Source organism: Luteimonas padinae (genome assembly GCF_014652935.1).
Taxonomy (GTDB): Bacteria; Pseudomonadota; Gammaproteobacteria; order Xanthomonadales; family Xanthomonadaceae; genus Luteimonas; species Luteimonas padinae.
Genome location: NZ_BMZT01000004.1, coordinates 223495 through 280220 on the forward strand (window position 1 = coordinate 223495; position 56726 = coordinate 280220).

Annotated in this window: 49 protein-coding genes (2 of these 49 only partly in view); 23 read left to right on the plus strand and 26 right to left on the minus strand. The window is 72.2% G+C overall.

The window, feature by feature from the left end:
* The 4 genes from IE168_RS06245 to IE168_RS06260 all read left to right on the plus strand — a co-directional run.
* Positions 1–629, plus strand: partial view of a DNA topoisomerase I gene (locus IE168_RS06245; RefSeq protein ID WP_189496298.1) — the 3' end only. 1912 nt of this gene lie to the left of the window's left edge; only the last 629 of its 2541 coding nucleotides appear in the window; its start codon lies beyond the left edge, outside the window; it ends in the stop codon at positions 627–629.
* Positions 630–795: 166 nt separating this feature from the next.
* Positions 796–1359, plus strand: a complete 564-nt coding sequence (gene tsaC / locus IE168_RS06250) for an L-threonylcarbamoyladenylate synthase type 1 TsaC (RefSeq protein WP_189496300.1) — start codon at positions 796–798, stop codon at positions 1357–1359.
* Positions 1360–1441: 82 nt separating this feature from the next.
* A complete protein-coding gene (locus IE168_RS06255; protein WP_189496302.1) occupies positions 1442–2266 on the plus strand; it encodes a DUF4124 domain-containing protein in 825 nt (274 codons plus the stop codon).
* Between the two features lie 2 nt (positions 2267–2268).
* Positions 2269–2937, plus strand: coding sequence for a DUF4124 domain-containing protein (locus IE168_RS06260; RefSeq protein WP_189496304.1), 669 nt, complete (start codon positions 2269–2271; stop codon positions 2935–2937).
* Between the two features lie 7 nt (positions 2938–2944).
* On the opposite strand, the gene IE168_RS06265 is transcribed toward IE168_RS06260, so the two are convergent.
* Together IE168_RS06265 and IE168_RS06270 are read right to left on the minus strand one after the other, a co-directional pair.
* Positions 2945–3487 (minus strand): DUF488 domain-containing protein, encoded by a 543-nt coding sequence (locus IE168_RS06265; RefSeq protein ID WP_189496306.1) that lies wholly within the window; start codon positions 3485–3487, stop codon positions 2945–2947.
* Between the two features lie 104 nt (positions 3488–3591).
* A complete protein-coding gene (locus IE168_RS06270) occupies positions 3592–4572 on the minus strand; it encodes a cation diffusion facilitator family transporter (RefSeq protein ID WP_189496308.1) in 981 nt (326 codons plus the stop codon).
* A gap of 129 nt (positions 4573–4701) precedes the next feature.
* Here IE168_RS06270 and IE168_RS06275 point away from each other — a divergent pair, with 129 nt between their 5' ends.
* From IE168_RS06275 to IE168_RS06285, 3 genes are all read left to right on the plus strand, one after another.
* Entirely contained in the window at positions 4702–5163 is a 462-nt protein-coding gene (locus IE168_RS06275; protein ID WP_189496310.1) for a hypothetical protein, read from the plus strand.
* A gap of 19 nt (positions 5164–5182) precedes the next feature.
* Positions 5183–5542 (plus strand): DMT family protein, encoded by a 360-nt coding sequence (locus tag IE168_RS06280; RefSeq protein ID WP_189496311.1) that lies wholly within the window; start codon positions 5183–5185, stop codon positions 5540–5542.
* Positions 5543–5614: 72 nt separating this feature from the next.
* On the plus strand, positions 5615–6358 hold the full coding sequence (locus tag IE168_RS06285) for a DUF72 domain-containing protein (RefSeq protein WP_189496313.1): 744 nt from the start codon (positions 5615–5617) through the stop codon (positions 6356–6358).
* Between the two features lie 95 nt (positions 6359–6453).
* On the opposite strand, the gene xth is transcribed toward IE168_RS06285, so the two are convergent.
* Positions 6454–7251 carry an exodeoxyribonuclease III gene (gene xth / locus IE168_RS06290; protein WP_229823175.1) on the minus strand — a complete coding sequence of 266 codons (798 nt, stop codon included), beginning with the start codon at positions 7249–7251 and terminating at the stop codon, positions 6454–6456.
* A 151-nt stretch (positions 7252–7402) separates the two neighbouring features.
* Here xth and IE168_RS06295 point away from each other — a divergent pair, with 151 nt between their 5' ends.
* Entirely contained in the window at positions 7403–7627 is a 225-nt protein-coding gene (locus IE168_RS06295; protein WP_189496482.1) for a hypothetical protein, read from the plus strand.
* Here the strand turns inward: IE168_RS06295 and IE168_RS06300 are convergent.
* From IE168_RS06300 to IE168_RS06315, 4 genes are all read right to left on the minus strand, one after another.
* A complete protein-coding gene (locus tag IE168_RS06300; RefSeq protein WP_189496317.1) occupies positions 7615–8400 on the minus strand; it encodes an SDR family oxidoreductase in 786 nt (261 codons plus the stop codon). The two genes, IE168_RS06295 and IE168_RS06300, sit on opposite strands and share 13 nt — an antisense overlap.
* Positions 8397–10292 carry a signal peptide peptidase SppA gene (gene sppA, locus IE168_RS06305; RefSeq protein ID WP_189496319.1) on the minus strand — a complete coding sequence of 632 codons (1896 nt, stop codon included), beginning with the start codon at positions 10290–10292 and terminating at the stop codon, positions 8397–8399. Before sppA ends, IE168_RS06300 begins: the two co-directional genes overlap by 4 nt.
* Before the next feature lie 72 nt (positions 10293–10364).
* Positions 10365–11729, minus strand: a complete 1365-nt coding sequence (locus tag IE168_RS06310) for an MATE family efflux transporter (protein ID WP_189496321.1) — start codon at positions 11727–11729, stop codon at positions 10365–10367.
* A 14-nt stretch (positions 11730–11743) separates the two neighbouring features.
* Positions 11744–13231, minus strand: a complete 1488-nt coding sequence (locus IE168_RS06315; protein WP_189496323.1) for a DUF3106 domain-containing protein — start codon at positions 13229–13231, stop codon at positions 11744–11746.
* 441 nt (positions 13232–13672) lie between these two features.
* Between IE168_RS06315 and IE168_RS06320 the strand changes: the two genes are divergently transcribed.
* Positions 13673–15901, plus strand: a complete 2229-nt coding sequence (locus IE168_RS06320) for a primosomal protein N' (RefSeq protein WP_189496325.1) — start codon at positions 13673–13675, stop codon at positions 15899–15901.
* Positions 15902–15906: 5 nt separating this feature from the next.
* On the opposite strand, the gene IE168_RS06325 is transcribed toward IE168_RS06320, so the two are convergent.
* Positions 15907–16773, minus strand: a complete 867-nt coding sequence (locus IE168_RS06325) for an NYN domain-containing protein (protein WP_189496327.1) — start codon at positions 16771–16773, stop codon at positions 15907–15909.
* A gap of 145 nt (positions 16774–16918) precedes the next feature.
* On the opposite strand from IE168_RS06325, the gene zupT reads away from it, so the two are divergent.
* A complete protein-coding gene (gene zupT, locus IE168_RS06330; protein ID WP_189496329.1) occupies positions 16919–17728 on the plus strand; it encodes a zinc transporter ZupT in 810 nt (269 codons plus the stop codon).
* An 89-nt stretch (positions 17729–17817) separates the two neighbouring features.
* On the opposite strand, the gene rpoH is transcribed toward zupT, so the two are convergent.
* The 7 genes from rpoH to rhlB all read right to left on the minus strand — a co-directional run bounded on the left by rpoH (position 17818) and on the right by rhlB (position 24634).
* The gene (gene rpoH / locus IE168_RS06335; RefSeq protein WP_189496331.1) at positions 17818–18696 is read right to left on the minus strand and encodes an RNA polymerase sigma factor RpoH; all 879 of its coding nucleotides are present in this window, start codon (positions 18694–18696) and stop codon (positions 17818–17820) included.
* A gap of 101 nt (positions 18697–18797) precedes the next feature.
* Positions 18798–19496 carry a hypothetical protein gene (locus IE168_RS06340; protein WP_189496333.1) on the minus strand — a complete coding sequence of 233 codons (699 nt, stop codon included), beginning with the start codon at positions 19494–19496 and terminating at the stop codon, positions 18798–18800.
* Positions 19493–20179 carry a uracil-DNA glycosylase gene (ung, locus tag IE168_RS06345; RefSeq protein WP_189496467.1) on the minus strand — a complete coding sequence of 229 codons (687 nt, stop codon included), beginning with the start codon at positions 20177–20179 and terminating at the stop codon, positions 19493–19495. The genes IE168_RS06340 and ung overlap by 4 nt, the downstream gene beginning before the upstream one ends.
* A 23-nt stretch (positions 20180–20202) precedes the next feature.
* A complete protein-coding gene (locus IE168_RS06350) occupies positions 20203–21000 on the minus strand; it encodes a response regulator (protein WP_189496469.1) in 798 nt (265 codons plus the stop codon).
* Positions 21001–21053: 53 nt separating this feature from the next.
* Complete coding sequence (gene ftsX / locus IE168_RS06355) at positions 21054–22001, minus strand: permease-like cell division protein FtsX (protein ID WP_189496334.1); 948 nt, start codon at positions 21999–22001, stop codon at positions 21054–21056.
* Positions 21994–22686 (minus strand): cell division ATP-binding protein FtsE, encoded by a 693-nt coding sequence (locus IE168_RS06360; RefSeq protein ID WP_189496336.1) that lies wholly within the window; start codon positions 22684–22686, stop codon positions 21994–21996. Before IE168_RS06360 ends, ftsX begins: the two co-directional genes overlap by 8 nt.
* Before the next feature lie 172 nt (positions 22687–22858).
* Entirely contained in the window at positions 22859–24634 is a 1776-nt protein-coding gene (gene rhlB / locus IE168_RS06365) for an ATP-dependent RNA helicase RhlB (protein WP_189496338.1), read from the minus strand.
* A 222-nt stretch (positions 24635–24856) separates the two neighbouring features.
* Here rhlB and trxA point away from each other — a divergent pair, with 222 nt between their 5' ends.
* Together trxA and rho are read left to right on the plus strand one after the other, a co-directional pair.
* Positions 24857–25183 carry a thioredoxin gene (gene trxA, locus IE168_RS06370; protein WP_229823177.1) on the plus strand — a complete coding sequence of 109 codons (327 nt, stop codon included), beginning with the start codon at positions 24857–24859 and terminating at the stop codon, positions 25181–25183.
* Between the two features lie 364 nt (positions 25184–25547).
* On the plus strand, positions 25548–27311 hold the full coding sequence (rho, locus tag IE168_RS06375) for a transcription termination factor Rho (protein ID WP_189496341.1): 1764 nt from the start codon (positions 25548–25550) through the stop codon (positions 27309–27311).
* Positions 27312–27387: 76 nt separating this feature from the next.
* Here rho and IE168_RS06380 read toward each other — a convergent pair whose 3' ends face one another.
* Positions 27388–28599, minus strand: coding sequence for an NAD(P)/FAD-dependent oxidoreductase (locus tag IE168_RS06380; RefSeq protein WP_189496343.1), 1212 nt, complete (start codon positions 28597–28599; stop codon positions 27388–27390).
* A gap of 127 nt (positions 28600–28726) precedes the next feature.
* On the opposite strand from IE168_RS06380, the gene IE168_RS06385 reads away from it, so the two are divergent.
* Positions 28727–30757, plus strand: coding sequence for a PQQ-dependent sugar dehydrogenase (locus tag IE168_RS06385; RefSeq protein WP_189496345.1), 2031 nt, complete (start codon positions 28727–28729; stop codon positions 30755–30757).
* A 4-nt stretch (positions 30758–30761) separates the two neighbouring features.
* Here the strand turns inward: IE168_RS06385 and IE168_RS06390 are convergent, their stop codons facing one another.
* The 5 genes from IE168_RS06390 to IE168_RS06410 all read right to left on the minus strand — a co-directional run bounded on the left by IE168_RS06390 (position 30762) and on the right by IE168_RS06410 (position 37384).
* Positions 30762–31202, minus strand: a complete 441-nt coding sequence (locus IE168_RS06390; protein WP_189496348.1) for a CopD family copper resistance protein — start codon at positions 31200–31202, stop codon at positions 30762–30764.
* 72 nt (positions 31203–31274) lie between these two features.
* Positions 31275–34535, minus strand: a complete 3261-nt coding sequence (locus tag IE168_RS06395) for an ankyrin repeat domain-containing protein (protein ID WP_229823179.1) — start codon at positions 34533–34535, stop codon at positions 31275–31277.
* A gap of 10 nt (positions 34536–34545) precedes the next feature.
* A complete protein-coding gene (locus tag IE168_RS06400; RefSeq protein ID WP_189496351.1) occupies positions 34546–34818 on the minus strand; it encodes a YcgL domain-containing protein in 273 nt (90 codons plus the stop codon).
* A 98-nt stretch (positions 34819–34916) separates the two neighbouring features.
* Entirely contained in the window at positions 34917–35930 is a 1014-nt protein-coding gene (gene cydB / locus IE168_RS06405; RefSeq protein WP_189496353.1) for a cytochrome d ubiquinol oxidase subunit II, read from the minus strand.
* A complete protein-coding gene (locus tag IE168_RS06410) occupies positions 35930–37384 on the minus strand; it encodes a cytochrome ubiquinol oxidase subunit I (protein ID WP_189496355.1) in 1455 nt (484 codons plus the stop codon). The genes cydB and IE168_RS06410 overlap by 1 nt, the downstream gene beginning before the upstream one ends.
* Positions 37385–37559: 175 nt before the next feature.
* Between IE168_RS06410 and IE168_RS06415 the strand changes: the two genes are divergently transcribed.
* A complete protein-coding gene (locus tag IE168_RS06415) occupies positions 37560–39950 on the plus strand; it encodes a S9 family peptidase (RefSeq protein ID WP_189496358.1) in 2391 nt (796 codons plus the stop codon).
* Positions 39951–40165: 215 nt separating this feature from the next.
* Positions 40166–41095 (plus strand): oxygen-dependent coproporphyrinogen oxidase, encoded by a 930-nt coding sequence (gene hemF / locus IE168_RS06420; protein ID WP_189496360.1) that lies wholly within the window; start codon positions 40166–40168, stop codon positions 41093–41095.
* A 220-nt stretch (positions 41096–41315) separates the two neighbouring features.
* On the opposite strand, the gene IE168_RS06425 is transcribed toward hemF, so the two are convergent.
* From IE168_RS06425 to polA, 3 genes are all read right to left on the minus strand, one after another.
* Entirely contained in the window at positions 41316–41789 is a 474-nt protein-coding gene (locus IE168_RS06425; protein ID WP_189496471.1) for a DUF421 domain-containing protein, read from the minus strand.
* Positions 41790–41962: 173 nt separating this feature from the next.
* A complete protein-coding gene (gene glk, locus IE168_RS06430; protein WP_229823182.1) occupies positions 41963–42946 on the minus strand; it encodes a glucokinase in 984 nt (327 codons plus the stop codon).
* 390 nt (positions 42947–43336) lie between these two features.
* Positions 43337–46105, minus strand: a complete 2769-nt coding sequence (polA, locus tag IE168_RS06435; RefSeq protein WP_189496365.1) for a DNA polymerase I — start codon at positions 46103–46105, stop codon at positions 43337–43339.
* Positions 46106–46181: 76 nt separating this feature from the next.
* Between polA and IE168_RS06440 the strand changes: the two genes are divergently transcribed.
* The 3 genes from IE168_RS06440 to IE168_RS06450 all read left to right on the plus strand — a co-directional run bounded on the left by IE168_RS06440 (position 46182) and on the right by IE168_RS06450 (position 47619).
* On the plus strand, positions 46182–46475 hold the full coding sequence (locus IE168_RS06440; protein WP_189496367.1) for a DUF2782 domain-containing protein: 294 nt from the start codon (positions 46182–46184) through the stop codon (positions 46473–46475).
* Positions 46466–47200, plus strand: a complete 735-nt coding sequence (locus IE168_RS06445; RefSeq protein WP_229823184.1) for a DUF502 domain-containing protein — start codon at positions 46466–46468, stop codon at positions 47198–47200. Before IE168_RS06440 ends, IE168_RS06445 begins: the two co-directional genes overlap by 10 nt.
* A gap of 173 nt (positions 47201–47373) precedes the next feature.
* Entirely contained in the window at positions 47374–47619 is a 246-nt protein-coding gene (locus IE168_RS06450) for a hypothetical protein (RefSeq protein WP_189496369.1), read from the plus strand.
* 4 nt (positions 47620–47623) lie between these two features.
* Here IE168_RS06450 and uvrD read toward each other — a convergent pair whose 3' ends face one another.
* Positions 47624–49804 (minus strand): DNA helicase II, encoded by a 2181-nt coding sequence (gene uvrD, locus IE168_RS06455; protein WP_189496371.1) that lies wholly within the window; start codon positions 49802–49804, stop codon positions 47624–47626.
* Positions 49805–49874: 70 nt separating this feature from the next.
* Positions 49875–50513, minus strand: a complete 639-nt coding sequence (locus IE168_RS06460; RefSeq protein WP_229823187.1) for a TIGR00645 family protein — start codon at positions 50511–50513, stop codon at positions 49875–49877.
* A 173-nt stretch (positions 50514–50686) separates the two neighbouring features.
* Here IE168_RS06460 and IE168_RS06465 point away from each other — a divergent pair, with 173 nt between their 5' ends.
* The 5 genes from IE168_RS06465 to IE168_RS06485 form a co-directional block, all read left to right on the plus strand.
* Positions 50687–51388: a glutathione binding-like protein gene (locus IE168_RS06465; protein WP_189496373.1), complete on the plus strand. Its 702-nt coding sequence runs from the start codon at positions 50687–50689 to the stop codon at positions 51386–51388.
* 201 nt (positions 51389–51589) lie between these two features.
* The gene (locus tag IE168_RS06470) at positions 51590–53881 is read left to right on the plus strand and encodes a S9 family peptidase (RefSeq protein ID WP_189496375.1); all 2292 of its coding nucleotides are present in this window, start codon (positions 51590–51592) and stop codon (positions 53879–53881) included.
* 275 nt (positions 53882–54156) lie between these two features.
* Complete coding sequence (locus tag IE168_RS06475) at positions 54157–55353, plus strand: beta-ketoacyl-[acyl-carrier-protein] synthase family protein (RefSeq protein ID WP_189496377.1); 1197 nt, start codon at positions 54157–54159, stop codon at positions 55351–55353.
* The gene (locus IE168_RS06480; RefSeq protein WP_189496380.1) at positions 55350–56150 is read left to right on the plus strand and encodes a beta-ketoacyl synthase chain length factor; all 801 of its coding nucleotides are present in this window, start codon (positions 55350–55352) and stop codon (positions 56148–56150) included. The genes IE168_RS06475 and IE168_RS06480 overlap by 4 nt, the downstream gene beginning before the upstream one ends.
* Positions 56143–56726 carry the 5' portion of a glycosyltransferase family 2 protein gene (locus IE168_RS06485; RefSeq protein WP_189496382.1) on the plus strand. The gene runs 256 nt beyond the window's last position, so the window shows 584 of its 840 coding nt (coding positions 1–584); it begins with the start codon at positions 56143–56145; its stop codon lies off the right edge, out of view. Before IE168_RS06480 ends, IE168_RS06485 begins: the two co-directional genes overlap by 8 nt.

Consider the following 56726-nt stretch of genomic DNA (forward strand, 5'->3'; position numbering starts at 1 on the left):
CGATCACGCTGGAGGAGGCGATCGACCTGTTCCGCCTGCCGCGGATGCTCGGCGAGCACAACGGCGAGGACGTGAGCGTGGGCATCGGCCGCTTCGGCCCCTTCGCCAAGCGCGGCAGCACCTACGCCTCGCTGAAGAAGGAGGACGATCCGTACACGATCGAACTCGACCGCGCCGTGTTCCTGATCGAAGAGAAGGAAGAGATCGCGCGCAACCGCATCATCAAGGCGTTCGAGGGCAGCGACATCCAGGTCCTCAACGGCCGCTTCGGCCCGTACATCAGCGACGGCAGGCTCAACGGCAAGATCCCCAAGGACCGCGAGCCGGCGTCGCTGACGCTGGAAGAAGTGGTGCAGCTGCTGGAGGAGACCGGCAAGCCCGCGCGCGGGCGCTTCGGCAAGAAGACCGCGGCGAAGAAGGTGCCCGCCAAGAAGGCCGCGGCAAAGAAGGCGCCGGCGAAAAAGGCTGCCGCGAAGAAGACGGCCACGAAGAAGACCGCCACGAAAAAGGTCGCTGCGAAGAAGACGGGCGCGAAGAAGGTCGCGAAGAAGGCTGCTGCGAAAAAGGTCGCGAAAAAGACCCCGGCGAAGGCCGCCGCATCGGTCGATCCCGACGACGCTCCGTTCTGATCCCTCGCGCGCGGGCGCAGTCACCGCCCAGGCGCACGCGGCCGCGGATCGGCACGACGCGCCGCGGTCCATGCCGTGCAGGCCACACCTGACGTCCCTGGTCCCGGGGGCCACGGTTAAGCTGCGCTGTCACCGTCCATCGCGGACACCAGCACGGACTTCGCCGATGAGCCAGGCCACCCAGCTCGACTTCGCCATCGCCACCCTCCACCGCGGCGGCGTCATCGCCTGCCCGACCGAGGCCGTGTGGGGCCTCGGCTGCGACCCCTTCGACGAAGCCGCGGTCATGCGCCTGCTGGCGATCAAGCAGCGCGAGGTCGCCAAGGGCCTGCTGCTGGTCGCGGCCGACATCGGCCAGCTGGAAGGCCTGGTCGACTGGGCGGCCTTGCCACCGGAGCGCCGCGACGCCGTGCTCGCCTCCTGGCCAGGCGCCAACACCTGGGTGCTGCCCGCCACCGCGCGCGTGCCCGGCTGGATCACCGGCAATCACGATGGCGTGGCGGTGCGGGTCACGGCGCACCCGCTGCTGGCGGCGCTGTGCCGGGGCTTCGGCGGCGCGCTGGTGTCGACCAGCGCCAACGCCGCGGGCGAGCCTCCCGCGCGCACCCAAGCCGAGCTCACGCCCTCGTTGCGCGCCGCGATCGACGCCGTGCTGCCCGGCGACACCGGCGGCCTGGACCGGCCCACGCCGATCCGCGACGCCCGCAGCGGGACCGTGCTTCGCGGCTGAAGCCGAGCGCGGCCTGGACCGCCGTCACACGCTGGCGGCCCGCCGGCTTTCCCCCACGCCTCCGGGCGCGCAAGATGGCCGCATGAGCGCCCTCACCGCACGTGCCGCCCGGATCGCACCGCTTCCGGCCAGCCTGGCCGCCGCTGCGATGGCCGTGGCGGTGGCCCTGACCGCGACAGGCGCGCCCGCTTCGGCCCAGGACGGCGCCGACGTCACCATCTACCGCTGCACCGGCGCCGACGGCGAGGTCGTGATCGGCAACGTGCCCTGCCCGGGCGACGCGGACCAGCAGGTGCGCAGCATGGTGCGACCGGTGGACGGCACGCCGCCGCCGCGCCCGGCCGCCGCTCCGCCGCCCGCGTCGCCGCAGCCGGTGGTGCAGTACGTCCAGGCGCCAGCCGCGCAGCCGCTGTTCGAATGCGTGCGCGAAGACGGCAGCACCTACGAGAGCGATACCGGCATCGGCGAGGAGCGATGGGTCCCGGCGTGGAGCGGCGGCGGCTGGCCGGTGGGCGGATACGGACGCGGCCATTGGCGCGGCCGGCCCGACCCGGGTCGCGCCGGGATCGGCACGCGCGGGCCGACCACGCGGGCCGGCAACGGCCTGAGCGCCCCACCGGTCAGCCGCATCAGCATTCCCCACGATCCTCCGCGCCCCGACCCCGACGCCGCCATCGGCTCGCGTCCGCGCCCACCGCATGGAGGCCATTGGCAGGGTGCGGTTGGCGGCTACGTCGAGCGCGACCCCTGCACCGCGCTGCCGCCGATGGAGACCTGCGCGCGCCTGCGCGAACGGCGCGAGGCGCTGCGCCGCCGCTTCTTCAACGCCCAGCAGGTGGAGCGCGATACCCTGCGCGTCGAAGAGCGCGGGCTCAACGCCCGCATCGACCGCGACTGCAGGACGTAGTGATGCCCCGATCCATCCGACGCCGGCCCGGCCTGGCGGCCGCGCTGGCCCTCCTTGCGGCCGCGGCTCCCGCTGCCACCGCCCAGCAGGTGGTCATCTACCGCTGCACCGACGCCAGCGGCGCCCTCACCGTGCAGAACGACGAGCCGTGCCCCGCGGGCAGCCGCGAGGAACGCGCGATCATCGAGCCGCCGCCGCCGATGCCGGTCTACGTGCCACAGGCACCGGCGCCCGCCCCGGTGACGTCCCGCGCAACGCAGGCCGCCGCAGCCACCACCCCGGCCGTCCCCGAGCGCCCCGAGGCCCCTGCGCCCGCACGCATCGCCGATGCCGACCGCCTGCCACCGCCGCCGATCTTCCGCTGCCACACGCCGGGCAACGACCGCTACATCAGCGAGGACGCCGAGCCCAAGCCGCGCTGCGTGCCGCTGCAGACCGTCGGCATCAACGGCGACCCGAGCCTCGGCGCCGGCGCGGCCTGCGAATGGCAGTACGACCGCTGCGAACGCATTCCCGACGGCGAAGCCTGCGACGGCTGGCGCCAGCGCGGCCGCGAGATCGAATCCACCTGGCGCTACGCCCGCGGCGACGCCCGCGCACCGCTGCAGGACGCCTTCGCACGCGTGTCGACGATCCTTTCCGATACCACCTGCGGACTGCCGCCCGGCTGACGCGCGCTCAAGCGCCGAACAGCTCCGCCTGCGTGGGCGGATACACCAGCAGGTCACCCGCCGGCCGCGCCGCCTCGTTCATCGCATGTGGCTGCGCCGGCTGGTCGTCGATGACGTGCAGCACCTCCATGCCCCGGTGCACCAGCAGGTCGGCGATCAGCCGCCGGTGGCAGCGCCACCACACCGCCTCGGCGCACATCAGCGCGGTCCGCTGCATCGCCGCCAGCTCGAGCGCCTTCGCCAGCCCCTCGGCAAACTCCGCGCTGGCCATGTGGTCGGCGTAGCCCTGGAAGGCGGCGTTGCGCCAGGCGCCGTTGGGCGAGTCCGGCTGCGGGCGCCGGCGCCCGCCCAGCTGCGGCAGCCAGCGGTAGCCGAAGCCGGCCGCGGGCAGCGCCACCGCCATCTCTTCGCTGGCGAACCATGGATGGCGCCGCGAGCCGGGAAACCGGCGCACGTCGGCGATCGCCTCGATGCCGTGCCGCCGCAGCAGCCCGAGGAACTCCTCCCGGCCGCGCGTGGAGTGGCCGATGGTCCAGATTGTGCCGGTCACTGGAACGTCCTTCCGTCAGCGGTGAACGGCCTTGCATGCTGCGCAGCGCGCGATGCCCGCGGCGTGAACCGGCCGCCGGGCGCCGGCATGTGCCGGCGACCGGATCAGCAGTGTTCGCGGCGGCTCCGGCCCGGCGGGTCCACCTGCACCGTGACGTGGTCGATCGCATAGCGGTCGTGCAGCCAGTCCGAGACCAGTTCCGGCAGCCGCAGCGGATCCACGCCCGGCGCCGGGCTCACGTGCACCGTCGCCACGCTCGACTCGTCGGTCAGCGTCCAGGCGTGGAAGTGCCAGGCCTCGGCGACCTCCGGCAGCGCCGCCAGCCCCGCCTCGGCCACCCGCGCGTCCACGCCCTGCGGCACCGCCTGCAGCAGCACCCGCAGCGATTCCGACACCAGCCCCCAGGCCGAGCGCACCACCAGCAGCGCCACGAACACCGACAGCAGCGGATCGAGCACCGTCCAGCCGGTGAACATGATCCCCACCGCCGCCGCGATCGCCCCGACCGAGCCCAGCAGGTCGCCGACCACGTGCAGCAGCGCGCCGCGCAGGTTGCCGTCGCCGCGATGGCCGCGCGACAGCACCCAGGCGCCCACCAGGTTCACGCACATGCCGACCACCGCCACCGCCAGCATCGTCCCGGCCATGACCTCGACCGGCTGGCGCAAGCGCGCCACCGCCTCCCATGCGATCCACGCCACCAGCAGCAGCAGCGCCGCGCCGTTGGCCAGCGCCGCGAGCACCCGCACCCGGTGGAAGCCGTAGGTGCGCGTCGAATCCGCCGGCCGCCGCGCGATCCGGTACGCCACCAGCGCCAGCAGCAGCGCCGCCGCGTCGGAGACCATGTGGCCCGAGTCCGCGATCAGCGCCAGCGAGCCCGACCACCAGCCGCCGATGGCCTGGACGATCGCGTAGCCGGCGGTCAGGACGAAGACGAAGCGCAGCCGACGCTCGTTGCCGGCGGTGACCGCGGGTGCGTGGGAGTGGGCGTGCGCGTGGGCATCCGCACCATGACCGCCGCGACCATGGTCGTGGTCACCGTCGTGTGCGTGGCCGTGCGCTTCACCGTGTGGATGCTGCGTCATGGGGCGGGTCCTCGGATCGACCAGCATGATCCCTGCCCCGGTGGCCGGGTCAAGCGCCGCGAGGGTGCCGTATCCTCGGCGACGGGGCATGGCCCTGTTGAACCTCCCACGAAAAGGACCTCACGCACGATGAAGACCCTGATGCTGTTCGCGGCGCTGTCCGCCGCCGTGATCACCGGCTGTGCCACGGTGCCTGCGCCATCGCCGTCATCCGACGCCCAGGGGTCGTGGATCACGCCGCGCGACGCGATCAACCTCGCGGCCGACGCCGCACCCCGCGGCGTCGAAGGCACCTTCGCCCTGACGGTCAAGGCCACGGGCGCCGAGGGCGGCGAAACCTTCCTGAACTCGGAGCTGGACTACCGCGACCAGCGCAACCTCACCGTCACGGTTTCACCCGCGGCGACCCGGCAGCTGGCGGAGCGGCTGGGTGAGCATCCGCGTACGGCGCTCATGGGGCGCGACATCCTCGTGCATGGCGCCGCGGTGCGCACCAGGATCGACTTCACCAGCCACGGCCGCCCCACCGGGAAGTACTACTACCAGACGCACGTCAAGGTCATCGACGCGCGCCAGATCACGATCCGGTAGCCGGTTTCAGGGATCCTCCATGCGCGAGATCGGACTCACGATCCTGCTGCTGACGCTCGGCAACGTCTTCATGACGTTCGCCTGGTACGCGCACCTGAAGGAGCTGGGCTCCAAGCCCTGGTTCGTGGCGGCGCTGCTCAGCTGGGGCATCGCCTTCTTCGAATACATGCTGCAGGTGCCGGCCAACCGCATCGGCTACACGGTGCTGTCGCTGGGCCAGCTCAAGATCCTGCAGGAAGTGATCACGCTGACGGTGTTCGTGCCGTTCGCGGTGTTCTACATGAAGGAACCGCTGAAGCTGGACTATCTGTGGGCCGGCCTGTGCATCCTGGGCGCGGTGTACTTCGTCTTCCGCGGCGGGACGAACGCCGGGGCCTGAGACCCGCACGTTCACGGGATGAGATGCGGGTGGCTGCTATCGATGCGGCCTGCCCGCCACGTGTCCCGATCCATGGCAAGCGCGTCCACGTCCATCGTCCGCACCGGCACCGCAGGCTGGTCGATCGCGACCGCGCACCGCGGCCTGTTCGGCCCCGGCGCCAGCCTGCTCGAACGCCATGCGACGCGGTTCGACGCGGCCGAGATCAATTCGTCCTTCTACCGCCCCCACCGCCGCGGGACCTATGCGCGGTGGGCGGACACGGTGCCCGCGCATTTCCGCTTCTCGGCCAAGCTGCCGAGGACGATCACGCACGAGCACCGGCTGCGGGGCGCGCTCCCGCTGCTCGACGACTTCCTGGCGCAGGCCGGTGGCCTTGGCGACCGCCTCGGCTGCCTGCTGGTGCAGCTGCCGCCGTCGCTGGCGTTCGACGCGCGCGTGGCAGGGACGTTCTTCGCAGGCCTGCGCCGCCGCTGGGACGGCGGCGTGGCCTGCGAGCCGCGCCATGCGAGTTGGTTCGCGTCGCGCGTCGACGCGCTGTGGCAGCGCCACGCCGTCGCGCGGGTGGCCGCCGACCCGGCGACGGTGCCAGGCGCGGGCGAACCCGGCGGCCATGCCGGACTGCGCTACTGGCGTTGGCATGGTTCGCCGCGGATCTACTACAGCGACTACGACGCGGCGGCGCTGGGGGCGCTGGCGGCACGCGTACGCGCGGGCCTGCCGCCGCGTGGCGAGGCCTGGGTCATCTTCGACAACACCGCGCACGGGCATGCGACGCCGAACGCTTCCGATTTCCAGGACCTGGTGCGCGCATGAGGCGGAAGCCTCGGCGTCCGGCCCCGTGCCCGCCTGCGCCCGACCTTCCGCCCCGACCTTCAGGGCACCGATCCGCCGATCGACCCGTCAGCCACTCAGCCGGGCGCCTTCACCACCACCCACGTCGGCGCATGGTCGCTGGCCTTCTCCTGCAGCCGCACCCAGCGGTCGACGCCGGCCTCCTTCAGCCCCTTCGCCAGCACCGGGTTGAGCAGCAGGTGGTCGATGCGCAGGCCGCGATCGCGCTCGGCGTGCTGGCGGAAATAGTCCCAGAACGTGTACGGCCGCTCCTCGCCGAAGGTCTCCAGCAGCGCATCCGTCCAGCCCTGGGCCAGCAGGGCCTCGTAGCGCTCACGCACTTCGGGCTGGAACAGCGCGTCCTTGCGCCAGGCCTTCGGGTCGTAGACATCGGACTCGTGCGGGATCACGTTGAAGTCGCCGATCATCGCGACCGGATGCGGCAGGTCGACCAGGCTCTCCGCATGCCGGTGCAGCCGCCGCATCCAGGCCAGTTTGTAGTCGTACTTCGGCCCCGGGACGGGATTGCCGTTGGGCAGGTAGATCGCGGCGACGACGATGCCGTGGATCGCCGCCTCCAGGTAGCGGCTCTGGGTGTCCTTCGCGTCGCCGGGCAGGCCGCGCCGGCTCTCCACCGGCACGGTGTCGCGGCCCAGCAGCGCGACGCCATTCCACGAACGCTGTCCGTGCCAGAGCGCGCCGTAACCGGCAGCTTCGAGCGCGTCGGCCGGAAACGCCTCGTCCAGCGCCTTCAGCTCCTGCAGAGCGACAATGTCAGGCGCTTCCTTTTCCAGCCACGCCAGCAGGTGCGGCAGCCGCGTGCCGATGCCGTTGACGTTGAAGGTCGCGAGTTTCAGCGTCTTCCTGCGGGCCACCGGCGCCTCCACGCGATGCGGAGCGCACGACCGTAGCGCCGCCGCGATGGCGGGTCCGTGAAGCGGCGGGCGCCGGCGGTCGGAGGCGGGTTCACGCCAGTGCCATCCCGCGGGCGCCAGGATCGCTGCACCATTCCTCGTGGAGCGACCGATGGCCACCAGACCCGAGCCGCGCGACATACCGGGGCAAGCGCCCCACCCCGCCCGCGACCCCGTCCCCGACCAGCCGATCGATCCGGTCCCGGACCAGCCGAAGGATCCCGAGCCCGATCGGCCGATCGATCCGGATCCCGGGCGTCCCTCCGAGCCGGTCCTGCCACCGCGCGATCGCGGCGCTCCGGTGCAGGAACCGCTGCCGCGCCGTCAGAACCCGTAGCGCAGGAACCCGCCGTCCACCGCGATGCACTCGCCGGTGACGTAGCCCGACGCCGGCAGGCACAGGAAGGCCACCGCGGCCGCCACTTCCTCCGGTTCGCCGATGCGCCCCATCGGCGTACGCAGCAGCACGTCGTCGAGGTAGTCGGGATCGGCGAGCGCAGGCGAGGTGCGGCGGGTGCGGATGTACCAGGGCGCGACGCAGTTCACGCGCACGCCGTCCTCGGCCCATTCGACGGCGAGGTTGCGCGTCATCTGGTGCAGCGCGGCCTTGCTCATGCCGTAGGGCGCGCCGGTGCGCACGTGGGTGGCGCCGGAGACGCTGCCGACGTTGACGATGCAGCTGGCCGCGTGCTGGGCGAGCAGCGGGTGCGCGTAGCGGCTGAGCTCGAAAGCGCTGAACAGGTTGACCTCGAAGATCTCGCGCCACTCGTCTTCGGTGTAGTCGACCGAAGCCTTGCTCAGGTTGCCGCCGGCGTTGTTGACCAGGATGTGCAGGCCCTCGCCCTGGTCCTCGACCCAGTCGAGCAGCTCGCGCCGCTGCTCGTCGTCGGCGACATCGGCGATCAGCGCGCGCACGTCGCCGTCGGGATGCTCGTCGAGCAGCTCCTCGCGCGCGGCCTCGAGCGCGTCGCCGTCGCGCGCGGCGATCAGCACGCGCGCGCCGAAGCCCAGCAGCTCGGAGGCGATGGCGCGGCCGATGCCGGCGCTGCCGCCGGTCACCAGCGCCAGCTGTCCGTCCAGTCGCCAGCGCGAGCGGACTGTACCGCTCACGGCATGCAGAAGCAGTGGGCGACCGCCTTCACCGGGTGACCGTCGCGGGACATGGCCTGCTCGATGAAGCGCAGGTCGCCGGCGACGCCGGGCAGCGCCCTCAGCAGCAGGCCCTCGGCCAGGCCGCTGCGCGCGAGCAGCGCCGCACCGGTGCGGGTCTCGGCCATGCCGGCGACGAAGTTCTCGAACGGCGTCAGCGGCTTCTCGATGTACTTCACGCCCCAGGCGTCGGTATCACCCAGCTCTGCCCGCGAGGCGGCGTTGGCCAGCGCGTCGCGCAGGCCGCCGAACTCGTCGACCAGCCCGCGCTCCTTCGCCTGCGCGCCGCTCCAGACGCGGCCGCGGGCCACGCCGTCGATCTCCTCGACGCTGCGCCCGCGCGCGGCGGCGACCTTGCCGGTGAAATCGCGGTAGCCCTTGTCGATCACGCTCTGGATCACCGCGCCCACCTCGGGCTGCAACGGCCGCGTCGGATCGAACGCGCCTGCGAACGACGTGGTGCCGACGCCGTCGGTGCGCACGCCGATCTTCTCCAGGGTGCGCGGGATGGTCGGGAACATGCCGAAGATGCCGATCGAGCCGGTGATGGTCGACGGGTCGGCGTAGATCGCGTCGGCGTCCATGCTGATCCAGTAGCCGCCGGACGCGGCCAGGTCGCCCATCGAGGCCACCACCGGCTTGCCGGCGGCCTTCAGCGCCACGATCTCGCGGCGGATCTGCTCGGAGGCGAAGACCTCGCCGCCGGGCGAGTCGACGCGCAGCACCACCGCCTTGACCTCGTCGTCCTCGCGCGCGGCGCGCAGCAGGGCCGAGGTCGACTCGCCGCCGACGCTGCCCGGGTTCTGCTCGCCGCCCATGATCTGGCCTTCGGCCACGACCACCGCGACCTGCGGCCGGGTGTCGGCGGCCGCCACCGGACTGGTGACGTGCTTGAGGTAGGCCTCGAAGGCGATCTCACGCACGCCGCTGTCGCTGTCCTCGTCGGCCTCGCCGCGCTCGGCCAGCAGCAGCTGCACTTCTTCCAGCGTCTTCAGGCCGTCGACCAGCTTCTGGTCGAGTGCGAGCTGCGCGAGGTCCCCGCCGGCGGCCTGCACGCCGGCCGGCAGGCTCTCCACCGCCGCCGCCAGCGCGCCGGCATCGAGGCCGCGCGCGGTGGCGATGTCGCCCACGAAGCGCTGCCAGATGTCGTTCATCCAGTACAGGTCGGCTTCCTTGGCCTCGGGCGAGGCGGCGTCGAGCACGTAGGGCTCGGCCGCGGACTTGTATTCGCCCACCTTGAACAGGTGGATGTCGACGCCGAGCTTGTCCTGCAGGCCTTCGCGGTAGTACTGGCGGTAGCGCCCGATGCCTTCCAGCACCAGGCCGCCGTACGGATCCATGTAGACCTCGTCGGCCTGCGCCGCGAGCAGGTACTGCGCCTGGCCGAAGTAGTCGCCATAGGCGATCACTTCCTTGCCGGCCTCGCGCAGCGCGGCGATGGCGTCGGCCAGTTCGCGCATCGAGGCGTAACCGGAGAAGGCCATGCGGTCGGTGCGCAACAGCACGCGTTCGATGCGCTTGTCGTCGGCCGCCTTCTCGATCACGCGCAAAAGGTCGCGCAGGCGCACCTCGGGCGTGTCCTGCCCGCTGAGCTTGCCCAAGGCCCGGCCCACCGGGTCGACGCTGAACTGCTCGACCAGCGCGCCCTCGGGCGCGATCACCAGCGTGGTGCGGTCCAGCAGCGGCTTGGCGCGCTCGGCGCTGAAGATCGCGACCAGCACCACCACCAGCAGCACCAGAAACAGCAGGTTGAACACCAGCCGGCGGGTGAAGTCGAGGGCATCCCAGGCACCGACGACGACGCGGGCGATGGGACCGCGGCGGCGCGGGGCGTTGCGGGGCGATTCGGACATGGGACAACCGGAGACGGAGGATGCGATGGCGCAGTATCACCGCTGGCGCCGAGCGCCGTCACCCGCCTTTGGTCACTGCGCCGTCCGGGGCAGGCGGCCGGTGGTGCGCAGGAAGCGCGCCGCCATCAGCACCGCGGCGACCACCAGGCCCGCGATCAGCCCGATCCACATCCCGCGCGGGCCCATGCCCAGCCCCAGGCCCAGCCAGGCGCCGGTGGCCATGCCCACCGCCCAGTAGGCGAAGGCGGCCAGCAGCATCGGCACGCGCGTGTCCTTGAGCCCGCGCAGCGCGCCGGCCGACAGCACCTGCACGCCGTCGGGAAACTGGAACGCGGCCGCGAACAGCAGCAGCGAGGCGGCCAGCGTCGCCACCGCGGCGTCCGCGGTGTAGATGGCGGCGATCGCGTCGTGGCCCAGCACCAGCACCAGGGCCGACACCGCCTGGGTGCCGAGCACCAGGGCCAGGCCGGCGTACGTCGCCCGGCGCACGCCGTCGCGGCCGCCGCCGGCGCCCAGCGCGTGGCCCACGCGCACCGTGGTCGCCTCGGCCAGGCCGAACGGGATCATGAAGCAGAGGCTGGCGACGTTGATCGCGATCTGGTGCGCGGCCGCCTCGACCTGGCCCAAGCGGCCGATCAGCAGCGTGGTGACGATGAACAGCCCGCCCTCCATGGCCACGGTCACGCCGATCGGAAGGCCCGTGCGCAGCAGGTCGCGGATCGGCACCCGGCGCGGCGGCTCGAAGCGGGCGAACAGCCCCAGCGGCGCGAAGCGCTTCGAGCAGGCGAGATAGGTGGCGAAGGCCAGGGCCTGCGCCCACATCATCAGCGCCGAGGCCAGCCCCAGGCCGCCCGCGCCCATTTCCGGCAGTCCGAAGCGGCCGAAGGCGAAGGCGTAGCCCAGCGGCACCAGCAGCAGCAGCCCGCCGAAGCCGAACAGCATCGTCGGCAGGGTCCAGTGCAGGCCGTCGCTGAGGTAGCGCATGGCGTAGTAGAGCGTCAGCGCCGGCACGCCCCAGCGGATGCCGTGCAGGAAGGCGCGCGCGCCGGGCCGGATGTCCTCGGCGATGCCCATCGGCGCCAGCGCGGCGGTCGCCACGCTCAGCAGTGCGAACAGCAGCAGGCCCAGGCCCAGCGCCAGCCACAGCGACTGCCGGAACAGCGGCGCGATCCCGTCGCGGCGGCCGGAGCCGTCGAGCTGCGACACCGAGGGCGGCAGCGCCATCAGCGTGCCCATCGGAATCATCATCGGCAGCCAGAACATCGCCGTGCCGACCGACACCGCGGCCAGGGTCGCGGTGCCGTGGCGGCCGGCGATGACGCTGTCGACGAAGCCGATCAGGCCGGTGGCGACGTGTCCGGCAACCAGCGGCGCGGCCAGGATCGCGGTGGCGCGCACTTCGCCGGTGAGGCGTGCGGGCTGGTGGGATGGTGACATGCGGGTGGCTGCCGTCAGGGTCCGCTGGCGCCGGTCGGCGGGGCGACCCGACGCCGCAGCCAGCGGGCGCGCTGCGGGGCGGGGGTGGCCAGCAACTCCACGCGCAGGCCGGCGCGCGACTGCGGCGGGGTGCGTGCCGCCAGCACCGCGAGGTCGTCGCGGGCCTGGGAATCGAGCCCGCGCAGGGCGTCGAGCACGGTCGCGCGCGCGTCCTCCGGCACCTGCGCGATCAGCGGGTGCAGGCGCGGGTAGTCGGCGCCCAGGTCGGGCCCGAGCAGCCAGCCGTGGCGGACGCTGGCGTCCAGGGCGTCGAAGCGTGCCCGCAGTGCGGCCTGTTCGTCCGCGGGCAGGCCCGCGAAGCGCGCCGCGGCGCCGCGCAGCGCCGCGCGTTCGGGCGCGGCGAGGTCGCGCCAGGCCAGCCAGCGCTCGCGGCGCTCGCCGCGCTCGGCCCAGGGCAGCGCGTCCCAGCGGTCGCGCTGCACGGCGAGGTCGCGGCGCGCCGCCGCACCGAGGCCGGCCAGGCGCTTGTCGGCCGGGCGCGCGGCGGCGGCATCCGCCTGCCTGGCGGCCGCCGGCGCTGGCGGCAGCGGCACCGGCGCGGCGCCGGCGGGCGCCTCGTCCGTGTCTTCGGCCAGGCCCTCGGCCAGCAGCCAGGCGTGGAAGGCGGGATCAGCGGCCGCGGCGTCCGCATCGGCGGCGTCCAGCAGCAGCGCCAGGTCGGGATGCAGGGCCAGGGCATCGTCGTCGCCATAGCGGCCGGCCGGCGCTTCGGCCTCGGGCAGCGGCTCGGCCAGGATGTGGCCGGGCGCCTCGTCCAGCCCTGCGGGCAGGCGGTCGAGCGGCAGGAAGGTCAGGCCCAGCGCCAGCACGGTGAGCAGGGCCACCAGCCCCAGCGCCGCGCGCACGCCGCGGCTCGCGGGGCGCCGCGCCCCGGCCGTCGAAGGCCCCGCCTCGTCTCCGTCCGGGCACTCGGGGTCGGACCCGGCGGCCGGCGCTTCGGGCGGCAGGTCGCGGACCAGTTCCTGCGCGGCGCGGCCGAGCGCTTCCCAGGCCTCGACGTCGGCGCTGCCGTCGGCGCGATGCGGCAGTGCGCGCTGCAGGCCCAGGCGATAGGTCGGCCGCGCGATCCCGAGCACGGTGGCGGCGTCCGATTCGGCGAGTCCCGCCACCAGCCGCAGCAGCAAGGCCGCCCGTGGGCCATGGCCGATGCCCGCCAGCCACTCGAAGCCCGGCGCCCAGCGCGGGTCGGCCGGAGGCCGCCGCAGCGCCGGCGCGGCCAGCAGCAGCGCCCAGAAATGTCGCGGCCAGTCACCGAAGCCGACCCGGCCGGCCTCGCGCCGGAACCGCTCCAGCGCCCATTCAAGCGCCGCCGCACCCGTGCCGCGGGAGCCCGAAAGCAGCCAGGCGAAGACCAGCCCGCGACGCTCCACGCCGCGGAGGAAGGCGCCAAGCGCGGTGGACACCGGGGCGTCGGAAGGATCGGCGGGGCGTCGGGACGTCATGGAAGGGCGGGCGCAGGCACGGCGCCATCATAGCGGTCGCGGACACACGCACCGGGCTTGACGGAACGCACAGTTCGCGTTCCATGGCCTTCCCGCGCCCATCCGCGGCCGGCGAAGGTTGTTCACAGCGGTCATGCGGATGTCATGGATCCACGGTTCACGCTGGCGTGGAGCAATGCTTCACTCATGTTTCACGAGCAAGTCCTTGAAAACACTGGAAATACGGTGTTTGGTCATTTTTTAGCCAAAGCGGCGGAAGGGCCGCTTTCACGGGCCTTGCGGCATGTCCCGGCGTGGCCATGCACAGACTTATCCACAGATCATGTGGATAAGCTGAATATCCTTTCAGGTCCGTGACTTGCAGACGAATCGTAGTTTGCAAGGCAGCTTTGGGCTGCAACCGACGCAAGTGGGTCCACGGCGACTCGCTAGACTCTCCCGATGCCCGTTCCCGTCCTGAAGATCGCCCTGCCGCTGCCCCTGCCGCGGCTGTTCGACTACCGCGCGCCCGCGGGCGTCGGGGCGGTGCCCGGGGACGTGGGCCGACGCGTGCGGGTGCCGTTCGGGCCACGGGAACTGGTCGGCGTGGTGGCCGCCACCGGCCCGGCCGACGGCGAGGCGCCCGCCCTGCGCGAGGCGCTGGCCTGGCTTGACCCGGAGCCCCTGCTCCACGGCGAGCTCCTGGCCAGCGCGCAGTGGCTTGCCCGCTACCTGCACGCACCGCTGGGCGAAGTGCTGTCCACCGCCCTGCCCGCGGCGCTGCGCCGCGGCGAGCCGGTGCCGGAGACGGCCGTCCATGCCTGGGTGCTGACTGCTGCCGGCCAGGGCGCGGTCGGCGGCCTGCGCCAGGGAGGCCGCCCCCGCCGCCTGGCCGAGTCGATCCGCGGTGCCGCCGTCTCCGAGGACCTGCTGGATGACCTGGTCGAGGGCTGGCGGCCGGCGGCGCGCAGCCTGGAGGCCCGCGGCCTTGCGCAGCGCGTCGTGCTCGACGGCCCCGCGCAGGCCGGCGGGGCACCGGCGTTGATGGGCCATGCGCCCAACGCCGAGCAGGCCGCGGCACTCGAGGCGCTGCGCACCGCCGAGGGCTTCGCCCCGGTACTGCTCGAGGGCGTCACCGGCAGCGGCAAGACCGAGGTCTACCTGCAGGCGATCGCCGAGCGCTGCCTGGCGCAGGGCCTCCAGGCCCTGGTGCTGGTGCCGGAGATCGGCCTCACGCCGCAGATGCTGGCGCGCTTCCGCGCGCGCCTGGGCGTGCCGGTGCACGCGCTGCATTCGGGCCTGTCCGACGGCGAGCGCGCGCGCAGCTGGGCCGCGGCCTGGCGCGGCGAGGCGCAGGTGATCGTGGGCACGCGCTCGGCGGTGTTCGCGCCGCTGCCCCGGCCCGGCCTGATCGTGGTCGACGAGGAGCACGACGGCAGCTACAAGCAGCAGGACGGCATCCGCTACCACGCGCGCGACGTCGCCCTGGTGCGGGCCCGTGCGCTCGGCGTCCCGGTGGTCCTGGGCAGCGCGACGCCATCGCTGGAGACGCTGCACAACGCGCGCGCCGGCCGCTACGCCCACCTGCAGCTGCGCAGCCGTGCCGGCGACGCCAGGCCGCCGCGCGTGCGCGTGCACGACGTGCGCAAGCGGCCGCTGCACGCGGGGCTGTCGGAAGAACTGCTCGTGGCCGTGCGCACCGCGCTGGACGGCGGCGGCCAGGTGCTGGTGTTCAAGAACCGCCGCGGCTATGCGCCGGTGCTGCTGTGCCATGACTGCGGCTGGAGCGCGGCCTGCCCGCGCTGCAGCACCGCCGAGCATCCCGTGCCGATGACCGTGCACGCCGGCGGCCGCCGCCTGCAGTGCCACCACTGCGGCTCGCGGCGGCCGGTGCCGATGGCCTGCCCCGACTGCGCCAGCCTCGCCCTGCAGCCGCAGGGCGTGGGCACCGAGCGCATCGAGGAGCTGCTGGCCGCGCGCTTCGGCGACGTGCCGGTGCTGCGCATCGACAGCGCCAGCACGCGCCGCCGCGACGGCCTCGCGCGCGAACTGGCGAAGCTCGGCGACGGCCCGGGCATCCTCGTCGGCACGCAGATGCTGGCCAAGGGCCACGACCTGCCCAAGCTGGTGCTGGTGTGCGTGGTCGGCATCGACGAGGGCCTGTTCTCGGCCGACTTCCGCGCTAGCGAGAAGCTGGCCCAGCTGCTGATCCAGGTGTCCGGCCGCGCCGGCCGCGCCGAGCGGCCGGGCGAGGTGCTGCTGCAGACCCACCACCCGGAGCACCCGCTGCTGCAGGTGCTGGTCGGCGGCGGCTACCGCGCCTTCGCCGACGCCGAGCTCGGCCAGCGCGAGGCGGCCGGCTTTCCGCCGTTCGCGCACATGGCCATGCTGCGCGCGGAAGCGCAGCAGGCCGGCCAGCCCGACGCCTTCCTGCAGGCCGCGGCCGCGGCCTGCGTGGCCGCCCGCGAACGGCTGCCCGCGGCACAGGCGCGCGCGCTGATGGTGTCGGGACCGGTCCCCGCGCCGATGCCGCGCCGCGCCGGCATGCACCGCGCGCAGCTCGTGCTGTCATCGCCCGGCCGGCCGGCCCTGCATGCGGTGCTTGGCGCCGTCATCGCCGGCCTGCACGCGCTGCCCGAAGCCAGGCGCGTGCGCTGGTCGCTGGACGTGGATCCGGTGGACCTCTACTGACTCACTCAGTCGCCGGCCACCGGCTTCGACCTGGACGGCCGGGACGTGGACGCGCGCCTGGCAGGTTTCGCCGTCTTCGCCACCTTGCCGCCGTCAGTCGCCGGGCTGGCGGCCTCGGGCTTCGACTTCGCGTCCGGCGACTGCCGGCGACCGCGGCCGCGCCGGCTGCGCACCTCGATCACCTGCCCCTGCCGGCGCACTTCGAACAGGCCGATGGCCTCGATCAGGTCGCTGAGCTTGCGGTAGCCATGGTTGCGCGAGTCGAACGAGCCCTGGTTGCCGATGTGGCTGCCGACCGCGCCCAGCTTCGACCAGCCGTCCTCGCCCTGGGTGGCGTCGATCGCGCCGCGCAGCAGGCGCACGAGGTCGGCGTCGTGCTGCAGCTGCGCCGGCGACGGCGCATCGGCCGGCGCGCTGTCGTCGTCGCCGTCCGGTTCGCCCAGCTTCTCGAGGTACAGGAAGGTCGAGCACGCGCGCACGAAGGGCTGCGGCGTCTTCTCCTGGCCGAAGCCGTAGACCGCCACGCCGTCGTTGCGCAGGCGCATCACCAGCGGGGTGAAGTCGGCGTCGGACGAGACGATGGCGAAGCCGTCGAGGTTGCCCGCGTACAGCAGGTCCATGGCGTCGATCACCATCGCCATGTCGGACGCGTTCTTGCCGCTGGTGTAGGCGAACTGCTGGATCGGCCGGATCGCCCAGGTGTGCAGGCATTTTTCCCAGCCCACCAGGTGTTGGCTTTTCCAGTTGCCATAGGCGCGGCGCACGTTGGCGACGCCGTGCCGCGCGATTTCGGCGAGGATCACCTCGATCTTCGACGCCGGGGCGTTGTCGGCGTCGATCAGCAGGGCGATGCGCTTCTCGGTGTCGGCCATGCGGCTGGATCCTTCCGGGCGCCGCGTCGGCGCGATGCGCGCACAATAGCGCAGCGTTCGGATACCTTGTGCACGGCAGGCCGGCCACCGCGGCACGCGCCCAGGCCAGCACTTCCGCATTCCCATATCCGGCAGCCCGCAACGCATGATCGAGATCGCCAGCACCAACGTCCTCGTCGCGCTGCTGGTCACCACGGCGGCCGGCCTGGCCACCGGCGTCGGCGGCCTGCTGGTGTTCACCCAGAAGCAGCCCAATGCGCGCCTGCTCGCCTTCGGCCTCGCCTTCGCCGGCGGCGCGATGGTCTACGTCTCGCTGTCGGAGATCCTCAACAAGTCGATCGCTTCCTTCAGCCAGGGCTATGGCGACCGCATGGGCTTCAGCCTCGGCACGTTTGCCTTCCTGTGCGGCGTCGGCCTGATCATGCTGGTCGACCGCCTGGTGCCCAACCCGCATGAGCGGCTGGAGGTCGACGACCCCTTCTTCCGCGAGCACAACGCCGCCTACATCAAGCGCGTCGGCCTGCTGACCGCGCTGGCGATCACCGTGCACAACTTCCCCGAGGGCCTGGCCACCTTCTTCGCCACGCTCGAGAACCCGGGCGTCGGCATGCCGTTGGCCTTCGCCATCGCCATCCACAACGTGCCCGAAGGCATCGCGATCGCGGTGCCGGTGTACTTCGCCACCCACAACAGGGCCTATGCCTTCGGCGCCTGCCTGCTGTCGGGCCTGGCCGAACCGCTCGGCGCGATCATCGGCTATGCGCTGCTGCGGCCGTGGATGTCGGACGCGGTGTTCGGCAGCGTCTTCGGCATCATCGCGGGGGTGATGGTGTTCCTGGCCCTGGACGAACTGCTGCCGGCGGCCAAGCGCTACGCGCGCGGGCACGAGACCGTCTACGGGCTGGTCAGCGGCATGGGCGTGCTCGCCGTCAGCCTGGTGCTGTTCAAGTGGTGAACAGCGCTGACGCCCGCGCGCGGCCGCTCCCGGAATAAAGAAGAACGGCCCGGTCTCCCGGGCCGTCCGCCGTCGCGCGCAGCGCGCGATCAGGCCGCGAACAGCGCCTTCATCTTCTTCAGCGCATTGGCCTCGACCTGGCGGATGCGCTCGGCCGAGACGCCGTACTCGTCGGCCAACTCCTGCAGCGTGACCTTGCTGTCGGGATCGAGCCAGCGGCGCTGGACGATGTCGCGCGAGCGCGCATCCAGGCTGGCCAGTCCCTCGCGCAGCAGTTCGAGCTGGCTGGACGCGCTGTCCTCGCGCTCGTAGGCCTGCGAGGGATCCTCGTCGCGCGAGACGAGATAGGCGGCGGGCGCCGGCGGCGCGCGCTCGTCGTCATCGTCGGCCGACATGTCGAAGCCGATGTCGCGACCGGACAGCCGCGACTCCATCTCCAGCACCTCGCGCTCGGACACGTTGAGGTCGGCGGCCACCGCGCGCACTTCCTCGGCGTTGAGCCAGCCCAGGCGCTTCTTGCTCTTGCGCAGGTTGAAGAACAGCTTGCGCTGCGCCTTGGTGGTCGCGACCTTGACGATCCGCCAGTTGCGGATGATGTACTCGTGCATCTCGGCGCGGATCCAGTGCACCGCGAACGAGACCAGGCGCACGCCGACGTCGGGGTCGAAGCGCTTGACCGCCTTCATCAGGCCGATGTTGCCTTCCTGGATCAGATCGCCCAGCGGCAGGCCGTAGCCGTTGTAGCCACGGGCGACGTGGACCACGAAGCGCAGGTGCGACATCACCAGTTCGCGCGCCGCACCCAGGTCGTCGGACTCGTGGAAGCGGCGGGCCAGTGCCTGCTCTTCCTCCACCGTGAGCACGGGGATCTGGTGCACGGCGCCGATATAGGCGTCCAGCGAACCGATCGCGCTGGGCACCGGGAGGTTGTTGGCGACGAGGGGATAGCTGTGGGTGCTTGCAGTCATGTCGATGATTCTAGCAGTGGCTCCGTGAGACCGAGGGCAGGCCGGGAAGTTCCGTAATGTTCCATTAATGAAACAAGCAAGGACAACCAGCCGCCAGAATTCTACAGAAGACCAACCCCACGACGTCCTCGCCGCTCGAGCGCCCAGCGATACAGAGCAAGGTCGCCGACATGGTGGCGTTCGATCCGGGCCCGCAGTCCCGGATCGACCGGATAGGCCTCGCCTCCGCGCTCCGCGTTCACCAGCGCGGTCGACGCGACCGCCTCGCCGCCGATGCGCGGAGCCAGCCAGCCCAGGTCCTCGTCGTAGTGCTCGGTGATGCCGATGAAGTCGAAGCGCTCCGGATCCACCCCCCACAGGTACTGCCGGTAGACGTTGCGCATCTCGGGGCCCAGCGCGAAGCGCTCGAACGACCAGCGCTCGCGCAGCATCCGGTTGCGCAGCGGCTGGGCGGGATCGCGGCCGTCGTAGTCGCGCAGCCAGAACGCGTAGTGCGAGGCCAGGCGCTGCACCGGCTCGCGCATCCAGGTGATCCACAGCGCAGGGCGCGCGCCCAGCGCGAGCCGGTACTTCAACGCCAGGAAATGACCGTGGATGCAGGTGGCCTCCGGCAGCCGCCCGCGCAAGGCCAGGCCCGCCCGCAGCGCGTGCCGGCGACGCGTCCAGGCACCGTGCTGCATCGGCAGGTCGGCGTAGTCGTCGCGGTAGCCGGCGCCATGGGCGGCGCGCAGCGTGTCGGAAAAGCTGGTCCCCGCGGTCTTCGGCAGGTGGAGCGATATAAGAAGCGGTGGCCGGCTCACTGCGGCTCCAGCCCCGACAGCGGCGGCAGCGACCAGTCGACCGGGCCGCCTCCGCGGCGGGCCAGGTAATCGTTGGCGGCGGAGAAGTGCCCGCAGCCCAGGAAACCACGGTGCGCGGACAGCGGCGAGGGATGGGTGCTGCGCAGCACGCGATGGCGCTGCGGGTCGATCACCTTGCCCTTGGCCTGGGCATAGCTGCCCCAGAGCATGAAGACCAGGCCCTCGCGCTCGCGGTTGAGCACCTCGACGACGTGGTCGGTGAAGCCCTCCCAGCCCTTGCCCTGGTGCGAGCCGGCGCGGCCTTCCTCCACGGTCAGCACCGCGTTGAGCAACAGCACCCCGCGCCGCGCCCAGGGCAGCAGGCAGCCATGGTCGGGGCGGGCGATGCCGAGGTCGCGCTGGATCTCCTTGAAGATGTTGTCCAGCGAGGGCGGCACGCGCACGCCCGGGCGCACCGAGAAGCTCAGCCCGTGCGCCTGCCCCGCACCGTGGTAGGGATCCTGGCCAAGGACCACGACGCGCACCTGCTCGAACGGCGTGGCATCGAAGGCGGCGAAGATGTCCGGGCCGGGCGGGAAGATCCGCGCGCCTGCGGCCTGGCGCGCGCGCAGGAAGGCCGACAGCGCCTGCATGTCCTCGCGCTCGAACCAGTCCCCGACCCTGGCCTTCCAGGACGCTTCCATGCGGACCCGGTCGAGCGCACCGCTCACGCGCCAGCGCCCCCTGGCTCCGCCAGGCGCGACAGCCGCAGCTGGAACAGCACCTTGGTCACCAGCAGCCGCTCCTCGATCGGCTTGAGCACCAGGTCGTTGGCACCGTCGCGCAGCAGCGCGGCCTGGTTGGCGGGATTGGCGTCGCCGGTCATCACCAGCACCGGCAGCCGGCGCTTGGACCAGCCGAATTCCCCGCGTATGGCCTGCACCAGGTCGCCGCCGTCGAGCTCGCCCTTGAGGTAGACGTCGGTCAGCACGAGGTCGACGCCCGGCCCTTCGCCGGCGGCGAGGTTCCCGTGCAGGACCTCCAGCGCCGCCTCGACGCTGGTCACGTGCACCACCTCCATCTGCTGCGCCTTGAGCATGCGCGAGGTGGCGAGCGCGACGGTGCGGCTGTCCTCGACGTAGAGCACGCGCGCACCCGGGATCGGCGCCGGCTGCACGTAGCCGCGGATGAACTCGGCCAGCGCGCGGTGGCCGTGCGACTTGTCGAAGTAGTCGGTGACGTCGTCGCTGAAGTGGCGGCCCTCGAGGTGCTCCTGCGCGGTGCCCGAGATCACGATCACCGGCACGTAGCGCTGGCCGGCGGTCGCCCGCACGGCCTGGGCCAGCTGCTGGCCATCGCCGTCGGGCAGCACCAGCGAGGTGGTGGCGAGGTCGATGGGCGCGGCGGCCAGCGCGGCATGGGCTTCGGCCAGCCCGGCGCAGGCGACGATGTCGGCGCCCGGCAGCTGCGCCTTGAGCACGTCCACGATCAGCTTGCGCACCAGGCGCGAGCCGTCGGCGACCATGATCCGCGGCGCAGCGCCCTCGAGGTGCCGGATATCGGTCGCCCCGGACACGCTCAGGTCTCCGTGGGTCGCGTCTGGCGCAGGAAGTGCCCGGTGACCGCGCCCGCGCCGAGCCAGCCGAGCACGGTGGCGCCGGCGATCACCGCCAGTGCCTGGCGCGGCGGGAAGCCCTGCAGGGCGAAGCTGCTGCCGTAGCTCGCGGCCAGTTCGGCCAGCGGCGCCCGCAGCGCGGCCCCGGCGGCGGTCAGCAGGGCGAGCGCGAGCGCGCCGGCGCCCAGCCCGTACCAGGCGCCGAGGTAGAGGAAGGGACGGCGGATGAAGCCGTCGCTGGCGCCGAGCAGCTGCAGCACGCCCAGCTCCTCGCGCCGCGACTGGATGTCCAGGCGCACGGTGTTGCCGACCACCAGCAGCGCACCCAGGCCCAGCAGCGCCGCCAGCACCCAGGCCACGCGGCCGCCGAAGCGCAGCCAGCCGTCCAGGCGCTGGCGCCAGACCGCGTCGTGCTGCACCAGCTCCGCTTCGGGCAGGGTGCGCAGCGAGTCGGCCAGCAGGGCCTCGTCGCCGGCCGGGGTCACCACCAGTACGTGCGGCAGCGGGTTCTCGCCCAGCGCATCGATGGCCTCGTCGAGGCCGCTGCGTTCGCGCAGCTCCTCCAGGCCCTGCGCCGGCGTGCGGTGCTCGACGTCGCCGATGTCGGCGCGCGCACGCAGCTCGTCCGCGAGCCCGGCGACGCGGGTCTCATCGGTGGCCTGGTGCAGGAACACGGTGAGCTGGCGGGACGCCTGCACGTCGCCGGCGAAGCGCTCGACGTTCGACAGCACCAGCCACAGGCCCAGCGGCAGCGCCAGGGCCACCGCCATCACGCCGATGGTGAGCACGGTCGACCATGGGCGGCGGAACAGGCGGCCGAGGCTCGCCACGACGCTGTAGGCGTGGTGGTCGATCCAGGCGCCCGGGCGCGAACGCGACGCCGGCCTGGCGCGTGCGATGGGCTCATTCATCGGCCAGGTCCTCCGGCGCGATGTCGTCGGCCAGCTGGCCATGGTCGAGCACCAGCACGCGCTTGCGCATGCGCTTGACCAGGCCGAGGTCGTGGCTGGCCACGAGCACGCTGGTGCCCTGCTCCGGCAGCGAGGCGAACAGCGCCATGATCTCGGCGGCGAGCGTGGGGTCGAGGTTGCCGGTGGGCTCGTCGGCCACCAGCAGCCGCGGCTCGGCGACGACGGCGCGCGCGATGCCGACGCGCTGCTGTTCGCCGGCCGACAGCGCGCCCGGCAGCGCGTTGCCGCGCGCGCCCAGGCCAAGGCGCTCGAGCACCGGGCGCACGCGCCGCCCGGCTTCGCCGCGGCGCATGCCGCGCAGCACAAGCGGCAGCGCGACGTTGTCGTGCACGCTGCGGTCGGCCAGCAGGCGATGGTCCTGGAACACGACGCCGACCTCGCGGCGGTGCATCGCCACCCGGCCGCCGCGGACCTTGAGCAGGTTGCGCTCGCCGAACAGCACCGCGCCGCGGTTGGGGCGCTCGGAGAGGTGGATCAGCCGCAGCAGCGTGCTCTTGCCCGCCCCGGAATGGCCGGTGACGAAGAGCATCTCGCCGGCATCGACGCTGAAGCTCACGTCCTGCAGCGCGACGTGCCCGCCCGGATACTGCTTGCAGACATTGTCGAAGCGCAGGACCGGCGGCATCGCGGGGGCTCGTGTCAGGGGGAAGCGTGAGTATCGCCCGGTGGGGACGATCGAACCAGACGCGGGCCCGGTCCGCGCCCGGGTGGACAGCAGCGGGCTCCGGTTGCCGCCACGGCGCTTCGCGCATGGGGCACCGCCGCCTCTTCAGCGGCGGTGGCCATGCTCGCGCCGGTCAGTGCTGCGAACGCGGCGCGCGGGTGACCAGCTTGCGCAGGCCCTGGCCGATGCGGCCGAACAGCGACGGCGACTTCTCCTGCGCGGGCGCGGCGGGCTGGGCCGCCGGCTGCGGCTTCGGCGCGCGGGGTTCACGCGGGGGACGGGGCGCCCGCGGCTGTCCGCCGGCCTCGGCGCGCGGCTGCTGGCCGTCCTGCGCCGGCTGGCCTTCGCCATTGACGCGGCGGCCGCCGCGACGGCGGCGACGCTTGCGCGGTGCGCGCTCGCCTTCGGCAGCCGGGACGGCGGCAGCGGAGCCGGGCGCGGCGGGCGTGGCGGCCGCACCGTCGACCGCTTGGGCATCCTCGACGGCCACGCCTTCCACAGCCGCAGCTTCGGGGCGCGGCGCACGCGGCTTGCGCGGACCACGCTCGCGGCGGGCTTCGCCGGAACCTTCGCTGCGCGGACCGCGCGAGCGGCCACCGCCACCCTCGCGACGGCCACCGCCGCGGCGGGCCTCGTCGGCGGCGCGCTGCTCGCGCGCCTCGCGGAAGATCTCGCTGACGCTCTCGCCCTCGGCGGGATCGACCTCCACGCCTTCGCGCGGCTTGCGCGGCAGCGCGGTCAGCAGTTCCGGCGTCACCGGCTCGGACGGGATCTTCTGCTCGATGTAGGCCTCGATGTCCGGCAGGCCGATCGCGTAGCGCTCGCAGGCGAAGCTGATCGCGTCGCCCTCCTCGCCCAGGCGCGCGGTGCGGCCGATGCGGTGGACATAGTCCTCGGCATCGAAGGGCAGGTCGTAGTTGTAGACGTACTTCACGCCGTCGATGTGCAGGCCGCGGGCGGCGACGTCGGTGGCGACCAGGATCTCGAGCTGGCCGGCCTGGAACTTCTTCAGCAGGCTCTCGCGCTTCTTCTGCGGCACGTCGCCGGACAGCACGCCGACGCGGTAGCCGGCGCGCTCCAGCGCCCGCGCCACGCGCTCGACGAACACCTTGGTGTTGACGAACACCATCGTGCGCGCGCCCTCGCCGCGGGACAGCAGGCCCAGCAGCAGCGGCAGCTTCTCCTCGTCGGCGGGGTAATAGAGCTTCTGGCGCACGCGCGCTGCAGTGATGGTCTCGGTCTCGACCACCAGCTTCTGCGGCTCGTTCATGTGCTCGTAGGCGAGCTCGAGCGCGCGGTGGCTGAGCGTGGCCGAGAACAGCAGGGTCTGGCGCTCGGTGCGCACCGGCATGCGGCGCAGCAGGAAGCGGATGTCCTTGATGAAGCCGAGGTCGAACATGCGGTCGGCCTCGTCGAGCACGCAGACCTCGCAGGCATGCAGGCTCACCACCTTGTGCTGCTTGACGTAGTCGATCAGGCGGCCCGGGGTGGCGATGATGACGTCCACGCCCTCCTGCAGCAGCTGGCGCTGCTTGTCGTAGTCGACGCCGCCGTAGACCAGGGCGAAGCGCAGGCCGAGTTCCGGGCCGAACTTGATCGCATCCTTGTGGATCTGGATGGCGAGCTCGCGGGTGGGCGCCAGGATCAGCGCGCGCGGGTCCTCGGGCTTGCGGTCGGCCAGCGCCGGGCGCGTCAGCAGGCGGTTCACCACCGCGACCAGGAAGGCGAGCGTCTTGCCGGTGCCGGTCTGGGCCTGGCCGGCGACGTCGCCGCCGGGGAGCGCGACCGGAAGGGTCAGCGCCTGGATCGGCGTGCAGCGGGTGAAGCCGGCGGCCTCGAGGCCGGCCTGCAGGCGCGGATGGAGGTCGAAAGAAGAAAAAGTGACGTCGGTCAGTGGTTTGTCGGTCATTCGTCGGAAGTTCTGCGCGGCGTGGCGCGCTTGCGTGGAAGGCGGCAGCCAAGCAGACTGCCGTGGAGGATGTCGCGGCGGCCAGCCCCCCTTCGAAACTGACCCCCTCCGACGGGGCAGCCCCTTGAAATGGCCGCGAATCGCCCAAGTTTACCAGTTACCGCGGCCGCCAACCGCTCCGCCCGCCGGAGCCGGGCCGGCCGCCCCACGCAGGAGATCCCCGTGAGCCAAGCCGTCATCCACGCCAGCGACGCCGATTTCGACGCCACCGTCCTCGCCTCCAGCGAACCGGTGCTGGTCGATTTCTGGGCGCCCTGGTGCGGCCCGTGCAGGATGATCGCCCCCGCCCTGGACGAGCTGGCCGGCGAATACGCCGGACGCGCCAAGGTGGTGAAGATCGACATCGACCAGAACCGCGCCACCGCCCTGAAGTACCACGTGCGCTCGATCCCGATGCTGCTGCTGTTCAAGGACGGCCAGGTCCAGGCCACCCAGATCGGCGCCGTCGGCAAGCCCGTCCTGGCGCAGATGATCGACAAGGCCCTCTGAGGCCCGCACTGCAAAAACAACTGCAGGAACAACTCCAGGAGCAGCTGTAGGAGCAGCTACAGCTGCGACCGCATCATCACGCTGCGCACTTCCTCGGTTCTTCTGCTCCACGGGTCCTCGGCTCCCTTGGGTCCACGGGTCCTCGGGTCCGCGGGTCCTCGGGTCCTCGGGTCGCAGCTATAGCTGCTCCTACAGCCGCTGCTGCAGGGGTTCGGGCCGCGCGGTCGCTTGCCGGCTGGCGCGGGGGATGCTAGTTTCAGCAGCACTCCGGCGCGCCCATGACGCGCCGCACCTTCTGCAACACCCCTTCAGTCCATTCGCATGCCGCCCGCACAGGGCGCTCGCAGCTAGCGAGGTTCCGCACTTGTCAGACCATCCTTCCGATTCCGGCAATCCTGCCGATTCCGGCGAGCCCGCCGTGAAGCGCGTGCGCAAGCCGCGCGCAGCCAAGGCTGCCGACACCTCGTCCGAAACGGTCGCGGCCGCGCCGCCGGCGGCCGAGGGCACGGCTTCGAAGCCGGCCTCGAAGCCGGTACAGGCCGAACTCCCGGTCGAGACCCCGAAGGCGCCGGCCGCCGACGCGCCCGCCGCGCCCCCCGCGGCGACGTCCCAGCAGCAGGCGGGCAACGGCGACCAGCGTGACGGCGGCGACCGCCCGCAGGGCGGCCAGGACAACGGCCACCGCCAGCAGGGCGGCCAGCAGCACCAGCACGGCCAGCAGCAGGGCCAGGGCAACCGCCGCGAGCGCTTCAAGAACCGCCGCGACCGCCAGCGCGACCGCGGCGGCCGCGATGACGGCCTGCCGACCGAGAACAACGACCAGGCCAACCGCCTGCCGCCGCCGAACATCCCCGAAGGTTTCCCGCAGTACTCGCTGTCGGACCTGAAGCGGATGCCGGCGCAGAAGCTGCTCGACATCGCCGAGCAGCTGAACATCCACGAAGGCGTGGCCCGCGCCCGCAAGCAGGACGTGATCTTCGCCCTGCTCAAGGTGCTGACCCGCCACGGCGAGGGCGTCGTCGCCGACGGCGTGCTCGAGATCCTGCCGGACGGCTTCGGCTTCCTGCGCGCGGCCGAGGCCAGCTACCTGGCCGGCCCGGACGACACCTACATCTCGCCCAGCCAGATCCGCCGCTTCAACCTGCGCACCGGCGACCACCTGTCCGGCCGCATCCGCTGGCCCAAGGACGGCGAGCGCTACTTCGCGCTCAACGTGGTCGACACCATCAACGGCGAGCCGCTGGAAGCCTCGAAGAACAAGGTCCTGTTCGAGAACCTGACGCCGCTGTTCCCGCGCAAGAAGTTCAAGCTCGAGCGCGGCGACGGGTCCAGCGAGGACATCGCCGGCCGCATCCTCGACCTGATGGCCCCGCAGGGCAAGGGCCAGCGCTCGCTGATCGTGTCGCCGCCCAAGGCCGGCAAGACGATCATGATGCAGCAGATCGCCAGCGCGATTACCTACAACCATCCCGACGTGCACCTGATCGTGCTGCTCATCGACGAGCGGCCCGAGGAAGTCACCGAGATGCAGCGCACCGTGCGCGGCGAAGTGATCAGCTCGACCTTCGACGAGCCGGCCGCGCGCCACGTGCAGGTCGCCGAGATGGTGATCGAGCGCGCCAAGCGCCTGGTCGAGCACAAGAAGGACGTGGTGATCCTGCTCGACTCGATCACCCGCCTGGCCCGCGCCTATAACAACGTGGTGCCGAGCTCGGGCAAGGTGCTGACCGGCGGCGTCGACGCCAACGCGATGCACCGGCCGAAGCGCTTCTTCGGCGCCGCGCGCAACGTGGAGGAAGGCGGCAGCCTGACGATCATCGCCACTGCGCTGGTCGACACCGGCAGCGCGATGGACAAGGTGATCTACGAGGAGTTCAAGGGCACCGGCAACTCGGAAGTGCACCTGGACCGCCGCATCACCGAGAAGCGCGTCTACCCGGCGATCAACGTCAACCAGTCCGGCACCCGCCGCGAGGACCTGCTGATCGAGCCGGAGCTGCTGCAGAAGATCTGGATCCTGCGCAAGCTGCTGCATCCGATGGACGAGCTGGCGGCGATGGAGTTCCTGCTGGACAAGATGAAGACCACCAAGTCCAACGACGAGTTCTTCGCCTCGATGCGGCGCTGACCCGCCCGGGTCGCCGTACGGAAAGCCCCGCACTTGCGGGGCTTTTCATTGCGGTGCCTGCCCGGGACTTCGCGCTTCACTCCAGCCTGGCGAACGAGAACAATTCCGCCAGCGGATGCCGCCGGCGCTCCACCAGCGCCCGCAGCAGGCCCGCACCGAGCATGCTGTAGGTGATGCCGTTGCCGCCGTAGGCCATGGCGAAGTGCACGCGCGGCCCGTACTGGGCATGCGGGCCGAAGAACGGCAGGCCGTCCGCGGTCTCGGCGAAGGTGCCGGCCCAGGCGAAGGCCGGCGCCAGCGGCAGGTCGGGGAACAGCGCCGCCACCTGCTTCCGCAGCCGCCCGGCCTTGGCATCGACCCGCCGGTCGCGCCGCGCGGCGACGTCGATCGCATCGTCCTCGCCGCCCACCAGCAGGCGATCGTCGGACGTACTGCGCATGTAGAGGTAGGGCCGGGCGGTTTCCCACAGCAGCGTGCGGCGCAGCGCGCCCAACCGCTCCGGCGCGATGGGATCGGTCACGAAGGCGTAGCTGCTGCGGTTTCGCGCGACCCGCTGCCGCAGCCACGATTGGCCGGCATAGCCGGCGGCGAGGACCACGTGGCGTGCCCGCACGGTGGCGCCGGCGTCGGTGCGCAGGGTCACGCCACGGGCGTCGGGCACGATGTCCTCGACCCGCGTGCGGTCGTGCACGTGCACGCCGGCGGCCCGGAGCTTCGCGAAGATGCGCAACGCCAGCCGATAGCTGTCGACCTGGGCACCGGTCCGGCTGAGGATCGCGCAGGGCGCGTCGAAACCGTAGCGGTCCCGGACGTCGCCGGAATCAAGCCACGCCACCGCGAAGCCACGTGCGGCGCGGGCCTCGAACTCCTCGCGCAGGGCGCCGCGATGCCGGCGCTTGCTCGCGTAGTACAGGCTGCCGCAGCGCCGGAAGCCGACGTCGCGCACGCGCGCGGCCAGTGCCGCGAGCTGGTCGATCGCCTCCACGCAGGACCGGTAGGCGAGAAGTGCCGCGGCCTCGCCGTGTCGCCTCGCCAGATCGACCATGTGCGTGTCGATCTCGTACTGCAGCAACGCCGTGCTCACCGCGCTGCTGCCCCAGCCGACGTCGCGTTGCTCGAGGACGGCGACCTCGTGCCCGTGGGCCGCGAACTCGTCGGCGATCAGCGCGCCGGTGACGCCACCACCGACCACCGCGACGTCGCAGCGAAGGTCGCGCTCGAGCGGGGGAAAGGCGTGCATCAGCCCGTTCTTCACCGCCCACCAGGGGTAGCCGCTCTTCAGGTCCATGTGCCGGGGTCCGCGGGGAGGAAACCCGGCGCAGTCTGCACAAGCTGGTGGTGAACCCGGTTTCACGATGCACGGTCCCTGCGCAATACTCGATCCTTTCGCCACGGCCAGCCCCGGGGGTTCCGCAATGCGCAAGACCCTGTCCCGCCCGCTGTTCGCAGTCGCCGCCCTCCTCGCCTTCGGCAGCGCCGATGCCAGCCTGCACGGGCGCAACGGTTTCTCCGGCAACCCCGCCACGCAGAACGGCGCCACCTGTGCCGCCTGCCACGCGCCCGGTGCCAGCACGCCCACGGTCACCATCAGCGGGCCGCAGGTGCTCGATGCCGGCACCATTGCCGACTTCACGGTCACCATCAGCGGCGGCCCCGGCGCCACCGGCGGCCTGGGGGTGTCGTCCTCGGGCGCCGCTGGCAGCTTCCATGCCGCGGGCAAGGACGTGCACGTGATCGGCGGCGAGATCTCGCACACGCAGCCTAAGGCCTTCTCCGGCGGCTCGGTGAGCTTCGGCTTCCGCTGGCGCGCGCCGACCTGGAACGGCCCGGTCACGCTGTACGCCGCGGGCAATTCGAGCAACGGGCAGCTCGACCTGCTGGGCGACGGCATCGGCGCCGGCCAGCTCGCGATCACCGTGCGCAACGGCAGCGGCGGCCCGCCGGAGCCGCCCGCGCCGCCGCCGTCGGAAGCGACCCTGGAGCCGTTCGCCAGCGGGCTGTCGCAGCCGGTGGTCATCACCCACGCCGGCGACGCGCGCCTGTTCGTGGCCGAGCAGCCCGGCCGCATCCGCGTGATCGACCAGGGCACGCTGCGCCCGCTGCCCTTCCTGGACATCCAGGACCGGGTCGACGATTCCGGCAACGAGCAGGGCCTGCTCGGCCTCGCCTTCCATCCGCAGTACGCGAAGAACGGCTGGTTCTACGTCAACTACACCTTCGACCCACCCGGCAGCGGCCTCGACCGCACCCGCATCTCGCGCTTCAAGGTGGGCACGGACGCGAACGTGGCCGACCCCGCGTCCGAGCTGGTGCTGCTGGAGTTCGAGCAGCCCTACAGCAACCACAACGGCGGCGACATCCAGTTCGGCCCCGACGGCTACCTCTACATCGCCTCGGGCGACGGCGGCAGCGGCGGGGATCCGCAGAACAATTCGCAGAACCCCGGCCGCCTGCTCGGCAAGCTGCTGCGGATCGATGTCGACGGCAGCGGCGGGCGTGACTGCAGCATCGCCGGCGGCGCGCACTACGGCATCCCGGCCGGCAACGCCTACGCCGACGGCCCCGGTGGCGCCGGCTGCGACGAGGTCTTCGCGCTGGGCCTGCGCAATCCCTGGCGCATCGCCTTCGACGCGCTGCTGGGCGACCTGTGGATCGCCGACGTCGGCCAGAACGCCTACGAGGAGATCAACTTCATCCCGGCCGGCACCGGCGGCGGCCTCAACTTCGGCTGGCGCTGCTACGAGGGCGACCAGCCGTACAACAGCTCCGGCTGCAGCGGCGCCTACTTCGAGCCGCTGGTGACCACCAGCCACTCCGCCGGCAACTGCTCGATCACCGGCGGCCGCGTCTACCGGGGTGCCGCCTACCCGTCGCTGGCGGGGCGCTACTTCTTCACCGACTACTGCAACACCGCCGTGCGCACGATCACCTTCGACGCCGGCCAGCCGCGCATCGAGGACCCGATCCCGGCCGGCACCATCAGCCAGCCGGTGGCCTTCGGCGAGGACGTCGACGGCGAGCTGTACCTGGCCAGCCTCACCGGCACCCTCTACCGCATCGTCGGCACCGGCGACACGGTGGAGTCCCGGGTGTCGACGCTGTCCGGGCAGTGCCTGCACGCGCCATCGCCCGCGGCCGGGACCGCGCTCGCCGCCTGGCCCTGCAGCGGCGCCGCCGGGCAGCGCTGGATCCTGCGCGGCGACGGCTCGCTGTACAACCCGGCCTCGGAGCGCTGCGCAGCCGCCTCGGGCACGACCCACGGCGCGGCGCTGCGGCTGCAGGCCTGCAGCGGCACGGCCACCCAGCGTTTCACCGCCACGCAGGCGGGCGAACTGCGCGTGGCCGGACTGTGCATGGACCATTCGCGCACGATGCGCCGCGCGGTCCAGGCCTCCACCTGCACCGGCATCGACAGCCAGGCCTGGGTGCTCTCGCCGGCGGAGTGAGGCCTCAGCCCAAGTGGAACATGAGCTTGGCCAGCAGCACGATGCCGACCATGTGCCAGAACAGGCTGAGGTGGAGGCGCCTGGACACGGACGACACCAGGCGCCCCCTGCGGCGCAGCGACATCGCTACGATGAAGTGGCCGGCGACGCTGAGCGCGAGCACGATCTTGAGCGCCAGCAGCAGGCCGAAGTCGCCCTCCAGCGCGTCCGCAAGCAGCGCGCGGTAGCGCCAGGCCATGCCCAGCCCGCTGCCGTAGAGGACCAGCAGCACCCACGGCATCAGCCGGCTTGCGCGGCGGCCGATGCCGGCCTCGACCAGGTGCATGGCGTTGCGCGGCACGTGCCGGCGCACGCGCCCGAGGATCAGCACCTCGAAGAACACCGTGCCGACGAACACGAACGCGGCGAACAGGTGCAGGACGTGCATGACGGCGTAGTGGCCCATGCCGCCATCGTCGCGCGCCGCGGCGGCGCGACGCCATGACCCGGGTCAAGGCGTCTCTGCGCGGGGGCCCGCTCAGCCCCGGTCGCGCAGGAACCGCGCCATCGACACGCCAGACGGCGGCGGTGCGAACTCGGCGGCCACGTCGATGAAGCCGCGCATCACCGCGACCTCGCGCGGCGTGCGGTTGAGCGCGTCGCGCAGATCGGGATCGCAGCCGGCGCGCAGCAGGTGGCGGGCCAGGCGCAACAGGCCGTGCAGGGCGGTCAGGTGCAGCGGGCCGAAGCCGCGCGGGTCCTGCGCGTCCAGGCGCGTGTCCTCGTCGAGCAGGCGGTCGACCGCGGCCTGCACCACGTCCTCGTCGCAGGCGGTGCCGGGCTCGGCGCGCGCGCCCAGCAGCAGCAGCAGCGGCGTGACCCCGCCCGCGGCCTCGGCGTCGGCCTCGGCACCGGCCAGCAGCAGGGTGTCGAACAGGGCCAGCAGGCGCGGGCGGTCGCGCGCGGTGAAGCCGTAGAGCGCGGCGCAGTGCAGCGGCGTCAGGCCCTGGGCGTCGGCGGCCTGGATGTTGGCGCCGGCGGTGAGCAGGCGCGCGCAGATGTCGGGCATACCGAGCGCGGCGGCGATCATCAGCACGGTGACGTCGCCGGGCAGGCGGTGTTCGAGCGCGACCTTCGCACGCAGCAGGCGTTCGACGATGACGCCGTGGCGCATGCTGACCGCGGCCGAGAGCGGGGTGGCGCCGGTGTGCGCGGCGCGCTGCGGGTCGGCGCCGCGCTCGAGCAGCAGCTCCAGCACCTCGGCGTGGCCGCCGCCGGCGGCGCGCAGCAGGCCGGTGCAGCCCTTGTCGTCGACGGCGTCGACCGCGAATCCGAGATCGAGCAGGCGGCGCACGGCGCCGGCATCGCCGGCCATCGCAGCGGCCGGCACGTCGGCTTCGCGCAACGGGCGGCCGGGAAGCGTCCAGCCGGTCCAGTCCAGCCAGTCGGCGAGGTCGCGGCGGCCGGCGGACAGCGCCACGCCCAGCGGCGTCTGGCCGTCGGCGGCGCGCACCGCCGGCGAAGCGCCGCCCTTCACCAGCAGCCGCAGCGCGGGCTCGCGGCCGAGCGCGGCGGCCAGGTGCAGCGCGGTCATGCCGTGGCCGTCGCGGCGGTCGAGGTCGACGCCGTCGGCGACCAGGCGCTCGAGCAGGCGCATCCAGCCCAGCCGCACCGCCAGCCCCGCCGCGGGATCGCCGCCAGGCGACGGGGCCAGGATGTCGGCGCCGCGCTCGACCAGCTCCAGCGCGAACTGCTCCAGCCCGCGCGCCGCCTGGTCCTCGCGCACGCAGGCCTCGAGGAAGCGCGCCAGGCCGCCGGCGCCGGCCGGCGATGCGCCGCCGCGCAGCAGCGCCTGGGCGGCGGGCAGCGCCGCCGTGCCCCGGCCCAGCAGCTGCAGCAGCACGGTGTCTTCGCCCTCCGCGCGCGCATCCGGGTCGGCGCCGTTGAGCAGCAGCCACTCGATGCGCGCCGGCGCCGGCGGCGCTTCGCCGTCGAGCAGCAGCCCGCCGAGTTCGGCGGCAGAAACAAGCTGCGCCAGCGGCTCGAGTTCCTCGAAGCGGCCCTCGGCGAGCTGTTCGCGCAGCACCTCGAGCGGCGCGCGGTCGACCGGCGCTTCGCTGTCGCCGCCAAGGACGCTGGCCGGGAGCGGATGCGCCGGGTCGAGCACGGCGACCATGGCCCAGCGCCCGCCGGACGCCGCATGCTCGACCGGGCGCTTGCCGCCTTCGTCGGCCAGCTGCGCGTCGACCTCCAGTTCGAGCAGGCGCGTAGCCAGCGCCGCGCTGCCGCTGCCGCACAGGCAGGCCAGGTGCAGGGCGTTGCGGCCTTCCGCGTCGACGGCGTGCACGTCGGCGCGGCCGGCCAGCAGGTCGAGCGCGGCCGCGTGGCCACCGGCGGCGGCGTCCAGCAGCGGCGTGCGCCCGACGGCGTCGCGGGCGTCGGCGTCCGCCTTCGCCTCGAGCAGCGCGGCCATGATCTCGACGTGGCCGGCGAGCGCGGCCTCGTGCAGCGCGCTGCGGCCGCGGGCGTCGCGGGCGTCGACCCGGGCCTTGTGCCGGAGCAGCAGGGCGACGCCGGCGGCATCGTCGTCATCGCCGCCGGCCGCGGCCAGCAGCGGCGGCGAGCCGCCTTCGGGCTCGGTGCGCGCGCCGCGTTCGAGCAGGAAGCGGGCGAGGCGCCAGTTGCCGCAGCCGCAGGCGATGCCGAGCGGGGTCACGCCGTCGGCGTTGCGGGCATCGAGCTCGGCGGCGGCGTCGCGCAGCAGGGCGGCTACGCCGGGATCGGAGCTGCGCGCGGCGTGGTGCAGCGGCGTGTTGCCGTCGCGGTCGGCGGCGCGCGGGTCGGCTCCATTGGCGAGCAGGGTCATCACCGCTTCGGGGCGGCCGTGCCAGCTGTCGCGGGTCGCCGCCAGCAGCGGCGTCAGGCCCGCGTGCGCGTGGTTGAGGTCGACGCCGCGGGTGATCAGGTCGCGCAGCAGGCGCAGGTCCGGCAGCACCGCCGCCAGCACCGCCAGCGAGCGCTGGTCGCGGCTCTCCGGCTCCGGCAGGGCGTGCGGATCGGCGCCCTGGGCCAGCAGGTCCAGGGCCCGCTCGACCCGGCCGCCGCGCGCCGCGGCATACAGGGCCGCGACGGGATCGGCGGCCGCCGCCTCGGCATCGTCCAGCGCGGCCGGGTGCGCCGGCTCGGGCATCTCGAGCACGTCCAGCGCCACCTGCGCCAGCGGCGTGCGCAGCAGCGCCAGGTGCAGCAGCGGCCAGGCGATGGCGGCCAGCACCGCCAGGATCCAGCGCGCGCCACCGGCCACCAGGCCCGGCCAGGCGAGCGCCAGCGCCAGCGCGAGGATGGCGGCGAGCGCGAGCGCGGCGCCAAGCCCGCGCCAGCTGGAACCATCGACTTCGTCGAGCGAATGCCAGTGCCCGGCCAGCGTCCGGCCGCCCTCGGCCTCGGCGCGCTGCCACAGCGGCCACAGCCGCCAGAGCGCGATCACGCCCAGGCCGGCGGTGGCGCTGAGCGCGAGCGCCGGGCCGGGCGAGGCGCCGCGGCTGGCAACCAGCGCCGACAGCGGCCAGCCCACCAGCAGTGCGCCCGCGGCCAGCGCCAGGCTCCACAGCAGCAGCAGCGCCAGCAGGTCGCGGCGGAGCGCGGCACCGGCGGGCAGCCCGCCGCCGAGACGCGCGCGCAGGCCGAGCGCCAGCGCAGGCTGCGCGAGGCAGGCCGCCAGCGCCGCAACCGCGGCCTCGGGCACGCCGGCCAGCAGCGCCAGCAGGACGCCGGCAACCAGCGGCAGCCAGGTCTTCATGGACGCGCGCTCAGGCATCGGTGCCCCAGTCGCCGGTCAGCGGATCCACGCCCGCGCGGGGCGGCATCTGCAGGTGGAAGCCGCGGCCGGCGAGGTTGGCGCGGACGACGTCGGCGTCCTCGCGCGCAAGGCGGCGGCCGGGGACCAGCGCGACCTCGAGCACGAAGCGCAGCTCGCCGAGCTCGCCGCGGACCGGGTCGGGGATGCGGCCGAAGTCGTCGCGGCCGGCGAGGTAGACGTAGGTATCGGCCTTTCGAAGGCTCTTGTAGACGAAGGCTTGCATCGGCGGTTCCAGCGCGCGGGCGCACGCGTGCAGGGATGAAGCATAAAGCAAGCGCGCCGCGGCGCCCCGGCGCCGCGCGTGGACGGCGCGGCGGAGGCTCAGTGGTAGCCGGCGTCGGCCTGGATCTTGCCCCGGAACACCGAGTACGACCACGCGGTGTAGCCGAGGATGATCGGCAGCAGGATGGCCAGCCCGACCAGGGTGAAGCCCTGCGACGACGGCGGCGAGGACGCATCCCAGATGCTCAGCGACGGCGGGATGATGTTCGGCCAGATCCCGACCACCAGCCCCGCGAAGCCGAGCACGAAGAAGCTCAGCGTCAGCAGGAACGGGCGCGCGTCGCGCCCTTCGCGCATCGCCGCGCGCCACAGCCAGAACGCGTTCACCAGCGCCAGCAGCGGCACCGGCGCCAGCCACCAGAAATTGCCGCCCTCGAACCAGCGCGCCATGACCTGGGAATCCAGGAACGGCAGCCAAGTGCTGACCAGGCCCATGAACGCGACCACCACCAGCACCAGCGGCCGGGTCACCGTGCGCGCCACCTGCTGCAGGCGGCCTTCGGTCTTCAGGATCAGCCAGCCCGCGCCGAGCAGCGCATAGCCGAACACCACCGCCACGCCGGTCAGCATCGAGAACGGGCTGAACCAGTCGAGCGCGCCGCCGAGGTACTTGCCCTCCTCCAGCGGCATGCCTTCGACCAGCGCGCCCAGGATCACGCCCTGCGCGAACGCCGCCACCATCGAGCCGGCCGCGAACGCGCCGCCCCAGAAGCGCTTCCCGCGCCGGGCCTTGAAGCGGAACTCGAAGGCGACGCCGCGGAAGATCAGCGCCACCAGCATCACCAGCACCGGCAGGTACAGCGCCGACAGCAGGATCGCGTAGGCCCTGGGGAAGGCGGCCAGCAGTCCGGTGCCGCCGAGCACCAGCCAGGTCTCGTTGCCGTCCCAGATCGGCGCGGCGGTGTTCATCATGTGGTCGAGCTGGTCGCCGTCCTCGGCGAAGGGCGCGAGGATGCCCAGGCCCAGCACGAAGCCGTCGAGCAGCACGTACATCATCACGCCGAAGCCGATCACGAAGTACCAGGCCACCGGCAGCCAGGCCGCGGTTTCCATCACGGGCCCTCCATGCGCGTGGACGTCGTGCCCGCGGGCGCCGTGCTGGAGGGCTCAGTGCTGGCATGCTCGCGCTCGCCGACCGACAGCGGGCGCGCCGGGGTCTTGTCGCCGCCCTCGGTGCGCGGCGGCTCCTCGAACGGCTGCGGCCCCTTGCGCACCAGGCCCAGCAGGTACCAGATGCCGGCCCCGAAGATCACCGCGTAGGCCACCGCATAAGTGGCCAGCGAGGTCATGACGGCCGCCGCGGTGATGTTGGGGCTCACCGCATCGCTGGTACGCAGCAGCCCGTACACCACCCAGGGCTGGCGGCCGATCTCGACCACGTACCAGCCCGCGAGCAGCGCGATGAAGCCCGCCGGGCTCAGCAGCCGCCAGCCGTCGAGCAGCCAGCGTGATCCGAACAGCCAGCCGCGCCACCAGGCCCAGGCCGAGGCCAGCGCCAGCACCAGCATCGCCACGCCCAGGCCGACCATGATCCGGAAGCCCCAGAACACCGGCGCGATCGGCGGGCGCTCGTCGCGCGGCACCGCCGTCAGCGGCTCGATCTCGCCGTCCCAGCTGTGGGTGAGGATCAGGCTGCCCAGGCGCGGGATGGCGACCTCGTAGTGGTTGGTCTCGTTCTCCGCGTCGGGGATCGCGAACAGGATGAGCGGCACGCCGGCGCCGGGTCCGCCGTGTTCCCAGTGCGCCTCCATCGCCGCCAGCTTGACCGGCTGGTGCTCGCCGACGTTGAGCCCGTGCAGGTCGCCGACCAGCACCTGCAGCGGCAGCGCGATCGCGGCGAAGGCCACCGCCAGCTTCAGCATCCGGCGCCCTTCCTCGACGTGCACGCCGCGCCGCAGGTACCAGGCGCTGACGCCGCCGATCACGAAGCAGGTGGTGATGAACGCCGCCAGCACCATGTGCGCCAGACGGTAGGGGAACGAGGGATTGAAGATCACCGCGAACCAGTCGACGGGCACGAACATCCCGTCGACCACCTCGTGGCCCTGCGGCGTCTGCATCCAGCTGTTCGCGGCCAGGATCCAGAAGGTCGAGAACAGCGTGCCCAGCGCGACCATGCAGGTCGACAGGAAGTGCAGCTTCGGCGACACCCGGTTCCAGCCGAACAGCATCACGCCGAGGAAGCTGGCCTCGAGGAAGAACGCGGTCAGCACCTCGTAGCTCAGCAGCGGGCCGAGGATCGCGCCGGCGCGTTCGCTCAGCACCGCCCAGTTGGTGCCGAACTGGAAGCTCATGACGATGCCGCTGACCACGCCCATGCCGAAGCTGATGGCGAAGATCCGCAGCCAGAAGAAGTACAGGTCGCGCCACTTCCCGTCCTGCGTGCGCAGCCAGCGCCATTCGAGGAAAGCGAGCCAGTGCGCCAGGCCGATGGTGAAGGCCGGGAACAGGATGTGGAAGGTGATGACGAAGCCGAACTGGATCCTCGACAGCAGCAGGGCATCCACGCAGTTCTCCGCGGCGTTCAGGTGCAGGGATGCACGCCATTCTGCGCCTGCACGCGTGCGCTGCGGTTCAGGCGGCGTGAACGCGCGCCGGCGGGCGCGGCCATGACCACCGGCCCAGAGCCGGCGCGGCCGCGGCTGATACGCTGGCGCGTCACGTTTCCGGGGCCATCGCACCATGCACGACCGTTCCGCTGCTTCCCTGCTGTCGCTTTCACTGCTGCTCGCGACGGTGCCGGCGCTGCCGGCTTCGGCCCAGCCCGCGCAGGCGCTCGACCTGCACCGGGTGATGGCCGACCCCGACTGGATCGGCGCGCCGGTGGAGCGCATGTGGTGGTCCTGGGACGGCGACACGGCGTACTACCTGGCCAAGCGCAGCGGCAGCAACGTGCGCGACACCTGGGCGCAGCCGGTGGCCGGCGGCGCGGCGCGCGTGGTCGAGGGCGCGGCGCGCGGCGGCATCGATGCGGCCGACCCGCTGTTCGACGCCACCCGCGCGCGCATGGCCTTCCTGCGCAACGGCGACGTCTTCGTGCGCGACCTGCGCAGCGGCGGCCTGACCCAGCTCACCCGCACCGAAGGCGGCGAATCCCAGCTGCAGTGGGGTCGCGACGGCTCGCTGTCCTGGCGCAGCGGCAACGACTGGTTCCGCTGGACCGCCGCCACCGGCGTCGGCCAGGCCGCAAGCCTGAAGGCCGAGGACGCGCCCGGCACCGCGCCGAAGCCCGACGCCCTGCGCGAGCGCCAGCTGCGCTACATCGAAACCCTGCGCACCGAGCGCGAGCGCCGCGAGGAGCTGCGCACCCAGGCCGAGGCCTGGCGCAGCGAGGATCCCTCGCGCGCGCCGGCACCGGCGTACCTGGGCAAGGACGTCGAGATCCAGGGCAGCGCGATGTCGCCAGACGGCCGCTGGCTGCTCGTCGTCACCCAGGCCAAGGGCGCGGACGGCGGCCAGGCCGGGAAGATGCCGAAGTACGTCACCGAGTCCGGCTACGAGGAGTTCGAGGACGTGCGCACGCGCGTGGGCCGCAACGATCCGGCGCCGCAGTCGTTCTGGCTGGTCTCGGTGGCCGACGGCCAAGTGCGCGAACTGAAGACCGAAGCGCTGCCCGGCATCGCCACCGATCCGCTGGCGGCACTGCGCAAGGCCGCCGGCAAGGACGCGCTGAAGGGCAACCGCCCGGTGCGCGTCGAGGGCTGGGGCGGCGACGTCTCCGGCGGCGCGCGCTGGAGCGACGACGGCCGCGGGCTTGCGCTGATGCTGCACTCGGTCGACAACAAGGACCGCTGGCTGGCGACGGTCGACCTCGCCGTCGCGAAGCTGCAGCCCGTGCACCGCCTGACCGACGAGGCATGGATCAACTGGAGCTTCAACGAGTTCGGCTGGATGCCCGATGGCCGCACGCTGTGGTTCCTGTCCGAGGAATCCGGCTGGTCGCACCTGTACACCACCTCGGGCGGCCGCGCGCGCGCGCTGACCTCGGGCCGCTGGGAAGCCTCGCAGCCGGTGCTGGCCGCGGACGGCGCCAGCTTCCTGTTCCTGTGCAACCGCGCCCGCCCTGGCGACTACGAGGTCTGCCAGGTCGGTGCCAACGGCGGCGAAGTGCGCGAACTGACCGCGCTCGACGGCGTCGAGGACTTCGTCGCCTCGCCCGACGGCCGCCGCGTGCTGGTGCGGCATTCGACCAGCTACATGCCGCCGCAGCTATCGGTGCTCGATGCCGCCGGCGGCGGTGCGCGCCAGCTCACCGACACGCGCACGGCCGAGTTCAAGGCCTACGACTGGCTGCAGCCCGAGACCGTGCAGGTGCCCTCGAAGCACGGCGCCGGCACCGTCTGGGGCAAGTACTACGGTCCGGCCACCATGGAGCCCGGGCGCAAGTACCCGGTGGTGCTGTTCGTGCACGGCGCCGGCTACCTGCAGAACGTCAGCGACCGCTACCCGAACTATTTCCGCGAGCAGATGTTCCACAACATGCTGGTGCAGCAGGGCTACATCGTGCTGGACCTCGACTTCCGCGCCTCCGAAGGCTACGGCCGCGACTGGCGCACCGCGATCTACCGGCAGATGGGCCACCCGGAGCTGGAGGACTATCTGGACGGCATCGACTGGCTGGTGGAAAACCGCCAGGGCGACCGCGACCGCGTCGGCATCTACGGCGGCAGCTACGGCGGCTTCATGACCTTCATGGCGCTGTTCCGCGAGCCGGGCGTGTTCAAGGCCGGCGCCGCGCTGCGCCCGGTGACCGACTGGTCGCAGTACAACCACGCCTACACCGCCAACATCCTCAACACGCCGGAACTGGACCCCGAGGCCTATGCGAAGTCATCGCCGATGGAATATGCCGAAGGCCTGCAGGATCACCTGCTGATCGCCCACGGCATGATCGACGACAACGTGTTCTACCGGGACTCGGTGATGCTGGCGCAGCGCCTGATCGAACTGCGCAAGGACAAGTGGGAATTGGCGAGCTACCCGCTGGAGCGGCACGGCTACGTGCACTCCGATTCGTGGTACGACCAGTACCGCCGCATCCACGAACTGTTCGAGCGCGCGCTGAAGCCCTGATTCCCGCCGCATCCCGCCCCACCCGGACTCATTCTGCAGGAGCCGCTACAGCGGCGACCCGGATTCGCCCGGAACCGTGCCCAAGCGCGGCTGCACGCCGGTCGCCGCTGTAGCGGCTCCTACAGGATGTGTACGGGGCGGGTCCGAAGCGGGTCCATGTGGGACCGGGCAGGCCCGGTGCGGACCATCCGCCGCGGGCGTCCTACAATCGCGTCATGAACGAATTCAACGACGTACGCGACTACCTCACCGGCCTGCAGGACCGCATCTGCGCCGCGATGGAGGGCGCCGACGGCGCCGCCCGCTTCCACGAGGACGCCTGGACGCGCCCCGACGAGAGCGCCAGCGGCGGCCTGTCGGGCGGCGGCCGCACCCGCGTCATGCGCGACGGTGCGGTGTTCGAGCAGGCCGGCATCGGCTTCTCGGACGTGCGCGGCTCAAGGCTCCCGCCCTCGGCCACCGCCAGCCGCCCGGAGCTCACCGGCGCTTCGTGGCGCGCAGTGGGCGTGTCGCTGGTGTTCCACCCGCGCAATCCCTACCTGCCGACCACGCATGCCAACGTGCGCCACTTCCGCGCCGAGCGCGACGGAGAGACGGTCGCGTCCTGGTTCGGCGGCGGCTTCGATCTCACGCCCTTCTACCCCTTCGACGAGGACGTGCTGCACTGGCACCGCACCGCGCGCGCGCTGTGCGAACCCTTCGGTGGCCAGGCGCGCTACGACGCGCACAAGGCCTGGTGCGACGAGTACTTCTTCCTGAAGCACCGCGGCGAAACCCGCGGCATCGGCGGCCTGTTCTACGACGACCTGGCCGAGGATTTCGAGCGCGACTTCGCCTACACCCGCGCGGTCGGCGACGGCTTCCTCGACGCCTGGCTGCCGATCGTCGAGCGCCGCCGGGCGACGCAGTACGGCGAGCGCGAGCGCGAATTCCAACTCTACCGCCGCGGCCGCTACGTCGAATTCAACCTGGTCTGGGACCGCGGCACCCACTTCGGCCTGCAGTCCGGCGGCCGCAGCGAATCCATCCTGATGAGCATGCCGCCGCTGGCGCGCTGGGAATACGGCTGGCAGCCCGAACCCGGCAGCGCCGAATCACGTCTGGCCGACTACCTGCGGCCACGCGATTGGCTTGCGGAGCTTTGATAGAGCGGTAAGCTTTGCCACGGATTGCGCGGATTCACGCGGATCAGACCGAGGCGGGACCTGCTGAACACCCCTTTTGAAACGTCGCCGTGCCTTGGCCGTGGCCCATGCCATTGCCACGAAGTGATCCGCGCAGATCCGCGCAATCCGCGTCATCCGCGGTGAAAACGCTCCTGTTCCAGGAACGCGAATCCGTGGCGGGAACTCCCACCCCAGTCCGCTACTTCCGCGGTATCACGGTGATGGTGCCGTCGACTTCCAGGGTGATCAGGGCGGCGTCGGAGACTTTGCCCAGGCCGTTGTCGCGCAGGGCTTCCTCGACGTCCAGGCGGCTGATGTTCTGGCGGCGCATGACCGCGTCGAACAGCTCGCCGTCGCGGCCCAGGAGGACCGGGCTGCCTTCCGCGATGCGATCCAGGGTCCGGCTGCGCGCGGTGGCGAAGCCCACCAGCCAGTTCCAGGCGATGAGCGTGCCCGCGAGGATCAGGCCGCCGACCAGCGACACGTCCTCGCCAATCAGCGAGTTCTGCACCGCCGTGCCCAGCAGCACCACGACGAGCAGGTCGAAGGGCGTGAACTGGCCGACGGTGCGCTTGCCCGACAGGCGGACCATCGCCAGCACGACGAAATAGACCACCGTGGCGCGGAGCACGAACTCCCACCACGGCATCGCAAGCTCGAACAGTCCCGACATGGCCTCGGCCTCCCAGCGACAGGCCACCATGAAGCCAAGCGTCCCGTGAAGGCATTGCGTTGTCCACGCGGGGCCGTCATTTCCTGCAGCGCGTCGTCCGTACCGGGAACTATTCGCCCTTGGTCAACGCGGCCACCCGCGAACGGACGGCGATGATGCGGGCAACGGGAAGCTCACGCCGCCACGGCTCCGTCGCGCAGCGCGACCGCCGCGCCGAGCAGGCCCGGGTTCGGATGCGTGACCACCTGCACCGACACCGGCTCCAGGTAGGCGGCGAAGCGGCCCTTGGCCAGGAAGCGCTCGCGGAAGCCGCTGGCACGCAGGAACGGCAGGAAGCGCGGCACGATGCCGCCGGCGACCACCACCGTGCGCGCGCCGTGCACCAGGGCGACGTCGCCGGCGACGCTGCCGAGGATCGCGCAGAAGCGCGCCAGCGCCCGGCGCGCGACCACGTCATGGCCATCGAGCGCGGCCGCGACCACGTCGGCCGGATCTCGCAGGCCGGCATCCTGCACGCCGTCGCGCGCCCGCAGCACCGCGTCGATCGCCGACAGCCCGCTGCCCGACAGCAGCCGCTCCCAGGACACCCGCCCGTGGCGCGCAACCGCCCAGTCGGCCAGTGCGCGCTCCTCGTCGCCCAACGGCGCGAAGCCGACGTGCCCGCCCTCGGTCTCCACCACGTCCCAGCCGCGCGCGGCGCTGCCCACCAGCAGGCCGACGCCGAAGCCCGTGCCCGGCCCGATCACGCTCACCGGGCCGCGCGTGATGTCGTGGTCGCGACCGTACAGCGCCACGCGTTCGTCCGCGGCCAGAGCCGGCACCGCCTGCGCGATGGCGCCGAAGTCGTTGATCAGGCGCAGCTCGTCGAGGCCGAGCGAGGCACGCAGCTCGTGGCGGTTGAACGACCAGGCGCGGTTGGTGAGCCGGATCTCGTCGCCGCCCACCGGGCAGGCCAGCGCGATCGCCGCGCGCCGCGGCCGCGCCCCGACGGCCGCCAGGTAGTGCTCGGCCGCGTGCTGCAGGCTGGCGAACCCGGCGTTGCGCAACGACTGCGACTCGAGCAGCGCGGGCACGGCAGCCGTCGGGTCGCACAGCGCGAAGCGCGCGTTGGTGCCGCCGATGTCGGCGATCAGGGCCAGTCCGTCGGTCGTATCCATGGGCATGATCCTGCCGCATCCAGGGCGTCGGGCGCGAACAGCTCGCGGCCCGTGCCGGTGCGACTGGGCGCCGGCGCAGCCATGTGGCGGATGCGTACGAATGCATCGGACAGTAAAAAGCCCCGCAGGCAGGGGGGGCCGGCGGGGCTGGAGAACGGGGCTCGGGGAGAAGCCGTCGTTCCGGGGTCGATCATCTCCAGGGGAGGGGAGTGATCTGCGACAGACCTTGCATCTGTCGCGACCTATATGACCACCGTGAACATGGATGGTTCGTGAAGATCCCCGTTAACTTTTTGTTGGATTCAGCGGGCATTTAGCCCTTTCCATCTTGGCCCATGCCAGCGCCGTTTTCGATCGTGGATGGCGCCCATTCAGGCCCCGGCCATCGCCTCAGTGCGCCTGCTCCCAGTTGTCTCCGACCCCGCTGTCGACGACCAGCGGGACCTTCAGCTCGGCCGCCCCGGTCATCCTGGCAACCACCTCGGCCAGCAGCGTGTCGACGAAGCCGGCCTCGCATTCGAACACCAGCTCGTCGTGCACCTGCAGGATCATCAGCGCGCGCCCCGCCTGTCCCGCCAGCCAGGCGTCCACGGACACCATCGCGCGCTTGATGATGTCGGCGGCGGTGCCCTGCATCGGTGCGTTGATCGCCGCGCGCTCGGCGCCCGCACGCTGGGCCTGGGTGCCGCGGCTGATGTACTCCAGATACAGGCGGCGGCCGAAGACGGTCTCGACGTAGCCCTGCTCGCGCGCCTGGGCGCGGGTACGCTCCATGAAGTCGCGCACGCCGGGATAGCGCGAAAAGTACAGCGCGATGTAGTCCTGTGCCTCGGCGCGCGAGATGCCGAGGTTGCGCGCCAGGCCGAAGGCGCCCATGCCGTACATCAGGCCGAAGTTGATCGCCTTGGCGGCGCGGCGCTCGTCGCCGGTAACCTCGTCGAGTTTGCGACCGAACACTTCCGCCGCGGTGGCGCGATGGATGTCGGCGCCGGCCTCGAAGGCCGCGACCAGGCCGGCGTCCCCGGAGAGGTGGGCCATGATCCGCAGCTCGATCTGCGAGTAGTCGCAGGCCACGATCTTCCGCCCCGGCGGCGCCACGAAGGCGGTGCGGATGCGGCGGCCATCCTCGGTGCGGATCGGGATGTTCTGCAGGTTGGGATCGCTCGACGCCAGCCGCCCGGTGGCGGCGCCGGCCTGCTGGTAGCTCGTGTGCAGGCGGCCGGTTTCCGGATTCACCATTTCCGGGAGCTTGTCGGTGTAGGTGCCGCGCAGCTTGGCCAGGCTGCGGTAGTCCAGGATCACCCGCGGCAGCTCGTGCAGGTCGGCGATGGCCTCGAGCGCCTCCTCGTTGGCCGAGGGCTGGCCCTTGGGCGTCTTCACCAGGGTCGGCAGCTTCAGCTCGTCGTAGAGCAGCGCGCAGACCTGCTTCGGCGAATCGAGGTTGAAGGTCCGGCCCGCGAGCTCCGTCGCCCGCTGCTGCAGTTCCAGCATGCGCCGGCCCAGCGCCGCGCCCTGGCGGCGGAGTTCGTCGCCGTCGAGCAGTACGCCGTTCGCCTCCACGCGCGCGAGCACCTCCACCAGCGGCATCTCGATGTCGCGGTACACCGGCCGCAGGCCGGGCTCGGCCTCCAGGCGCGACGCGAGCACGCGGTGCAGGCGCAGGGTGACGTCGGCGTCCTCGGCGGCGTAGCGGGTCGCGTCGTCGATGGCGACCTGCGAGAACGGGATCTGTTTTGCGCCCTTGCCCGCGACATCGGTGTAGGCCACCGTCTGGTAGCCCAGCTCCCGCTTCGCCAGCGAATCCATGTCGTGGCGCGCGCGGCCGGAGTCGAGCACGAAGCTTTCCAGCAGGGTGTCGTCGGAATAGCCGGCGACGGCCACGCCGTGGCGGCGCAGCACGTGCAGGTCGTACTTGCCGTTCTGGCCGACCTTGCGCACCGCCGGGTCCTCCAGCAGCGGGCGCAGCAGGTCCAGCGCCACGGCACGGTCGAGCTGGGCGGGCGCGCCAGGATAGTCGTGCGCCAGCGGCAGGTAGGCGGCGCGGCCGGGCTCGCAGCTGAAGCTGATGCCGACCAGGTTGGCGCGCAGGGGATCGAGCGAATCGGTCTCGGTGTCGACCGCGAACAGGCCGGCCTCGCGCAGCCGTGTGATCCACGCTTCCAGCGCCGCGGCGTCGAGGATGGTGTCGTAACGTCCCTCGATCGCCAGCGCGGGATCCGGCGCGGTGCCATCCGCGTCCGCCGCCGGCGCGACGAAGCCGCTGCCCGCGCGCGCGATCGTCGCCTTCGCCGGCACATTCCCGTTCGCAGCGCTGCCGCCATCTAGCTCCTTCAGCGCCTGCACGAAGCCGTAGCGCGCGTACAGCGCACGCAGCGTGTCCACGTCGGGTTCGCGCAGCGCGAGATCGGTGACACCGACCTCGAGTTCGACGTCGGTGCGGATGGTCGCCAGCTCGCGGCTCAGCGGCAGGCGGTCGAGCGCCGCACGCAGGTTGTCGCCGACCTTGCCCTTGATCTCGCCGGCCGAGGCCATCACACCGCCGAGGCTGTCGTAGGCGGCCAGCCACTTGGCGGCGGTCTTCGGCCCGCACTTCTCCACGCCGGGGATGTTGTCGACGCTATCGCCCATCAGCGCCAGCAGGTCGACCACCTGGTCCGGGCGGACGCCGAATTTCGCGATCACCGCCTCGTCGGAATCGGTGCGCGTGCCGCTCATCGTGTTCACCAGCGCCACGCCCGGCCGCACCAGCTGCGCGAAGTCCTTGTCGCCGGTGGAGATGGTGACGTCGATGCCCTCGGCCGCCGCGGCCAGCGCAAGCGTGCCGATGACGTCGTCGGCCTCGACCCCGGGCACGCGCAGGATCGGCATGCCCAGCGCCTCGACCACCTCGCACATCGGCTGCACCTGCGCGCGCAGGTCGTCGGGCATCGGCGGGCGGTTGGCCTTGTACTCGGGATACAGCTCGTCGCGGAAGGTCTTCCCCGGCGCGTCGACCACGAAGGCGACGTACTCGGGCCGCTCCTTCAGGGTCGCGCGCAGCATGTTGACCACGCCGAACAGCGCGCCGGTGGGCTCGCCCCCGGCATTGGTCAGCGGCGGCAGCGCGTGGAAGGCGCGGTAGAGATAGGAGGAACCGTCGATCAGGACCAGGCGTGTCATGCCCCGGATTCTACGTCCTCACCGCCTGCGGCCGGGCCGCTGGCGCATAATCCACGCACCCTCCAGGGAGACCGCCATGAACCGCTTCGTGCCCGCGCTTGCCGCCGCCCTCCTGCTGGGCGCCTGCGCCACCTCCGCCGATCCGCTCGTCCAGGCCGGGATCCCGGAGGGCGCGGAGGAAACCGTCCGCACCGAGGCCAACGGCGACGTCGTCACCGAGTACCGCGTCGACGGCCGCGTCCGCGCACTCAAGGTGGAACCCTCGCGCGGCCCGACCTACTACCTCTACGACCGCGACGGCGACGGCATCGTCGACAACGAGCGCGACGGCGTGTCCCCGGTCTATTTCAAGCTCTTCGAGTGGAACTGATCACGCCACCCGGCCACGACCGCGGCGGCGACAGCGAGTACGTCGGGCTGCGTCGCCACCTGCAGCCGGTCGTCACCACCTGGCTGACCGGCCTGCTGGCGGTGCTGCCACTGGTGCTCACCCTAGTGCTGCTGGGCTGGGCGGTGGGCATCGTCAACCGCTTCCTCGGCCCGAGCAGCCTGTTCGGGCGCTCGTTCACTGTGTTCGGCGAATGGTTCGAGGCGAACCCGATCGTCGCCTGGCTGCTGGGCACCCTGCTCACGCTCGGGCTGATCTACCTGCTGGGCCTGCTGGTGCGCTCGCGCCTGACCGCGCCGTTCAAGACCCTGGTCGGGAACACGATGCGCCGCATCCCGCTGGTGGGCAGCGTCTATGCGCTGGCCGAGCGCTTCGTGTCGGTGATCGGCGACCGCCAGCACGCCGACATCGCCGCGATGAGCCCGGTGTGGTGCTTCTTCGGCGGCGACGGCGTGGCCGTGCTGGGGCTCCTGCCCAACCCCGAGCCGATCGAGATCGACGGCCGCTTGCACCTGACCGTGCTGGTGCCGACCGCGCCGATCCCGGTCGGCGGCGGCCTGCTGTACGTACCGATCGACTGGGTGAAGCCGGCCGAGATCGGCATCGACACCCTGACCAGCGTCTATCTGTCGATGGGCATCACCCCGCCGCGCCCCGGAGCGGCCGCGTCGGCGCGGGGTAAAATCGAAGTTCCCGTCGGGGAGTAGCCTGCTTCCGCAAGAGGCGCCCGCGGCGACACGGCGCCTGGGCGCTGGCGGCCACCGGCTTCACGACCAGCATCGACGCGATGGCGGACGTCCGGAAACCGGCGCGGGTTCACACCGCTGCGCCGGCGCGCCCGCCAACATCATGTGTTGCACCACCACCAGCCAGACCCCCGATGTACGGACGCGAACGCCGCCGAGACACGCCATCCGACCCCGCCGCCCTGCGCGCCGGCCTGACGCCGGGCCAGCTCAAGGCGCTGGAGACGCTGGAACAGTTCAAGTGGACGCTGAAGTTCGTGCGCCGGCCGATGTTCCTGGACCCGGTCCCGGTGGTGTTCGACCGCACCGGGGAACGCTGGGCGGTGCTCGAGCCCGACGGCTCGCTCAACGAGTCGCCGGGCTTCAAGCTGCGCGACTGAAGCCTCAGGCCGGCTGCAGGTTGGCGTAGGCCATCACCAGCCACTTGCTGCCGGCGTCGTCGAAGTTCACCTGCACGCGCGCGTGCGCGCCCGCGCCCTCGATGTCGGTGACCACGCCCGCGCCGAACTTCGCGTGCACCACGCCCTGGCCCACGGCGATGCCCGGGGTCTCGTCGACCACCGCGTGGCCATGGTCGCGCCGCGGCGCCTGGGCGTAGCGGGTGCGCGACACCTGCACCTTCGGGCGCACGTCGTTGAGCAGCGCCGGCGGGACCTCGCGCAGGAAGCGCGAGGGCATGCCGTACATGTCCTGGCCGTGCAGGCGGCGCGTTTCCGCGTGGCTGAGCACCAGCTTCTGGCGCGCACGGGTGATGCCGACGTAGGCCAGGCGCCGCTCCTCCTCCAGCCGCCCGCTCTCGTCGATCGAGCGCGCGTTGGGAAACAGGCCTTCCTCCAGTCCCGCCAGGAACACCAGCGGAAACTCGAGCCCCTTTGCGCTGTGCAGCGTCATCAGCTGCACGCCGTCCTCGCCGGCCTGCGCCTGGCCCTCGCCGGCCTCGAGCGCGGCGTAGGCCAGGAAGGCGACCAGCTCGGTGAGCGCGGCCGACTCGTCGTCGTCGCCGCGCACGAAGCGCGAGGCCACCGAGACCAGCTCGTCGAGGTTGTCGACGCGCGAATCCAGGCTGCCCTTGGACTCGCGGGCGTAGTGCTCGCGCAGGCCGGAGCGTTCCAGCACGTGGTCGATCTTGTCCTTGAGCGGCAGATCCACGAGTTCGCGATCGATGGCGTCGATCAGCGCGTGGAAGGCGGCCAGCGCATTGCGCGCCCGCCCGGCCAGCCCGCCGCCCTGCGCGCAGCGCAGCGAGGCCTCCCACAGCGACACCCCGTCCTCGCGCGCGCGCATGCGCACCTCGTCGAGCGTCCTGCCGCCGATCCCGCGCGTGGGCGTGTTGACCGCACGCTCGAAGGCCGCGTCGTCGTCGCGGTTGGCGACCAGGCGCAGATAGGCCAGGGTGTCCTTCACCTCGGCGCGCTCGAAGAAGCGCACGCCGCCGTAGACGCGGTAGGGCACCTGGGCCTCGAGCAGCTTCTCTTCGATGATCCGCGACTGCGCGTTGCTGCGGTAGAGCACGGCGCAGTCGCCGTGGCTGCCGCCGTCGCGCACCCATTCACGGATGCGGCCGACGATGTAGTCGGCCTCGTCGATCTCGTTGTAGGCGGCGAACAGGTCGATCGGCTCGCCGGCGCCGCTGTCGGTCCAGAGCTTCTTGCCCAGCCGTCCGGGGTTGTGCGCGATCACCGCGTTGGCGGCGTCCAGGATCGCCGCGGTGGAGCGGTAGTTCTGCTCCAGGCGGATGGTCTGCGCGCCGGGGAAGTCCTGCAGGAAGCGCTGCACGTTCTCGACCTTCGCCCCGCGCCAGCCGTAGATGGCCTGGTCGTCATCACCGACCACGAACACCTGGCCCGAATCTCCTGCCAGCAGGCGAATGAAGCCGTACTGGATGGCGTTGGTGTCCTGGAATTCGTCGACCAGCAGGTGCGCGAAGCGCTGGCGGTAATGTGCAAGCAGCACCGGCGTATCGCGCAGCAGCTCGTGCGCGCGCAGCAGGATCTCGGCGAAGTCGACCAGGCCGGCGCGGTCGCAGCGCTCCTGGTAGAGCGCGTACGCCCTGAGCATCACCGAGCCCCACTCGTCCTGCCCGTCCTGGATGTGCGCCGGGCGCCGGCCCTCGTCCTTCTGCGCGTTGATCCACCAGGCGATCTGCCGCGGCGGGAAGCGCGCCTCGTCGAGCTCCAGCTGCTGCCCCACGCGCTTGACCAGGCGCAGCTGGTCGTCGGAGTCGAGGATCTGGAAGCCCTCGGGCAGCTTCGCGTCCCGCCAGTGCAGGCGCAGCAGCCGGTGGGCGAGGCCGTGGAAGGTGCCGATCCACAGCCCGCGCGCGCCGTTGCGCAGCAGCGCATCGGCGCGGTGGCGCATCTCGGCCGCGGCCTTGTTGGTGAAGGTGACCGCGAAGATGCCGTGCACCGGCACCCCGAAGACCTCGTTCAACCAGGCGATGCGGTGGGTGAGGACGCGGGTCTTGCCGGAGCCGGCGCCGGCCAGCACCAGGTAGTTGCCAGGTGGCGCGGAGACAGCCTCGCGCTGGGCGTCGTTGAGCCCGTCGAGCAGGTGGGAGACATCCATTGGCGCATTTTACGCGAGGCAGGGCCGCCCCACCCGGCGGCCCCGCAGCCATGGGGCCCGGCCTGCTGCGTCAGTGCGCGTGTTCGCGCCGGCTCGCCGAGCCCGTCATCAGCTTGTCGGTCCAGGCGATGCCCATCGCCGACAGGATGAAGGCGAAGTGGATGATGGTCTGCCACAGCACGCCCATCTCGGTGGCGTTGGTGCAGGCCTTGCCCTTGAGTCCCGCCGCCGTGGCGGCCACCGCGGCGGCGATGCCGTCGGCGGAGCTGCAGTGCGGCAGGCCGCTGCCCAGCGTCCCGGCCTCGATGAAGGTCTTGAGCAGGTGGATCGAGGAGATGCCGATGATCGCCATCGCCAGCTTCACTTTGAGCACGCTGGCGTTGACGTGGCTCAACCATTCCGGCTGGTCGGGATGGCCGGCGAGGCCGAGGCGGGAGACGAAGGTCTCGTAGCCGCCCACGATCACCATCACCAGCAGGTTGGAGATCATCACCACGTCGATCAGGCCGAGCACGATCAGCATGATGTCCTGCTCGCCCAGCGACGGGGTCTCGTGGATCAGGTGCCAGAGCTCCTTGCCGAACAGGACCACGTACACGCACTGCGCGGCGATCAGGCCCAGGTAGAGCGGAAGCTGCAGCCAGCGCGAGCTGAAGATGAGGGCGGGCAGCGGGCCCAGCCGCGGGGCGGGCGGATGCGGATTCGACACGGGGATCCTTGCGGGCGGAAAAACCGGTGAAGCGTAAAGGCCGTGGCCGGCGGCCGCCAAGCGGTTTTTCGCGGCCACCGCCATGGCTGCGACCACAGCGTTGCGGGCGCGCGCGCCCACCGCCGACCGCCCGCGCCTAGACTCGGAGCCCCCACACCCGAGGAGCCACTGCGATGATCGATCTCCACTACTGGCCCACCCCGAACGGCCACAAGGTCACCCTGTTCTTCGAGGAAGCGGGGCTGGAATACCGGATCCATCCAGTCGACATCGGCAAGGGCGCACAGTTCGAACCGGCGTTCCTGGCGATCTCGCCCAACAACAAGATGCCGGCCATCGTCGACCACGCGCCGGCCGACGGCGGCGCGCCGCAGAGCGTGTTCGAGTCGGGTGCCATCCTGCTGTACCTCGCGGAAAAGACCGGCCGTTTCCTGCCGGCCGAGCCGCGCGGGCGCATCGAGGCGCTGGAATGGCTGTTCTGGCAGATGGCCGGCCTGGGGCCGATGACCGGGCAATACGGGCACTTCAACGTCTACGCGCCGGAGAAGATCCCGTACGCCACCGAGCGCTACACGAAGGAGGTGCAGCGCCTGCTCGGGGTGCTCGACAAGCGCCTGGCCGGCCGCGCGTTCATCACCGGCGATGACTACACGATCGCCGACATGGCGGCTTATCCCTGGATCAACGTCTACGACCGCGCGCCGCTGGACATGGCGCCCTTCCCCGAAGTGCAGCGCTGGCAGGCCGCGATCGCCGCGCGCCCGGCCACGCAGCGCGCCTATGCGCTCTCGAAGCAGGTGAACCCGGACGCCGGGAAGCCGATGAGCGACGACGAGAAGGCGGTGCTGTTCGGCCAGGGCGCGCGGCCAGCCTGAACCGGTAAACCGCGGTGGCCGCCCTGAACCATGCCCCAGTCGCTGCGGGATGCCTCCCTGCAGGAGCGGGTACTGCCGCGACCTGCTCACCCGGATCCCGGCAATTCCGTTGCCACGCGGTGGCCCGGGTCGCGGCTGTAGCCGCTCCTACAAGGGAGGCTGCGGCATCATGGGGGTTGGATCGTTTTTCCGGACCGCCACATGCGACTGCTCCTGGCTACAGCCCTCATGACCCTTGCCCTCCCGACCGTCCAAGCCGCCACGCCCGGCACCGCGCACGCCGAGCCCCTCACCCTCGAAGCCATCACCGGCGACGCCGCGCTGTCCGGCCCGACCCTGCTCAAGCCGAAGGTCGCGCCGGACGGCTCGCGCGTGACCTTCCTGCGCGGCAAGGACGGCGACCGCAACCGCCTCGACCTCTGGGCCTACGACGTCGCAAGCGGCACGACCGCGATGCTGGTCGATTCGGCGGTGGTGCTGCCCGGCGACGAGGTGCTCAGCGACGAGGAGAAGGCGCGCCGCGAGCGCCAGCGCATCGCCGCGCTCTCGGGCATCGTCGACTACCACTGGGCGCCGGACTCGCAGCGCCTGCTGTTCCCGCTGGGCGGCGAGCTCTACCTCTACGACCTGGCCACGCCGGGCCGCGACGCGGTGCGCAGGCTGACCTCCGGCGGCGGCTTCGCCACCGACCCCAAGGTCTCGCCGAAGGGCGGCTACGTCAGCTTCATCCGCGGCCGCAACCTGTGGGTGGTCGACCTCGCCAGCAGTGACGAAGTGCAGCTCACACGCGACGGCGGCGGCACGATCGGCAACGGCGTCGCCGAGTTCGTGGCCGACGAGGAGATGGCCCGCCACACCGGCTACTGGTGGGCGCCCGACGATTCCGCCATCGCCTACGCGCGCATCGACGAGTCGCCGGTGCCGGTGCAGAAGCGCTACGAGGTCTATCCCGACCGCACCGAGGTGGTGGAGCAGCGCTATCCCGCGGCCGGCGACGACAACGTGCGGGTCGAGCTGTTCGTCGCCCGTCCCGACCGCCCGCGCGCCGCGCCCACGCGCATCGACCTCGGCGGCAACCCGGACATCTACCTCGCCCGCGTCGACTGGCGCGACCCGCAGCGGCTGGCGTTCCAGCGGCAGTCGCGCGAGCAGCAGCGCCTGGACCTCGTCGAGGTGGAGCTGGCCAGCGGCCGCCAGCGCACCCTGCTGACCGAAACCTCGGACACCTGGGTGCCGCTGCACGACAACCTGCGCTTCCTCGCCGACGGCCGCTTCCTGTGGTCGAGCGAGCGCGACGGCTTCGAGCACCTCTACATCGCCAGCGAGGACGGCTCCGACCTGCGACAGCTGACCCGCGGCGACTGGCCGGTGGACGCGCTGGAAGCGGTGGACGAGGCGCGCGGGCTGGCCTGGTTCACCGCCGGCCGCGAATCACCTACGCAGCGCGCGCTGTATTCGGTGCCCCTGGACGGCGGCGACATCGTCGAACTGACGTCCACCCCCGGCACGCACGCCATCACCTTCGCCGGCAACGCCAGCGTCTACGTCGACAGCTGGTCGAACACGCGCACGCCGCCGCAGCTGGAGCTGTACCGCGCCGACGGCACGCGCATCGCCGCGCTGGTGGACAACGACCCGGCCGATCCCGCGCATCCCTACGCACGGCACCTGGGCGCGCACCTGCCCACGGAGTTCGGCACCCTCACCGCCGCCGACGGCAACACGCCGCTGCACTACAGTGTGATCAGGCCGGCGGGCTTCGATCCCGCCAAGCGCTACCCGGCCGTGGTCTTCGTCTACGGCGGCCCCGCCGCGCAGACCGTGCTCGACGCCTGGCCCGGCCGCGCCGACGCCTTCTTCAACCAGTACCTGGCGCAGCAGGGCTACGTGGTGTTCTCGCTCGACAACCGCGGCACCCCGCGGCGCGGCCGCGACTTCGGCGGCGCACTGTACGGGAAGCAGGGCACGGTGGAGGTCGAAGACCAGCGCAAGGGCGTCGAGTGGCTGCGCAGCCAGCCCTGGATCGACGGCGACCGCATCGGCGTGCACGGCTGGTCGAACGGCGGCTACATGACGCTGATGCTGCTGGGCCAGGCGCCCGACGACTACCGCTGCGGCATCGCCGGCGCGCCGGTGGCGGACTGGGCGCTCTACGACACCCACTACACCGAGCGCTACATGGGCCTGCCGAAGGCCAACGTCGAGGGTTACCGCACCGCCAGCGTGTTCACCCACCTCGACGGCATCCGCGACGATGCGCTGCTGCTGGTGCACGGCATGGCCGACGACAACGTGCTCTTCAGCAACGCCACGGCGCTGATGTCGAAGCTGCAGGCGCAGGACACCCGCTTCCAGCTGATGACCTATCCCGGCGCCAAGCACGGCCTGCGCGGCGGCGATGCGCTGCACCGCTACCGGATGGCGGAGCGGTTCTTCGCCGACTGCCTCACCCCCTCCCCGTCCCAGTCCTCGTCCCTTTCCCCGTCCCTGTAGGAGCAGCTACAGCTGCGACCCGGTATCCCGGAAAACCGGGTTGGAGGTCGGAGGAGAGGATTCGCAAGCCCGGGGTCGCAGCTGTAGCTGCTCCTACAGGGTGTTGCGCACAGGGTGTTGCGGACGGGGTTGCGGGCAGGGGACTGACAGGGGCGTCCGGCGGGGATGTCGACGTGCCCGGCGGCCATCATCCGGGGCTGCGGGCGCCGTGGCTATACTCGCCCCCTTTCCACCGCCGGACCCGCGCCTTGCCGTCATCGCAGTCGTTGCCGCCCATGCCGGCCCTGGCGATCACCGCCCATACCGCCACCACCGCGCTCGGCCGCGGCCTTGCGGCCCAGGTCGAGGCGCTGCGCGCGCGGCGCGGCGGGCTGCGGCCCAATGATTTCGGCGCCGACCCGCTGCCGGCGTGGATCGGCCGCGTCGACGGCCTCGAGGACGGGGCGCTGCCGGCGGAGTTCGCGCAGTGGGACTGCCGCAACAACCGGCTGGCGTGGATGGCGCTCCAGCACGACGGCCTCATGGACGCGGTGGCGTCGGTGCGCGCGCGCCACGGCGCCGAGCGCGTGGCGGTGGTGATCGGCACCTCGACCTCGAGCATCGGCGCCAGCGAAGAGGCCTATGCCCGGCTGCAGCCGGGCACCGACGGCGTGCCCGCCTTTCCCGCCGACCTCGCGCGGCCGATCGTGCACACGCCGCACTCGCTGGGCGACTTCGTGCAGGCCGCCACCGGCCTGCGCGGCCCCTGCATCACCGTGGCCACCGCCTGCTCGTCCAGCGCCAAGGTGTTCGCGCAGGCGGCGCGGCTGATCCACGCCGGCCTGGTCGACGCCGCGCTCGTCGGCGGCGTCGACACGCTCTGCGGCAGCGTGCTGTTCGGCTTCAATTCGCTGGGGCTGGTGTCGGCCAATCCCTGCCGGCCGTTCGACCGCGATCGCGACGGCCTGTCGCTGGGCGAGGCCGGCGGCTTCGCCGTGCTCGAGCGCGCGCAGGCGGGGGCCGGTGGCCTGCAGCTGCGCGGCTACGGCGAGTCCAGCGACGCGCACCACATGTCGGCGCCGCATCCCGACGGCCTCGGCGCGACGCTGGCGATGCGCGACGCGCTCGCCCGCGCCGGCATCGCGCCGGTCGAGGTCGGCTACCTCAACCTGCATGGCACCTCGACGCCGGCCAACGACGCGGTCGAGGCGGCGGCGGTGGCGGCGCTGTTCCCCGACACGCTGCACGCCAGCTCCACCAAGGGCTGGACCGGGCACACGCTGGGCGCGGCGGGCATCGTCGAATCGGTGTTCGCGCTGATCGCACTCGAACACGGGCTGCTGCCGGGCATCCTGCACAGCGAGGTTCCCGATCCCGCCTGCGGCCCGCAGATCCGCTTCGACAACGCCACCGGGGCCGACATCCGCTACGCCATGAACAACTCCTTCGGTTTCGGCGGCAACAACGCCGCCCTGGTGTTCGGGCGCGCATGAACACGCTCACCGCGCGCATCGAAGGCATCGGCTTCTGGGCCGCCGGGCTGCCGTCCTGGCAGGCCGCCCTCGACCACGTCCGCGACGGCACGCCGCCGGGCGAGCCGGGCAAGCCCTCGCCGGCCCTGCTGGCACCCAACGAGCGCCGGCGCGCACCGCCATCGGTGGCCGTGGCGCTGGACGTGGCGCTGGCCGCCTGCGAGGCCGCCGGCCGCGACCCGGCGGCGCTGCCGTCGGTGTTCGCTACCACCCACGGCGACCTCGCCATCACCGATTACATGTGCGCCACGCTGGCCGACGATCCGCGCGCGATCTCGCCGACGAAGTTCCACAACTCGGTGCACAACGCCGCCGCCGGCTACTGGACCATCGGCGCCGGCTGCGTGCGCCCGGCCACGGCGCTGAGCGCGCACCGGGCGAGCTTCGCGCAGGGCCTCGTCGAAGCGCTGGCGCAGCTGGCCTGCGGCGACGACGCCGTGCTGCTGGTCGCCTACGACACCGAGGGCACCGGGCCGCTGGGCGCGATCTCGCGAAGCCGGGGGCTGCTGGGCGCCGCGCTGGTGCTGTCGGCCTGTCAGGGCCCCGACGCGACCGGAGCCGGGCCGGGCACCCTGCTGCGCGCCACCCTGCTCGATGCCGACGCACCCGAGCGCCACGGCCCGCTGGCGCGGCACGGTGCCGGCAATGCGATGGCGCCGATGCTGCCGCTGTTCGATGCCCTCGCCGGCCGCGGCGACCTCGCGCTGCTGCACGCGGGCCACGGCCGCACCCTGCGCGTGGAACTCGCGCATGGCTGAGCGCGCGCCGCTGCAGCACGACGACGTCGCCGTGGTGATCCCGGCGCTCAACGAATCCCTGCGCATCCGCGGCGTGGTCGAGGATGCGCTGGCGCAGGTCGCGACCGTGATCGTGGTCGACGACGGCTCCGACGACGACACCGTGGCCCGCATCGCCGACCTGCCCGTGCGGGTGCTGCGCCACGCCCGCCGCATGGGCAAGGGCGCGGCATTGCGCCGCGGCTTCGCCGAGGCCGAGCGCCTGGGCATGCGCGCGGTGGCGACCATGGACGGCGACGGCCAGCACGACGCCGCCGACATCCCGCGGCTGATCGCCGCGGCCAACCGCCATCCCGGCTGCGTGATCGTGGGCGCGCGCCTGCGCAAGCGCGCGTCGCAGCCGCCGCACCGGCGCCTGGGCAACGACTTCGGCGACTGGGGCATCAGCTGGGGCTGCGGCTTCCGCGTGGTCGACACCCAGAGCGGGCAGCGGCTGTATCCGCGCGAGGTGTTCACGCTGCGCGACGTGCCGGGCGAGGGCTTCGTGTTCGAGGCGCAGATGCTGATCTCGGCCGCCCGCCGCGCCGGTGCGCGCGT

Coding starts and splice junctions, on each gene's coding strand:
- tsaC (WP_189496300.1), top strand. CDS start 796: ATGAGCCAGGCCACCCAGCTCGACTTCGCCATCGCCACCCTCCACCGC.
- IE168_RS06255 (WP_189496302.1), top strand. CDS start 1,442: ATGAGCGCCCTCACCGCACGTGCCGCCCGGATCGCACCGCTTCCGGCC.
- IE168_RS06260 (WP_189496304.1), top strand. CDS start 2,269: ATGCCCCGATCCATCCGACGCCGGCCCGGCCTGGCGGCCGCGCTGGCC.
- IE168_RS06270 (WP_189496308.1), bottom strand. CDS start 4,572: ATGACGCAGCATCCACACGGTGAAGCGCACGGCCACGCACACGACGGT.
- IE168_RS06275 (WP_189496310.1), top strand. CDS start 4,702: ATGAAGACCCTGATGCTGTTCGCGGCGCTGTCCGCCGCCGTGATCACC.
- IE168_RS06280 (WP_189496311.1), top strand. CDS start 5,183: ATGCGCGAGATCGGACTCACGATCCTGCTGCTGACGCTCGGCAACGTC.
- IE168_RS06285 (WP_189496313.1), top strand. CDS start 5,615: ATGGCAAGCGCGTCCACGTCCATCGTCCGCACCGGCACCGCAGGCTGG.
- IE168_RS06295 (WP_189496482.1), top strand. CDS start 7,403: ATGGCCACCAGACCCGAGCCGCGCGACATACCGGGGCAAGCGCCCCAC.
- sppA (WP_189496319.1), bottom strand. CDS start 10,292: ATGTCCGAATCGCCCCGCAACGCCCCGCGCCGCCGCGGTCCCATCGCC.
- IE168_RS06310 (WP_189496321.1), bottom strand. CDS start 11,729: ATGTCACCATCCCACCAGCCCGCACGCCTCACCGGCGAAGTGCGCGCC.
- IE168_RS06315 (WP_189496323.1), bottom strand. CDS start 13,231: ATGACGTCCCGACGCCCCGCCGATCCTTCCGACGCCCCGGTGTCCACC.
- IE168_RS06320 (WP_189496325.1), top strand. CDS start 13,673: ATGCCCGTTCCCGTCCTGAAGATCGCCCTGCCGCTGCCCCTGCCGCGG.
- IE168_RS06325 (WP_189496327.1), bottom strand. CDS start 16,773: ATGGCCGACACCGAGAAGCGCATCGCCCTGCTGATCGACGCCGACAAC.
- zupT (WP_189496329.1), top strand. CDS start 16,919: ATGATCGAGATCGCCAGCACCAACGTCCTCGTCGCGCTGCTGGTCACC.
- rpoH (WP_189496331.1), bottom strand. CDS start 18,696: ATGACTGCAAGCACCCACAGCTATCCCCTCGTCGCCAACAACCTCCCG.
- ung (WP_189496467.1), bottom strand. CDS start 20,179: ATGGAAGCGTCCTGGAAGGCCAGGGTCGGGGACTGGTTCGAGCGCGAG.
- IE168_RS06350 (WP_189496469.1), bottom strand. CDS start 21,000: ATGGTCGCCGACGGCTCGCGCCTGGTGCGCAAGCTGATCGTGGACGTG.
- ftsX (WP_189496334.1), bottom strand. CDS start 22,001: ATGAATGAGCCCATCGCACGCGCCAGGCCGGCGTCGCGTTCGCGCCCG.
- IE168_RS06360 (WP_189496336.1), bottom strand. CDS start 22,686: ATGCCGCCGGTCCTGCGCTTCGACAATGTCTGCAAGCAGTATCCGGGC.
- rhlB (WP_189496338.1), bottom strand. CDS start 24,634: ATGACCGACAAACCACTGACCGACGTCACTTTTTCTTCTTTCGACCTC.
- IE168_RS06380 (WP_189496343.1), bottom strand. CDS start 28,599: ATGGACCTGAAGAGCGGCTACCCCTGGTGGGCGGTGAAGAACGGGCTG.
- IE168_RS06385 (WP_189496345.1), top strand. CDS start 28,727: ATGCGCAAGACCCTGTCCCGCCCGCTGTTCGCAGTCGCCGCCCTCCTC.
- IE168_RS06390 (WP_189496348.1), bottom strand. CDS start 31,202: ATGGGCCACTACGCCGTCATGCACGTCCTGCACCTGTTCGCCGCGTTC.
- IE168_RS06395 (WP_229823179.1), bottom strand. CDS start 34,535: ATGAAGACCTGGCTGCCGCTGGTTGCCGGCGTCCTGCTGGCGCTGCTG.
- IE168_RS06400 (WP_189496351.1), bottom strand. CDS start 34,818: ATGCAAGCCTTCGTCTACAAGAGCCTTCGAAAGGCCGATACCTACGTC.
- cydB (WP_189496353.1), bottom strand. CDS start 35,930: ATGGAAACCGCGGCCTGGCTGCCGGTGGCCTGGTACTTCGTGATCGGC.
- IE168_RS06415 (WP_189496358.1), top strand. CDS start 37,560: ATGCACGACCGTTCCGCTGCTTCCCTGCTGTCGCTTTCACTGCTGCTC.
- hemF (WP_189496360.1), top strand. CDS start 40,166: ATGAACGAATTCAACGACGTACGCGACTACCTCACCGGCCTGCAGGAC.
- IE168_RS06425 (WP_189496471.1), bottom strand. CDS start 41,789: ATGTCGGGACTGTTCGAGCTTGCGATGCCGTGGTGGGAGTTCGTGCTC.
- glk (WP_229823182.1), bottom strand. CDS start 42,946: ATGGATACGACCGACGGACTGGCCCTGATCGCCGACATCGGCGGCACC.
- polA (WP_189496365.1), bottom strand. CDS start 46,105: ATGACACGCCTGGTCCTGATCGACGGTTCCTCCTATCTCTACCGCGCC.
- IE168_RS06440 (WP_189496367.1), top strand. CDS start 46,182: ATGAACCGCTTCGTGCCCGCGCTTGCCGCCGCCCTCCTGCTGGGCGCC.
- IE168_RS06450 (WP_189496369.1), top strand. CDS start 47,374: ATGTACGGACGCGAACGCCGCCGAGACACGCCATCCGACCCCGCCGCC.
- uvrD (WP_189496371.1), bottom strand. CDS start 49,804: ATGGATGTCTCCCACCTGCTCGACGGGCTCAACGACGCCCAGCGCGAG.
- IE168_RS06465 (WP_189496373.1), top strand. CDS start 50,687: ATGATCGATCTCCACTACTGGCCCACCCCGAACGGCCACAAGGTCACC.
- IE168_RS06470 (WP_189496375.1), top strand. CDS start 51,590: ATGCGACTGCTCCTGGCTACAGCCCTCATGACCCTTGCCCTCCCGACC.
- IE168_RS06475 (WP_189496377.1), top strand. CDS start 54,157: ATGCCGGCCCTGGCGATCACCGCCCATACCGCCACCACCGCGCTCGGC.
- IE168_RS06480 (WP_189496380.1), top strand. CDS start 55,350: ATGAACACGCTCACCGCGCGCATCGAAGGCATCGGCTTCTGGGCCGCC.